The sequence below is a fragment of the Sediminibacterium goheungense genome (genome assembly GCF_004361915.1).
GTDB classification, from domain to species: Bacteria; Bacteroidota; Bacteroidia; order Chitinophagales; family Chitinophagaceae; genus Sediminibacterium; species Sediminibacterium goheungense.
Genome location: NZ_SNWP01000015.1, coordinates 57,672 through 108,686 on the forward strand (window position 1 = coordinate 57,672; position 51,015 = coordinate 108,686).

The following is a 51,015-nucleotide window of genomic DNA, read 5'->3' on the forward strand; positions in this document are numbered from 1 at the left end:
TTTCTTCCTTTTCTTCGTAGTCACAAACCAATACCATGCGCATCTGCTTATTTCCTGGCACATTCGATCCGGTTACATTAGGGCACATTGATATTATTAACAGGGCCCTGCCTTTATTCGATCAGATTTATATTGGTATCGGTATCAATGCCGCCAAATCGCCTATGTTTAGTCCGGAACAAAGGATGGAATGGTTCAAAGAAATTTATCATGATGAGCCCAAGGTAAAAAGTGTGGTATATGAGGGGCTTACCATCAATTATTGTAAGGAGATTGGGGCGAAATTCATACTTCGGGGTATCCGTTACGTGAGTGATTTCGAATATGAAAAAACCATTGCTGATGCCAATCGAACACTGGATAAAAACATTGAAACCATCTTTCTTACCGGAGAGCCAAAATATACTTCTGTAGCTTCCACGATTGTGCGTGATATTTTACGTAACGGGGGAGATGCTTCTCCTTTCTTACCCGAGGCAGTAATTCGTTCCCTTCATAAATAATGGAAATATGTCGTCGATCTGGTTTCAAAAAACGTTAAAGGTGGCCGATATTCAGCCCCTTGGTAAAAATACCATGGGTGAACATCTGGGTATGGTATTTACGGAACTGGGCGATGATTACCTGAAAGCCACCATGCCCGTTGATCATCGAACCAAACAGCCTTATGGTTTATTGCATGGCGGAGCCTCCGTGGCATTGGCCGAAACACTGGGTAGTGTGGGTGCTGCGCTCACAATTGATCCGCTGAAAGCCATTTGTGTAGGACAGGAAATTAATGCCAATCATTTACGGGGTGTGCGTGAAGGGTTGGTTACAGGTATTGCAAAACCTGTACATATAGGTGCCAGTTCCCAGGTATGGGAAATAAAAATTTATGATGGAAGAGAGAAACTGGTATGTATCAGCAGGCTAACCGTAGCCGTACTAAAAAATCGCTCATAAAAAAACAACGAACTTCCTTATTTCTCTGTTCTTCCGTTTCCTATCCTAATTCTGTCATACATTGCTTCAACTCAGCCAGATAATTACCATATAATTTCTTAAGGTACCATTTTGTGAAATAATACAGTACAACAGCCAGCACAATCATATATACACCGAGAAAAATAAGCACCTGCCATCTGGCAGAAAAATAGTGTAGCGCAAATTTGTCAACCTCAGGAATCGATATGGGCTCCATGCTGGAGAGAATGAGTGAGAATACAAAACAAACAGGCAGGATGGCCATGGTAAACTGGAAATAACGTTTTACAAATTCTTCCAGCAATGCAACTACGGCCTGCAGATTGGCTTTAACAGGTTGTTGAGAATCGGTAAGCTTTTGGGTACGTTGGTACAGATAATATAGAATGAAAGTAAAGCCAAACATCAGTACGGTGAATACACCAAAGTATAAACGGATAGACCAGTAACTCGAAATCACCACCACATACAACATGGCTGCTGAAAAAAGTATACAGAGTATCATTTCAATAATCAGGCTGCGTTTCAATTTGCTGATTACTGAATGGGTTTTCTTTTTCAATAAAGCTGCTATATCAGCATCAGTCCGGCTGGCATGGTCTGTTGCCAGCTTTTGATTGAGTTGATATTTTAATTCATCAAGTTCCATAACACTGCATTTATGCGGGGGTCATATATTTTTGTGTCGATTCCTTTAATTTAATTTTGATGCGGTTCATTTTCACCGCCACATTATTGGCGGTAATACCCATCATATCACCAATGTCATTGTAGTTATAATCTTCGAGGTACAACATAACAATGGCTTTGTCGATTTTAGATAAATCGCCGATAGCTGCATACATGGCTTTAACCTGTTCTTCAATCGGATCATGTGTATCCTGATGGCCATAATCAGGCATTTGCGCTGAAGAATAGATCTCAGGTTTTTTCTTTTCTTTTCTGAAAAAAGTAATCGCTGTATTCAGTGCTACCCGATACAGCCAGGTAGAAAATTTAGCATCGCCTCTGAAGCCAGCATAAGCTTTCCAGGCTTGCAGGGTAATTTCCTGAAACAGGTCTTCGCGATCCGCATGTGCATCCATATAAAGATTGCACACTTTGTGAATGATGCGTTGGTGTTCGTTTAATAATTGTATGAATTCCTTTTCAGAAGGCATCTGGCTAAATTAGTATAATACCGGCGTGAGTGTATATCCTTCTTTTTTCAATAAAGCAATCACGCCTTCTTTTCCGCCCAGGTGGCCGGCACCCACGGCAAAAAAGCTGGTTTTTTCAGCAATGGCTTTTTTTATAACCGGAATCCATCTTTTATTTCTGGTAACCAGTAAAGCTGTTTCAAAATCACCATCGCCTCCATTGTCTTTGATAAAACGATAGATCTTTTCTACATCATTCTGTTTGTAAACAGCAATCATTTTTGTCATCATCTGTTGAACACTATCGTATTTCAAAACCGTTTTTTTGAAAGACTGTACCTGAGAGTCGAGAGGCTGCGTATTAATGGCTGCTATCTGATCGTCCACCGTTTCCAATCCTAGTATGGGTAGTTTGTTCTTCTTTGCGATGTTTACAAATTCCGTTTCCGGCTGAATCCTGTCTGTACACTGAATAGAACTAATGGTTAACAGGCTCATCGGCATAAAGGGGCTGAACTGATTCATCATTTGCAATGACATGCCCGTAATCCGTTGAAAACTGTCGCTTACAGATTTGAAATCTGTTTCACCCAATAGCTGTGAGAGACTGGTGCCCTGTAAACGCATTTTCGACATCAGGCTTAACTGCATACCCGGATCATCCATGTCGAGCTCGCCATAAAATTGTTCGGAAGATTTTATTTTTTCTTCCAATGCAGGAGAAATGGAAAAATCTGATTTACACATAATATGGAAAGTGCCAAAAAGATAGGAGGGGTGTTTCAGACCCTTGCCGCTTATTTGCCACAAGAGTGAGCTGGTGGGCTTTTTCTGTGCTTCTGAAGTGGGTAGTATGAGGATGAAACCAACTAAACTATAGAGTATTTTTCTCAGCAACATGAATGGCTTTTCTTTATATGTCGCAAACAAGTTAAAAATATTACGAAAAAAAGAGCCCCGTGTAGAAACACGGGGCGAAACCAAAACCAACTGCATGTGTGCCTGACGGCACATATATGAAAGTCTTTTATTATAAAATACTGATCTCTTTGGGAGATACTTTAACTTCGTCTTTTTTGGGCAGGTACAGTTTCAATACGCCGTTTTCATAACGCGCCTGAATCTGATCAGCATTAATTTTTTCATCGAGTGTAAAGCTTCGTTTGAACGAACGGAAATTGAATTCCCTGCGGATGGTTTTATAATCCTTCTGCTCCGCTGTTTCTTTCTTTTCGTAACTGATGGTCAACAGGCCATTTTCAAGGTTTACCTTAAAGTCTTCCTTGTTTCTGCCCGGTGCATTCAGTTCCAGGTGATAACCTTCTGCCGTTTCGTGAATATTCACAGGAACAGTGGCATAAGCCAGGTTAGCATCTTTACCCCAGGTTGCAGGAAAGCTGTTGAAAATTTCATCAAACAAACTGTTGAAAGGAGCGGTGTTGTGTTTTACGAGTGTCATATGTATACTTTTTATTTTTTTGAATTGAATTCAGGTAGATATATTCAAATCCTATACCATGGCAAAAAAAGAGTTTTGTAAAAGTCAGTCTGACTTATAACTACTATTAAGCGGTGCCATAGTGTCAGTTTTTTTCGTATAGTGAAAGACATTATGGCTGTTATTTTAATGGTTAGTGTTACAACTTTTAATCCTAATTTTGTGTTTTATCAAATTAAAAGCGCGTTTATGTATCCAGCAGAGATTGTATTACCGATGAAAGCGGAGCTTACAGATAGTGGTTTTGAAGAGTTATTATCTGCCTCCGATGTTGACAATATGTTACAGCAAAAAGGTACCACATTGGTGGTGATAAATTCCGTATGTGGTTGTGCGGCAGGCACTTGCAGACCAGGTGTATTGATGGCGGTTCAGAATTCGACCAAGCGTCCCGATCACCTGAGCACCAGTTTTGCGGGTTTTGATATTGAAGCCGTAAACAAGGTTCGTGAACATTTATTGCCTTATCCGCCATCTTCGCCGGCGATTGCCCTGTTTAAAGACGGGCAACTGGTAAGTATGGTAGAGCGCCATCAGATCGAAGGTCGTCCGGCACAGGTAATTGCACAGCACCTGATTTCGGTTTTTGATGAGCATTGCAATTGATTTTACCTTAGTTTTGTTCAAGGATGGGTTAGTAAGTACGGCTCCACTGTGGTGGAGCCTTTTTTGTTCCATTAAGAACGCAAAACAGTTTCATAATTTCTGACTATCATTGCATCTGTCTTTTTTTATGAATGACTTTTAGAAGATCTGTTTATGTATCCTAATCTGTATTACGCTTTTAAAGACATTTTCGGGGTTGAACTGGAAGGACTAAAACTGGTGAACAGTTTTGGTTTTTTTGTGGCTCTTTCTTTTATACTTTCTGCCTGGGTTCTGACACTTGAGCTGAAAAGAAAACAAAACCTCGGCCAGTTTACCTATACAGAAGAAAAGATCATGGTGGGAGCTACCGCCTCTATCAGCGAATTGCTCATCAATTTTCTGTTGGGTTTTGTATTCGGCTTTAAGATACTGGGTGCTTTTGTAATTGATTCCGCGTTAAATGATCCGCAATCTTTTATTCTCTCAACTAATGGCAGCTGGCCCTTCGGAATACTGGTGGGTATTGTGTTTGCAGGTCTGAAGTGGTGGGAAAAGAATAAACAGAAATTGGCAAAACCAGAAGAAAGAGTGATACGGATTTGGCCGCACGATAGGGTAGGAGATATTGTTTTATATGCAGCTTTGTTTGGTTTTCTGGGCGCAAAGATTTTTCATAACCTCGAAAATTGGAATGAGTTTGCAAAAGATCCGATTGGGGCGCTTATATCTTTCAGCGGACTGACTTTTTATGGTGGATTGATTTGTGCAGGTGCGGCAATTATTTATTACGCACGGAAAAGAAAAATATCTGTCATTCATCTCGCCGATGCCATGGCGCCTACTATGATGTTTGCCTATGCTTTTGGTAGAATCGGCTGCCAGGTTAGCGGCGATGGTGACTGGGGTATTCCCAATCTGAATCCCAAACCTTTCAGTTGGATGCCTGATTGGCTATGGGCCTATAACTACCCACACAATGTGATTGGTGAAGGTAAGCTCATCACGGGATGTGAAGGCCCCTATTGTAATGAGCTGATTCCTGCAGTATATCCTACACCTTTGTATGAAATCATAGCCTGTTTCCTGCTTTTTACAGTATTATGGATCTATCGTAAAAAGCTAAAAGTAGCCGGACAACTCTCTGGACTTTACCTGATCCTGAATGGCCTGGAACGCTTTTTTATTGAAAAAATCCGCGTAAACACAAAGTATGAGGCTCTGCCATTCCAGCCCACACAGGCCGAGCTTATCTCTTTTGTAATGATTGTAACAGGTATTGTGCTGATGGTTAAAGCAAAAGACTGGTTCGGAAAATCCCAGATAAACTAAAGGTAAGCAGTAAGCTACAAGCTTCAAGCTATGCGCTGCGAGCAATATAATTCAGCCAGCTAAATATCTAATAAATTGATTAACAATTAGATATGTAGCTGGCTTCTCCTTTCTTAGCTTTCTCTTCACGCCACTTTCTCATTTCATATTCCTTATTCCTTATTTCAGATTCCCCCCTTTCCCGCTCATCCTTGTTTAGCACCGTTCATTATAAAACTATGTACTATGCAAAACATAGTACATAGTTTCGTTCTGTAATTAGCAAACACAAGAACTAAAATATTAAAGCTTTACTATGAGAAATTGGAGAAACATACTGGCGGCAATCGGATTGGTTACCGTATCGGTAGCAGCTCAGGCACAGACTGCAAAAATCAATGGTGCTGTAACGGGAACACAAAAACCGGTTGAAGCGGCTTCAGTAGGCGTTCTACGCGCCAAAGATTCAGCCATCGTTAAAATGGCTGTAACGGATAAAACCGGTCAGTTCGAAGTAGAAAAACTGGCTGCTGGCAAATACCTGGTCTTAATTCAGTCGGTTGGCTACAATAAATACTATAGTCCTGTATTTGATCTGGCCAATGGTCAGTCTTATACTATTCAACCCATCACCCTTACCAATATTTCAAAGGAACTGGAAGGGGTAGTGGTAACATCGAAAAAGCCGATGATTGAGCAGAAATTAGACAGAACCATTATCAATGTAGATGCATCACCTACCAATGCGGGTGCAACTGTACTGGAAGTGTTGGAAAAATCACCAGGGATTTCAGTAGATAAAGATGGCAATATCAGTTTAAAAGGAAAACAGGGTGTGGTTGTATTGATTGATGGTAAACCTACTTATCTGGGTGCACAGGATCTGGCCAATATGTTACGTAATATGTCGAGCTCGAATCTTGAAACCATTGAGTTGATGACCAATCCACCCGCTCGTTTTGATGCTTCAGGTAATTCAGGCGTGATCAATATCAAAACCAAGAAAACCAAAACCATGGGATATAATGCGAGCATTACCAGTGGTTATACACAGGGAGTATTACCGAAGTCGAACCATAGTTTTAACCTGAACTACAGACAAAACAAAATCAACTTTTTTGCAAACGCCAGTTATAACTATAATGAGCAATTCGGAAATATTAAAATCGACAGGAATTTCCGCAATCAGCAAAACGGTAATCTGTTAACTACATTCAATCAATTGGCGAAAAACAATAGAATTGGTAACAGCTATAATTATAAAGCGGGTTTTGATTATTTCATGAATAAGAAAACAACACTTGGATTGGTGGTTAACGGGTACAATAATGTACAGGATGAATTTACGGATAATACAACTTACATTAAAGATCCTGCAGGTAGTCTGTTAACAAGAACCCAGGCTATCAATGATGTGAACATGAAATTTAAAAATGTAGGTGTGAATGCAAACCTTCGTCATGTGTTCGATAGCACTGGTAAAGAATTAACAATCGATGCAGATTATATTAACTATACACAGAATAATAAACAGGTACTGAGTAATGAGTTCTTTGATCATATGGGTAATATCAAATCACCTGATGAGATATTAAGAGGTATACTGCCTGCATCTATCAATATTTATAGTCTTAAAGCAGATTATTCACAAACATTGAAAGGGCAGGTGAAGTTTGAAGCAGGTGCAAAAACCAGTTATGTAAATACCGATAATGATGCACAATATGCTAACTGGAACGGAGCTCAGTTTGTGAATGATATTACACGCAGTAACCATTTTCTTTACAAAGAAAATATCAATGCAGCCTACGTAAACTTCAGCAAACAATTCAGTAAAAAATGGAGCGGTCAGTTAGGTTTGCGTGCCGAGAATACCAATATTACCGGAAACCAGTTAACAACCGGGGAAGTGTTTAAGCGTAATTACACACAGGTGTTCCCTACGGCATATATTGGTTATACCGCAAACGATAAAAACCAGTTTGCCCTGAGTTATGGTCGCCGTATTGATCGCCCTAACTATCAGGATCTTAACCCTTTCTATTATTTCCTGGATAAATACACTTATCAGGTAGGTAACCCTTATCTGCGCCCACAATTCAGTCATAATATTGAACTGGTACATACTTACAGAGGTATATTAAACACATCTTTGAACTATAGCAGAACCAATGATATTATTCAGGATGTGTTAGAGCAGATTGACAGCACCAATAGCTCATTCATGAAGAAAAGTAATATCGCCCGCAGACAGAATATAGGTGCCTCTGTAAGCCTGGGTATGCCTGTTACAAAATGGTTCCGAACAAATGTGTACGTAAATGTGTTCTACAATCACTTTAAAGGAATGGTAAACAATGGAGAAATTTCGGTAGGTGCTACTTCAATGATGGCCAATATCTCCAATCAGTTTACACTTCCCAAAGGATGGGGTGCTGAACTAAGTGCATTCTATCGTACACAGGGTGTGGAAGGCGTATTGGTGGCAAAACCAATGGGTGCTATGAATATTGGTTTTACCAAACAGGTACTGAAGAATAAGGGTATGGTAAGGCTGGTTGTAAGAGATGTACTTTATACACAAATCTTTAATGGCTATAGCCGTTACCAGAATGTGGATGTAACTATCCGTCAGAATAGAGATAGTCGCGTTGTAAACCTGAGCTTTACTTATCGCTTCAGTAAAGGTAAAACTGCGGCACAGCGTAAAAGAGGTGGAGCGAATGAAGAACAGAACCGTGTGAATTTAGGTGGCGGAAACTAAATGGTCGATATGTAAGCAGAATTGGGCAGGAGAGAGGACTTTATTTTCCATTAGAACTTAAATGATTCCGTTCATCCAATTTTGACAATTTTGTGTAGCATGATAAGATCAATTTAGCAGTATCAACTTCGTTTTTTTCTCATGTGCATTATATAGAAGGCGGCCCCGATTTCTATCGGGGCCTATTTTTTGAAGTATATGTACAATTTCAGCAAAAAAATTATCGAATTAGGGTAATACTACCCGATTTTTGCTTCGGCACAGTTTCGGAAACACCTCTGACTTTTATCAGATAATAATATGTTCCGATTGGAACGGGTTTTCCTTGATAAGTGCCATTCCAAAGTTTTGTGTGACTGTTGGAAAAAAATATTACCTGCCCATTTCTATTATAGATAAATAATGAATAATAAGCAGGTTGACATTTTGTAGAAATGTTGAAAAAATCATGTATCCCATCGCCATTGGGTGAAAAAATGTTTGGAGCTTCTATTGAACATTCACAGATTTCATTTTGAATGATCAGCGTATCTTTAACTATACCACATCCATTTGTTATCGTACAATGATAAAGGCCTGCATTTTGAATTTGGTACAAAGGAGTTGTTTTTCCATCCTGCCATAAATAATTTGCATCTGGAAATGAAACATCGAGGGTTATTGTGTGTTCAATACATTTTATAGAGTCTCGCCCCAAATATAAGGAAGGGGTTAGCTGGTATCTTACGGTACCATTTTTCTTCGTACTGCACCCATTCATATTTACTGTTACATCATACGAGCCTGCTTTAGAAATGGTAAAAGATGATGTTGTTGATCCGTCCTGCCACAGATAAGTGGTTCCGGGATTCGGTTGGCCAACATTTAGTAGCAGTGTAGCATTGTCGCATAAAAGGGTATCGGCTGGAAATGAAAAATCAGGGTAGGGCTTTACTTTTATGGTAAAAGTATCTTTACCAGAACATCCCTGCTCATCAGTTACTACAACTGTATAAAAAGTATCTAGAACAGGGTTAACTGTAATTATTTGCCTACTTTGGTTGCTTGTATAGTAACCAGGGGTCCATTGATAGGTTTTAAAACCCGATTCCGCAATTAAATCTGCACTTTGGCCGAGGCAAATTTCTATTTGAGTTCTTGTTGGGAACTGATAAATTTTTCCTTCCGCAATGATAATTGTATCCGTGCTCGTAAGATTACAGGCACCATTGGTAATGGCCACCCAGTATTTTCCAGGTCGATTGGCAATAAAAAAAGAATCGCTACTACCATTTTGCCATGAATAAGTATCAAAAAAATTTCCAGCATTCAGCCTGATGGTTTGCCCCGGACAAAGAGTAGTATCGTTGCCTAGGTTTAAATTGTTAACGGAAGCATCTATATGTATAGAATCGTAAAGAATACCACAAGAAGTTACAAGTCTTGAAACAAGAAGGTATCTTCCGCTTTTAAAAAAAATGAGCGAGATCGTACTATCGGTTAATATTTTGCTAGTTACCCCATTTCCAGGTATTATTTCCCAATCTACTCTGTTAAAGCAATTTGCATTTCTTTTACCAGTATAGGTCACGGGATTACTGTTACATACTTTTGTATTGCCCACAAGATTCAATGAGTCACAGGCTCCAGGTAAAGTACATTTTCGAGCCAGGGTAGTTTGAATGTTCGGATTTACATAAGTAATGTCTATCCAAGAAACAACGCTATCACGTATATCATGATTAACAGGTAGGTTATTCTTTGTATAGGTAGTGTCAACTAAAACAGTATTCACTTTTACAGGACTAAAGCAATTAAAAGTGTACCCGCTAAAACTGACTTTAGCAAAAGAAATACCAGTCTCGGTTCTATTGAGAACAACATTGTTATATACACTGGTCGCAGCTATAATAATGCCTTCACTGGTTTGTTTAAGGTCGCCAAATCCAATTAAAGATGAGATTAGGTTGCTACTCCACTTTAACTGATCATCCGGACCAACTCGTGCTACTATGGTTGGCAGAAATGATCCGTTGGGCCTGGAATTCATGTAATAAGCACCGTCTCTATCGGCCAGTAAACGATTACTTGAGCTGTTTTCTTCATTTCTGTCAACAAAAATTGTTTTAACTCTTTTCGTAGACAAAATATTGAATGAGGAGTCGAGCCGCAGGATAAATTTAAGATCGGTTGGGTCAAAATTCTTTTGTAAGTGATAAATTTCAAGCACATAATCATTGCCTGTTTTAATAATCTGATTTATTCTTGTAGAATACCCCGGAACTCTGTCGAAGCCGCTTGAACGTATTAAACGACCATTTGAAGCATCAAATGAAGCCAGATAAGGCGCGTCTAACCCACTAAATGAGCCATCATTGTAATAACCAGTTACTAAAATTTTATCTTCATCGATCATTAATGTAAGGGCATTTGTCGATTGCATTTTTATATGCTTTGACCAATAAATTGTTTTTAAATCTGATGAGGATCTGATGAGAAAATATCCGCTACTGGTTTTCCCAACAATGATCAAATCTCCATTTTGTAACATACCTAGCTTGGTCATGTCTAATCTGTCAATAATCGAATTGCCTGTCACCAATTGTTTGATGGCTAATACATTGGCGTTGGTATCAGTGTGTATTAAACTGCCTAAGTGTATATTGAATAATGTATTATTGGGGTGGAGTTCTGATCTTGAGGAGGTGCCGGGAACAGTTGAAAAAATCGGAGAGATAAACCTAGAAAAAATCGTATCTCCATTTGTATCAATTTTGATCAGATTTAACCCAGAACTTGTACTGCCTCCTAAAATAATTCGATTTGAGGGCAAAGCAACCAATTCAGAAAAAGTGCGTCCGCCTGTTTGTGTATAACTAACATTGAATAGATCGTTTTTACACTGAGCTATTGTAGTACTGCATGTTATTGAGAAAAGATAGCATGTAAAAATCACAATACGTACCCACTTAACTTGTCTCATATCTTCAAAAATATAAAAATTTGATATCTAATTGTTCTCTGACAGTGATTGTAATAGATACTACTAATGATATTTTAATAGTGATGCTGGTATCTGTTTATCTTTGTATAAATATTTCAAATATGCCTTCCTTCGACATTGCCAGTAAAGTAGATCTCCAGACTTTGGATAATGCCATCAATACGGTGAAAAAAGAAATAGCCGGTCGTTTTGACTTTCGCGACTCACCTGTATCTGTTGAGCTGAACAAAAAGGATTTTATAGTATCCCTGGAAGTGGAAAGCGACATGAAAATGAAGCAGTTAATTGATGTTCTCATAGGGCGCGCCATTAAGCAGGGTATCGACGGTAATGCCTTCGATTTCTCCAAAGATGCCTATCCCAGTGGCAAAGTGGTAAAAAAAGAAGTGCCGGTGAGGAACGGTCTGAAGCAGGATGATGCCAAGAAAATCGTGAAAATGATCAAAGACAGCGGTTTAAAGGTACAGGCTGCCATTATGGACGATATTATCAGGGTAACAGCCAAGAAAATCGATGATTTACAGGAAGTTATAGCAAAATGTAAAAGCGGGGATTTTGGCATCCCACTGCAGTTTATTAATATGAAAAGTTAGTCGGAAAGACCGAAAGTCGGAAAGTCCGAAAGAAGTAACTGGATAAACAAACTTCTTCCGGACTTCCGGTCTTTCCGACTTTCGGACTAAGAATACTGCTTTAATTTGGCAATTCGCTGCTTCCTGCCTACCTTTGCATTCCTTTAAAAATAAGCGTACGGCCAAATCCGTACCACCTAAAAAAAATCATTATGAAACAAGGTATCCATCCGGAAAATTATCGTTTTGTTGTATTCAAGGATATGAGTAATGGACATTCATTCCTGAGCCGTTCAACTGCAGCTTCTAAAGAAACCGTTCTTTGGGAAGATGGTAAAGAATACCCAGTAATCAAACTGGAGATTTCAAATACATCACATCCCTTCTATACCGGTAAGAATATGCTGGTAGATACTGCTGGTCGTATCGATAAATTCAAAAAACGTTACGAGAAGAAGAAATAACTTCAGTTTCAACATATTTAAGTCCCGTCTATATAACAGACGGGACTTTTTTTTGCTCCTTTTTTCCGTTTATCACCAACCACATTAATATGCTATTCTGATAGCTATTTCTCAGAAATACTTTCGTGCCTTAATAAAAAAAATTATGAGGACGAATAAATGGAATATACTCGTGCTGGTACTATTCGGATTAACAGCCTGCTCTAAAAAAGTAGATAACATTCAGTTACCCCCACCCGCAGAACCGGTGAAGGGGAAATTGGCTAAGATAAGTTTCGATAGTGGCGCTTATGATTCATTATATTATTCAGTTGATGGTGCGCTTATAAAAATCAGATCAGTAGTAGACCCAACCGCCGGTAACAGCATTACCTATTCATTTGATTATAATACGCAGGGGAAATTAACACGTATATACAACGATCAGGGAGAAGAATTTCGTTATACCTACTCGGGTACAGAACTGCAAGAAGTAGGTTTATATATTAGTGGAATTAAAACCAGGCACAAAGGATTTACCTATAATAATGGGATACTCACTTCTACACATACCTATGCAGATGTGTTGAGTAACCCAAATGATCAGGATTTTCTTGACATGTTTACTTATACCTATTATCCTGATGGAAACCTGAAATCAGAAACATCCTACTCGGTTCATCCAACAACAGGATGGCCGGTGAAGGAAGTGACCATTACGTATAGCGATTATGACAATAAGTATAATCCGGACGATATCTTTAAACAGTTGCCTTATTTTTTCGGCCATACTTTTTTTAAGAATAATGCACGCACCCGCATTGTTAAAAATGAAAAAACAGGTGTAGAATCTACCTATCTATTTACTTACACATATAATCAGTCAACACTTCCTCTTACGAGAAAATTTGAATATTACGGTAGTGGCAATTGGCTGGAAGGAACCTGTATATACAGCTACTATTGACAGTTTTATACATCCTAAAAAATAGTTAAAGCAATAGATTTTGAAACGATTGTAAAACAGTATGTGTCAACAATAAAAAAGAAGAAATGAAGAAACAAAGCATAGGAATTATTTGCGTACTGGTTATGATGGCAGGTATCGTATCCTGCGGAAAAAAAGTAAATCAGCCCATACTTCAACAGCCGGTAAGTGGGAAACTTGCCAAAGTAAGTTTTGGTGGCGGTTATTCAGATTCCTTTTATTACAGACAGGATGGTAAGTTGGATAAGATTATTATCTTTTCTGATCTGGGGGGGACAACTTATAAAGAAGTATACCAGTTTGCCTACAATAGTATCGGGAAAGTGTCATCAGTTAAGATTGAAAATGGCGATGAATTCAGGTATGCCTATGTAAATGATCAGGTAACGGCGGTGAGTAGGTATGTGAATGGAGTGAAAGAGAGCTATAAGTTTATCAATTATGTTGGAGGTGGAACCAGGCTTGAATCGGTAGAAGAATATGAAAAAACATCGCCCGGTGCGATTGGTTTTGCCTATACTTTTAAACAGGAATATACTTACCATACAGATGGTAACCTGAAGGAAGAAATCAGGTACCAGATTGATCAGAATGGGCAGTCGAAAAAATACCAGACCACCCGTTATGAAAATTATGATCAACATTTGAATGTGGATAATACTTTCAGGTATTTTTTATACCTGAGTGGGGTGCCGGTTACCGTTAACAACCCTACAAAAATTACCCGCCGGGATGAAATTGCCGGTACAGAACAGGTATACAATTACCAGTTTACCTATAACGCCAAAGCAACACCTGTAAAAAGAACCATGTCAACCGGCCCAATTGGCTCGGTGGAAACAGAAGTCATTTACAGCTATTATTAAACTATCGACGTGCCCTGAACGACTCTGCGTAAACGCTATTCTCTTTTATTCTCTGCAGTGAAATTGCACAAATATTCATCGCAGAGAGCGGGAGAGGAAACAGTGTTTAGTTGGAGTCGTTTTTATGGAGGAAATCGCTGAGCAGTCAAGCTGTGTGAAGTTAAATGCAAGTATTACCTTTGCATCCATTAAAACGGATACATGAAACTGGATATACTTGCATTTGGTGTTCACCCTGATGATGTGGAACTTGGCTGTTCGGGTACGATTATGGCTGCGCTGGCAGAAGGTAAAAGTGTAGGTATTATTGATCTTACCCGCGGAGAACTGGGTACAAGAGGAACAGCTGAAACACGCAAACAGGAAGCTGCCGCTGCCGCCGCTATTATGGGGGTTACAGTGAGAGAAAACCTGGCAATGGCGGATGGTTTTTTTCAGAATGATGAACAGCATCAGCGAAAAGTGATAGAGGTGATCAGAAAATACCGCCCTGAAATCATTCTGGCCAATGCCCCGGAAGACAGACACCCCGATCACGGGCGCAGTGCCAAACTGGTATCTGATGCAGCCTTTCTGGCCGGACTCAGGAAAATTGAAACTATGGTGGATGGGCAGCCACAGGAAGCCTGGCGCCCCACATATGTATTCCATTATATACAGGATCGTTTTATTCAGCCCTCTTTTGTGGTAGACATTACCGCTTATATGGATAAGAAGATCGAATCGGTGTTGGCCTATACCACGCAATTTAACAGTACAGGTGGCGATGAGCCTCAGACTTATATATCAAGCCCGCAATTTCTGGAAACCGTTAAAGCCAGAGCTATGATGCTCGGTAAGCGTATCGGGGTAGGCTATGCAGAAGGGTATATCACAGAGAAGATTATCGGAATCAATAGTTTTGATGCGATTATAAAACACAGCACTTAGGTAGCTATGAGCTTCGAGCTGAGAGCTTTGAGCAGTTCGTAAGACTTATAGTTAGCTTATTAAATAGGTATTTAAATTTGCTCGTAGCTCATAGCTCAAAGCTCGTAGCGAAAAAAATCAGTATGTCAAAAATTCAAATAGGCCTTGTGCAAATGAGTTGCACATCATCAAGGGAAGAAAATATGGCGAAAGCCATCGCAGGTATCCGTTCTGCTGCGGCGAAAGGAGCCCAGATAGTTTGTTTACAGGAACTTTTCACCAGTCTCTATTTCTGTGATGTGGAAGATTATGAAAATTTTAAACTCGCAGAATCCATACCCGGTGAATCAACCGATACCTTATCAAAAATTGCAGCAGAACTCAATGTGGTAATCATTGCTTCTTTATTTGAAAAAAGAACAGAAGGTTTGTACCATAATACGACAGCTGTACTGGATGCCGATGGCACTTATCTTGGTAAGTACCGCAAAATGCATATACCCGATGACCCAGCCTATTATGAGAAATTTTATTTTACCCCCGGGGATCTTGGGTATAAAGTATTCAAAACCAAATATGCAACACTGGGTGTATTGATTTGCTGGGATCAGTGGTATCCTGAAGCAGCACGTATTACATCATTAATGGGAGCTGAAATATTATTCTATCCAACCGCTATCGGATGGGCCACCAGTCAGGATGAAGCCACCAATACAGAACAGTACAATGCATGGCAAACCATACAAAGAAGTCATGCTGTGGCCAATGGTGTACACGTGGTAAGTGTAAACAGGGTAGGCTTTGAGCAGAATGGTGCGATGAAATTCTGGGGAGGTTCATTTGTAAGCAATCCGTTCGGAACATTATTGTACAAAGCATCACATGAAGAAGAGGAAGTAACCGTAGTAGAAATCGACACAACGAAAACCGATCGCTACAGAACACACTGGCCCTTTCTGCGTGATCGCAGAATAGATTCCTATCAACCGATTACCAAACGTTTCATCGACGAAGACTGAATATAGTCCGAAAGTCCGGGAGACCGAGAGTCCGAAAGAGATGAGATAAAGGGTTAAGATTGCATGCCAGACGGAGCGAATGGTTCGTATGACGATGCGCTATCTTGTGCAAAAAGAGTATGCCTTTTAAATTTGAAAAATTAATTGTGTGGCAGAAATCATTGCAATTAATTGAAAAGGTGAATGTGCTTGTAAAACAATTTCCAAAAGAAGAATTATTTGTTTTAACAAACCAGATAAAAAGAGCAGCAGATTCAGTGTCGCTAAATATTGCAGAAGGTTGAACCGGGCAGTCGAATCCAGAATTTATCCGGTTTTTGAATTTTGCAATCCGATCGAATATAGAAGTGGTTGCATGTTTGCATATAGCAAGAGTAAGAAGCTTAATTGAAGAGAAAGATTTCAATGATATATATATACTTTGTGAAGAAATGCTGGCTATGTTAAATGCCCCTAAACTAAAACTCAAATAAAAACAGTTATACATGTCCTTTCTATGCAATAGACAATTATCCCCGGACTTCCGGACTTCCGGACTTTCTGACTCAGACACTCCCAAATCTCTTGGATATCGCTTCCCCGCTGAATTTGAACAGCATGAAGCTACCTGGCTTTCATGGCCACATAAAGAAGCAAGTTGGCCGGGTAAAATAGACTCTATATACCCTAATTATTCGCTTTTTGTAAAGTATCTTGCTGAAAGTGAAAAAGTACGCATAAACGTTGCCAATGACGCGATGAAACTATTCGCTGTCGGACACATGGAGAAAGCAGGTGTAGATATGTCGCAGGTTGAATTTTTTATGCATCCGACCGATGATGCCTGGTGCCGCGATCATGGCCCTGCTTTTCTCATCAACCCTGATGCTGAACAACGCAAAGTAATTGTAGACTGGAATTACAATGCATGGGGAGGCAAGTATCCACCGTATGACCTGGATGATGTAATTCCTACCCTTATCGGTAAGCATTATAACCTGCCCGTATTCAATCCGGGTATCATTATGGAAGGTGGTTCTGTGGAATTCAATGGAGCGGGCACTGTATTAACTTCAACCTGCTGCCTGTTGAACCCCAACCGTAATCCGCATTTAAACCAGTTGCAGATAGAACAATACCTGATGGATTATTACGGAATGGAACAGGTGTTATGGGTAGATGAAGGCATTGTTGGCGATGATACGGATGGACATATTGATGATACGGTTCGTTTTGTAAACGCGGATACTGTCATTACTGTAATTGAAGAAAATAAGCAGGATGAAAACTATGCTTTACTTCAGACCAACCTGCAACAGTTAAAAGCCATGCGACTCATCAATGGCAAACAGCTCAACATTATTGAATTACCCATGCCCGAGGAAGTGGTGTATGAAGATCAGCGTTTACCGGCATCCTACGCTAATTTTTACATCAGTAATAAACATGTGATCGTACCAACTTTCCGCAGCAAAAGAGATGATAAGGCACTCAGCATCATCGCAGATGCATTTAAAGACAGAGAAGTGGTAGGAATCGATTCAACCGATATCATCTGGGGACTGGGAAGTTTTCACTGTCTCAGTCAGCAGGAACCGAAATAGATCTAGGATGTCTGATCGCTGATGTAGGATATAAACAATCAGACATCAGACATTTTCTTTATCCTTTTGTAAAATGACAAACAACTCACTACCTGCACGCTGGGGAATAGAGTTGTATGATGGCTCCATGATTTGTATCTGGAAAAAGGGGGTGAACAGATTGCTGTACTCTTTTTCATCACCCCCAAAAGGTGGGTTGTTATCAAATGAGCGGTTGAACAGCAGGCCCACCAGTTTTCCGCCCGGGTTTAACAATTGCTGCATCTTCTCAGCATAAGCCTCTCGTAATGAAGGATCAATGGCGCAAAAAAAAGTCTGTTCAAGGATTAGATTATAGCTTCCCGTCAATGCAAAAAAATCTCCACAGATAACCTGAATTCGATTTCCGTAATCCCTGAATTGGGTATTTAACCTTTCTGCTACTACCGGCGCAATATCGATGACGGTAATATTACTGAATCCCTTTTCCAGTAAATAAGCGGCTTCATAGCTATTGCCGCCACCAGGTATGAGAATACGGATATCTTTTCCTGTTAACTGGTCGATATATGTTTTCAGGGGAGTAGACACATAACCAATATCCCAACCGGTTTCCTCTTTTTTATATCGCTCATTCCAATAATCTGCCGATAAGAATGTATTCATGCCTGAATGAATTATAATAGCTATAAACTCTCCTTCTTCATTTCTCCTTGCGAAAAATCCTGACTAAATCAGGCTGCGATTAATTCAACTCCTTAGCAGGAAGAAGAGGGGAAGGGAAGCCTAATTAATTATCTATATGAGGAGCATGGGACGGAATCAGTAATAGTTTTACCTGTCGGCCGCTGATATAACGGAATTGTTTCCCATCCCAGTATCCATCCTGCTCCAGCATAATACGTACCGGCTTTTTCCATTCCGGAATATCAGTAGAAGCATTCAATTCAATCGAATAAGCAGTATGAGCATTCATTTTATAGTCGCCCGTGCCAGCTACCGCCACCTGATTATCCCACATTCCGATAGTGGTTCCCGCTGCATGACCATGATAACCTATAGGATGGGTGTAGATAACTGCCTGTATATTTTCTGCCTTTGCCTGTGCCAGTGCATCTTTCAGTATCTGGTTGCCTGTTTTGCCATTTGTAAACTGCATGGTAAGGATATCCTGCAAGCGGTTGGCTCTTTCAAATGCTTTTACGAGACTGGCGGGGGCTGCTTTTTCACCAGGCTGTAACACATAAGCATGCTGTTGTATGTCGGTATTGAGTCGTAAATAGGTGATGCCAATATCTACATGTAATAAGTCACCTGTTCGTATTACTTCATCGTTGGGTCTGCTGGAGAAAGTACGCAGGTGATCGAAGTTCTCAGGATCATTTCGCTGAACCGATACCGATGGATGGAACCATGTATCCAGTCCGAGATCACGTATTTTCTGTCTGAACCACCAAACAAGATCATTGGTAGTGGTAACACCCGGCATGATTACTTTTTCGGAGAATCCTTCCTGAATAATTGTATGTGTAATCTGTATCAACTGCGGATACAATTGCATTTCTTTTTCCGTTCTTGTTTCAAGCCACCTTACGGCGAGAGGTTCAGCACTCACTACTTTTCTGGCAGTCGTTGCAGATAGTTTTGTGATCAATTCTTTTTGTTCGGTGTAAGTAAGTCCGTCTGCATGACCAAAATCCGACGAATAGTTCAACCCGATTTTTGCAGGATTTCTTTTTTCAATCAGATCCACTACGGCATCCCACTGATCGGGGAACTTTGTCATGTCCCAGGCCGCTTTTATTTCTGAACCAACATTGTACCTCGATACAGCCAGTTTTTCAAAAGCACCCGATGCATTGCGATAAAAAATCAATACTGTTCTCCTTCTGGCTGCAAACCATGTAGCAGGTAACATGGTTTTAATGACAGGATCCTCATTGTATTCTCTTGAAATCACCACCCACATATCAATGCCTGTTTCTTTCATGAGTACTGGCAAAAGATTGTTGAGTCGTTCAGCTAATATTTCATCCACCACCCTTGACTGTTCTTTCAAAGGTAAAATATACTGCCCCCGGGATTGGGATAGGCAGGATGCCAGGAGGATGACCATAATGAGCTTTTGCATATGATTTTTGATTTTTTGATTTTGAGGTCTTTGATTTCCTTATTCCATATTTCTTATTTCTCTGTTCTCTGCGCCTGTCTTGGAATAATAAAGGCAATCAGTTCATTCAGTTCAATCCCTGCTCTTTCACAGGCATCGCGTATATCTTCGCGGGACACGTTGGCAGCAAATGATTTTTCTTTGAGCCTTTTGTTTACTCCTTTCACATCCATACCTTCATAACCATCCGGACGCATAAGGGAGTAAGCATGTATTAAGCCGGAAAGTTCATCGAAGGCGTATAACATTTTATCCATCTCAGTTTCCGGGATCACACCAAAATGTACATGTCCGTGAGAGGCAATGGCACGAATGATTTCCGGGTCAATATTTCTGCGTTCCAGTTCTTCAATAATCTTTTTACAATGTTCGTCGGGCCATTGATCCCAGTCCGCATCATGTAATAAGCCAGCTATTTCCCAACGCCATTGCGTGGCTTCGTCGGCCTGTAATTTTTCAGCAGCCCAGCATTTCATAAGATGTGCTACCTGCTGCATATGCAATTTCAATTTAGGGTTCAGTACCCATTCATGAAAGAGTGTATTGGCTTCTTCGCGTGTTAATACATTTCCCTGATTGACGGGGTTGCCAAAAGTTGATCTACCGAGGTGCAGAGACATAATTGTTTTTTTAGTCCGTGAGTCCGATGTCCGAAAGACCGGAAGTCCGAATAAATTTAGGACGGATATAACTACGCCCAAAAATACATTTATCCTTCATCATCTTTCGGTCTTTCGGACATCGGACTTTCTTTGTACTTTTCCGCTTCAAGACGAAACATGAAAAATTTTATTCTCATCTGCATCGTTTTAGGAGTAATTGCCTGCTCCCGTAATCCCTATAAAGCCACCAATAAAGTATACAACCAGAAAGCCAAAGAGTATGCAAAAGCATTGAAAACAGCACCGGTTGAAACTTTTGTTTCCGATTCGATGGGTTTGCCCAATTACTGGGTGGGTACCACCAATTTCAATATGAGGAAACCCAATTTTGTCATCATTCATCATACCGCTCAGAATTCCTGTGAGCAGACCCTTAAAACATTTACATTGGCCCGTACGGCCGTAAGTGCCCATTATGTAATCTGTAAAAGCGGTGTATTGCACCATATGCTCAATGACTATCTGCGAGCCTGGCATGGGGGGATAGGTAAATGGGGTAATATGACCGATATCAATTCATCATCCATAGGTATTGAGCTGGATAATAATGGATTTGAGCCCTTTGATAGCTTACAGATCAATAGTCTGATCAGTTTATTAACAAGATTGAAAAAAGAGCATAATATTCCTGCCGCAAATTTTATTGGTCATGGCGATATCGCTCCTACCCGGAAAAATGACCCCAATTATCGCTTCCCATGGAAAAAGCTCGCAGAAAAGGGGTTTGGTCTATGGTATGATGAAGTGAGAGAAGAAGTACCCGCCAATTTCAATCATATACAGGCACTACGAATCATCGGATACGATGTAAAAGACACAACGGCCGCCATACAGGCATTCAAACGTCATTTCCTCCAGGATACCACAAAACGTATCAATGATCTTGACAAAAGCGTTTTATATAATCTGCAGAAAAAATACTATTGAATTTCTTAATGTCAGACGGCAGATATGAATTTTTCAGGGTAGAAAAACAAATAAATCTGATATCTGCCATCTGAGATCAAAAAATCTGCATTCCTAACGTTTGTTAGCTTATTTTTGCAGCGCCAAAAAGTAAAAACTATGCAATTCCAACTCAGCGAAGAACATTTGATGATCCAGAAAGCGGCCCGTGATTTTGCCCAGAATGAATGTCTGCCCGGCGTGATAGAGCGCGATGAAAAACAGCAGTTCCCAAAAGAACAGATAATGAAACTGGCTGAACTGGGTTTTATGGGAATGATGGTAGATCCTAAGTATGGTGGTGCCGGTATGGATACCATTAGTTATGTGCTGGCCATGGAAGAAATCAGTAAAGTGGATGCGAGTACCAGTGTGTGTATGAGTGTAAACAATAGCCTGGTTTGCTGGGGACTGGAAGCATTTGGTACAGAAGAACAGAAACATAAATACCTGACACCGCTCGCACAGGGTAGGAAAGATGGTGAATTATATATAGGTGCCTTTTTGCTGAGTGAACCTGAAGCAGGAAGCGATGCTACCAGTCAGCGTACCACCGCAGAAGATATGGGCGACTATTATTTACTGAATGGTACGAAAAACTGGATCACCAATGGTTCATCAGCTTCTGTGTACCTCGTAATGGCTCAAACAGATCCAGCTAAAGGCAGTAAAGGTATCAATGCTTTTATCGTTGAAAAAAACTGGCCTGGCGTAACCGTAGCCGCCAAAGAAAATAAACTGGGTATCCGCGGAAGCGATACACATACCATACTATTAACCGATGTAAAAGTACCCAAAGAAAACAGGATTGGGGAAGATGGCTTTGGTTTCAAGTTTGCCATGAAAACGTTGGCAGGCGGCAGAATCGGTATTGCTTCTCAAGCGCTCGGTATTGCCAGCGGCGCCTATGAACTGGCACTCGCCTACAGTAAGCAACGTAAAGCATTTGGTAAAGAAATCATGCACCATCAGGCCATACAATTTAAACTGGCCGATATGGCTACCAGGGTGGAAGCTGCCCGTTTACTTTGTTTGAAAGCTGCCTGGGAAAAAGACAATAATATAGACTATACCCTTAGCTCATCTATGGCAAAAGTATTCGCCAGTGAAGCCGCTATGTGGATCTCTACGGAAGCCGTACAGGTACATGGTGGCTATGGTTTTGTAAAAGAATACCATGTAGAAAGACTGATGCGCGATGCGAAGATTACCCAGATTTATGAAGGAACGAGTGAAGTACAGCGGATTGTGATCAGCAGAAGTATTTTAAATAAGTAAAAACTCAAAAGCCAAAATTCAAAAAAGCAGCATGCTTTTAAGCCCTCTTTGCCCAGCAGAGAGGGAAGGGGTGAGTTGAAAATAGACTTGCGAAACTTGAAAGAGTTTCGCAATTTTTTTACCGGTATATCATATACATATCGCTAAAGTATTATTCTTTCTGAGCAGAGTGTCCAAAAAATAAAAGCATTTTGCAGAAGAGTCTCCGAGGAGCGTATGGAGGATGGCATATACAAAGTGTATTTTATTTTATTTTCGTTTGCTACTGATCATACATTAACTATAAACGATCCACCAAACCCCGATCCCGAATAATACCAAAGAAAATACAGGCCATATTCTATCCATTCCTTTGGCCCGAAACAAATTCCAGATGGCCAAGGCTGCTAACAATACAGGTAAGGCGAGCATGGGTAAAGAGAGTAATTCAAATAAAGCACCTGTGAAAATATTACTGTAAACATTAAAGTTTTTACCTGTAAACCAGAAGAGTACAACACCAACCATCATCAGGAACAATGTACGGTTGGGTATGTTGAGGATTTTCTTCATACCATATAAATATACCTGAATTTTTCAAAGGCTGCCTTTGTTGGCCGCCTGACCAACAAAATAAAATAAAACTCTTCCGGTATTTATTTGTTATCAGTATTCATATGTAAGCCAGATCATGAAAACATATAAAGACCAGCAGGCGATTGGTCAACTCGAAAAAAGAAAAGGGGGCTATTACTATTTTATGGTAACAGCAGCTACTGCCAATGCATTGACCCATCAGCACAAAACAAGACTGATCTGTACCATTGATAAAACCCTGACTTTTCAATGCGGGCTGAATCACCTGGGCGACGGTAATTTCTTCATTATTATCAGTACAAAGAAAGTCAAGGAGTTAAAAAAGAAGATAGGCGATAAAATTGATATTACGCTTCAGGAGGATCCCAATCCGCTGGGTGTAGAAATACCCGAAGTATTAACGGCTTTGCTCGATCAGGATGAAGATCTGAAGAAAAAATACGATCAATTTACCATGGGAAAAAAAAGGTCTGTAATTCATGCTATAACACGTTTAAAAGATATGGATAAACAAATCAGTATGGCACTGAAAATTATCAATGGGCAGCTCATACCCGGAAGAAAGAAAACATCCTGACTTCTCGTACAGAAGTGCTGGCTCCATTTCATTAACAAAATCAACACTGTTAAATCTTTCTGTTTTATATTTTCCTTTTTGCAAAACAAGAATGCTTATAACATTTTTTTTACAAGTTTGTAAAACAAAAATAAATTTTCCTTTGTTTTAATATATCCCTGCGCTTGAATCCCTGATACAGTGTATGTTTTTAAAATATACGCTGTGCTCATAACCCTTACGCAACTGGCATGTGATTTGTTTATCTGAGTGATGTGTATTGCATACTGCAGGTGCGATAACACATTTCTTTTGTCAGTTTTATTATCACTATCATAATCAATCAGTAATGGAAACATATATGTATCCAAGTACTAATTTATTGCCTGAAACAATCATGGAATAAATTCTGATACAACCTGTATGCAGCATTTCTATGAATATGAATAGTGAAATGATTTTTTGTTTCTACTTATCCAATTATTAAAAACTAAAAACCAAATTATGATCAAGCACACCAAAGTTTTCATGTTGGCAAGTATGTTGTTTCTGATGCTGTCATCCTGCAAAAAAGATGAAGCAGTACCAGCCAAAACTATAGCCGCACTGGTTACTGAGAATGCCAATTTATCATTACTGAGAACAGCAGTTGTGAGGGCAGGATTGGTGGAAACACTGTCAGGTCAGGGAACCTTCACTGTTTTTGCGCCGGACAATAATGCATTTGCAGCGGCTGGTCTGGGTACAGAAGCTGCTATCAATGCCGTACCGGAAGCTACACTTCGCCAGATTTTGCTCTATCACGTTCTGGGTCAGGAATATATATCAGGTAATATTCCTTCTGCTACCACAGAACTCACCACAGCGGGTGATGCGCGTGTATATGTAACTAAAAACAGTAATGGTGTATTTGTAAATGGGTCTGCGGTTATTACGGCAGATGTTGACGCACAGAATGGAGTGGTACACGTAATTAATAAAGTATTAATGCCACCTCCAGGTAATCTGGTACAACTGGCTCAGTCTAATCCCAATCTCTCCTTTTTGGTTGCTGCAGTTGTAAGAGCCAGTCAGGGTACAACCAATGTAGCGGGTGTTTTATCAGGTACGGGACCATTTACCGTATTTGCCCCCACCAATACTGCTTTTCAGAATGCAGGTTTTGCTACCGTGGAAGCCATTCAGCAAGCTAATCCCAATACACTCGCTTCTATTCTTACTTATCATGTGATAGGAGCAAGGGTATTTTCGTCTGATCTTACGGAAGGCGCAAGACCTGCTACCGTAAATGGAGCCAATGTTACCATTACGTTAGCTGGTGGAGCAAAAGTGAAAGGTAATACCAATACTACCGCTTCAAACATCACTGCTACGGATATTGTAGCAAGTAATGGTGTAGTGCATGTAATTGATGCGGTATTGTTGCCATAAGATAAGTTTGCTAAAAATAGTTGAGCAATAAAAAACTCCGCAGATATTCGGGTACATTTTACCCGAATATTGTGCGGAGTTTTTTACAAACAATTCATTTTGATTTTTATCCTTCCATTTCCATCACTTTCTCAAACACTTCTTCATACTCCTTATTTAACTCATCCCATTTTGCCCTTGTCTGTTTATACGAGGCTTCCAATGAAGAAAATTTATTTGGGTCTGAATAATTGGAAGGATTACCAAGATCGGTTTCAAGTTTGGCTTTTTCTTCCTTGCATTTATTCAGTTCTGTTTCCAACTGCGTAAGCCTTCGTTTCTGCTTTTGTAATTCCTTCTGTTTCTCCTTATCAATTGCCTGATTGGCAGGTAAGCTTTTTTCTTCTTTAATAACCACTGTTTCTTTCTTAGGCTCCTGTGTAACGGCTTTTTCTTTCGGACTTTCGGACTTGCTGTCTCCCTGACTCGCCTTTATCTTCTCCATCCGCTCATTCCATTCCACCCATTCCTGATAAGTGCCTTTAAATTCTTTGATCTGATGGTCTACAATCTCCCAGATTTTATTGGCTGTTTTGGAAATAAAATATCGGTCGTGACTCACCAGAATAATACTGCCCTCATATTTATTCAAAGCTTCTGCCAGCAGTTCCACTGAATGCATATCCAGGTGGTTCGTAGGTTCATCAAGAATCAGGAAGTTGGCCTTGCTTACAATGGTTTTGGCCAGTGCCACCCTTGCTTTTTCACCACCACTTAATACACGGATGCGTTTGTCAACATCATCACCACTGAATAAGAATGCACCTAATAGGGCCCTTAATTCTACATCAGTTTTCTTACTGCCGCATTGCTGAAGTTCTTCCAATATGGTATTGGTAAGTGTGAGTGCCTCTAACTGGTGCTGTGCATAGAAACTCTCTTCCACATTATGTCCCCATATACGTTGCCCCTCGAAAGGTTCTGTACCACCTACCATACGCAGTACGGTAGATTTACCTTTACCATTGGCGCCGATGAGGGCAATTTTGTCACCACGTTCAATTTCTGCATTGGCAGCTTCCAGGATCCTGATTTTTCCGAAATGTTTGGTAGCATTTTTCAGTTCCGCTAAAACCTTACCCGGAACTTTATCTAACTGGAAGTTGATACGCAGATCGGGGCGTTCCAGTTTAACATCCTCAATCTTTTCAATTTTATCCAGTCGCTTTTGTATACTCTGCGCCTGTGCAGCTTTACTGGCTTTGGCTTTAAAGCGTTCGATAAAACGTTCCTGCTGACGGATATAATCCTGCTGGTTCTCAAAAGCTTTCTGCTGCATTTCAATACGCAATGCTTTCTCAGTTTCATAATATGTATAGTCGCCGGAATAAATGTGTAGTTGCTGTTGGTATACTTCCACAATCTTATTCACCATTCTGTTCAGGAAAAACTTATCGTGGCTCACAATCACCACGCTACCCTGGTAATGAATCAGGTATTTCTCCAGCCATTCAATAGAAGGAAGATCAAGGTGGTTCGTAGGTTCATCCAGTAAGAGTACATCCGGCTTCTGTAAAATCATTTTACAAAGCAATACGCGCATCCTCCATCCACCACTAAACTCTTTATAGGGGCGGGAGAGGTCTTCATTGCTGAAACCAAGGCCATGTAGCACTTCCTCAGCTTTGTGGTGAATATTATAACCATCAAGCACATCCAGTTCATGGAGGGCATCTGTGTATTGAATGAGCAGGTCATTGTTTTCAGGATCCTTTTCCAGCTCTTGACCCAACCGTTCAATATCTTTTTCTAACTGGCGCACCCTTTCAAAAGCACCCAGTGCCACTTCTGTAATAGTATCATTGGTATCGAAACTCAGCAAATCCTGGTGCAGGTATCCGATCGTGGTTTCCCTTCCTTTTTCAACAGAACCCTTCGATGGGGTATATTCACCAACCAGTACCTTGAGCAAGGTAGATTTACCGGTACCATTGTATCCGATTAAACCAACACGGTCGCCGGGTTGTATATGCCAGGTGGCATCTTCCACAATTACACGGGCACCAAATTCAAAAGTTACATTCTGTAGGCCGATCAACATTTCTTAACAACGATTTAGGAGCGCAAAGGTAATTGCAAACGGCTGCCAATTCAATTTGCTTTAGTTTTGTGCAAAATTTTATTATATGAATAAGATACTGGTACTGACAGGGTTCCTTTTTCTGGTAGCCTGTGGTGGTAAGGATGAAAAAGCGGCAGTAGCCGATACAACCCCCAAAACACTGGCAGCAAGTGCTCATTCTGATAGCTTTAACCTGGCTTTTGGCAAGTTGCTGGATCATTATTTTGAACTGAAAGACCAGTTCATTGCTGAAAATGATACCCTGATTGCCCAAAAATCAGTGGCCCTCATTAGTGATGTGGCAGAAGCAGCGGTTGAATTTAAGGATCTGAAGAATGATTCAACAGTGGCATCCACTGCCCGCAGTTACGCAGTTAGCATCAGTTCAGAACTGAAATCCATTGTATCTGAGACTGATAGAGAAGAAAGAAGAAAATCGTTTCAAACAGTGAGCGAACAGATGTATGACCTGATCCGTACGGTTAAATATGATCGCACTATTGTATATCATCAGTATTGTCCAATGGCATTTAACGATGCAGGTGCGTTTTGGCTGAGTAATTCATCTGATATCCGCAACCCCTATCTCCCCAAAAAAATGCTGACATGCGGTGAGGTAAAAGATTCTCTTGATTTCAGGAAATTCTAATCTAACAATCATCTATCCATTTCCTTGCACCGGACTTAAGTCTGGTACAAGGAAAAACAAACAGGGATTTTATTTTATGCGTATATGTCTTTTAGTGTTATCAGTTTTCTTTACCTCACTGCTCTCAGCGCAGGAAAAAGTAACACTAAATGGCTACCTCAAAGATTCTCTCACGGGCGAAACGCTTATTGGTGCCAATATACTGGTTACAGGAGAGGGAAGAGGTGTTCAGAGTAACCAGTATGGCTTCTTTTCCATTACACTGAATAAAGGCCATTATAAACTACTGATTTCATTTATCGGATACCAGTCGAAAGAAGTTGCAGTAGACCTTCAGCAGGATACACAACAGAATATTCTTTTGCTACCCAATGCTGCTGTTATTAATAATGTAACTGTATTGGGTAGAAGAAGAGATAACAATGTGAAAACTGCTCAGATGGGTAAGATTGAACTGAGCGTAAACACTGCCAAGGCTTTGCCTGCTTTACTGGGAGAAGTGGATGTATTGAAAACCCTTCAATTATTACCGGGTGTTCGAAATGCCGGAGAAGGTAATGCGGGTTTTTATGTGCGTGGTGGCGGACCAGATCAGAATCTCATTTTACTGGATGATGCAGTGGTATACAATACAGGACACCTTTTTGGTTTCTTTTCGATCTTTAATGCCGATGCTATTAAAAATGTAACACTGATTAAGGGAGGTATGCCAGCTCAGTATGGTGGACGACTATCTTCTGTAGTGGATGTTGCTATGAAAGAGGGTAACAATAATAAAACACAAATAGATGCCGGTATCGGCTTGATTGCATCCCGTTTCTCTATACAGGGGCCACTTAAAAAGAACAAGGCTTCTTATATGTTGTCGGCCAGAAGAACTTACGTGGATATGCTTACAAAACCTTTTATAAAAAAAGACAATGAATTTTATGGTTCAGGTTATTATTTCTATGACCTGAATGCTAAAATGAATTACCGTTTTTCAGAAAAAGACATTTTATACCTGAGTGGTTATTTTGGACGTGACCAGTTTAATTTTAATAACAGTAAAAGGTCTTTTGCCATTGATATTCCCTGGGGTAACAGTACTGCAACGCTGCGATGGAACCATATTTTCAGTAAAAAACTGTTTGCCAATACAACTGCTGTTTATAATGATTATAAATTCCAGTTATCAGGGCGCCAGAATGATTTTAACATCAACCTTTCATCGGGTATACGTGACCTGAACCTGAAAACAGATTTTGATTATTACCCAAGTCCTGAACACAAACTCAAATTCGGTGCACAATATACATTTCATACTTTCCTGCCCAATGTCCTGAGCGGGAACCAGGATACGGTCGTTTTTCAACCTAATAACGCAACGAAAAAATTTGCCAATGAATATGCCGTTTATCTGCAGGATGACTGGGAACTGAACAATAAGCTAAAGCTGAATATGGGTCTGAGATACAGCGTATTTCAGCAGGTGGGTCGTTATACTTTTTATCAGCGGGATGCCAATGGAAATAAATTAGACAGTACTGTTTACCGAAGCGGACAAACCGTGAAAGCATACGGTGGTCTCGAGCCTAGGGCCACGCTGCGTTATGCATTTAATGAATTGTCGTCTTTAAAAGCCGCTGTTACGCGTAACATTCAATACATACACCTTGTAACCAATGCTGGCACTACACTTCCCACCGATTTATGGGTACCCAGTACCATACGCGTACAACCGCAAACCAGCTGGCAATATGCGCTGGGTTATTTCAGAAATTTCAACAATGGTATGTTTGAAACTTCCCTGGAGTTGTATTACAAAACCATGAATAACCAGATCGAATACAGAGAAGGTTACACGCCTTCTTTAAAAGATCCGGAGGAAGAATTTGTTTTCGGAAAGGGATGGAGTTATGGTGCTGAAATCTTCATCAACAAAATAAAAGGAAGATTTACAGGATGGGTTGGTTATACCCTCAGCTGGACATGGCGTAGGTTTCCTGATCTGAATGATGGCTTGAAATATCCCAGTCGTTACGATCGCCGTCATGATATGTCTGTAGTGGGTACCTATGAATTATCTAAAAAATGGAAAGCATCTGCTGTATTCGTATATGGAACAGGTAATGCAACATCTCTGCCAGAACGTTTTTATTTTACAGGAGGAGTACTTACCCAGGAGTACAGCCGCATTAACGCCTACCGGATGAAGCCCTATCACCGGATGGATATTTCATTTACCTATACCCCTACGCCAAAAAAAATCAGGAAATATACCAGCAACTGGGTATTCAGTTTATACAATGCCTACAGCAGGTTAAACCCTTATTTCATCTATTTCGATCAGCAGGGCGATGCCAGTAATGGAACTTTAGAAGTTAAGGCAAAACAGGTTTCCTTATTCCCGGTTATTCCGGCGGTGACCTGGAACATTAAAATTTGATCCGCCTAAGGCGGATTGAAAATTTGGAAATAAAATATTGGCTTATGTATCGAGTTAAGATATGTGATAACTATAAATAGGCTGAGATTTTTTTCTCATTTCCAAATTTCCAAATTTCCTCATTTTCAAATTACTGCTTGTATTCTACCACCACTTTGGCATTGCGCTGTTCATTGGATACAAGGAAGATTTCATATCTTTTTTTACCGGCGGTGATCACCATTAAGGCACTGTTGGGAGGTATTTCGCCGAGATTTTCAGCAACCATGATTAGCTCATGACGTTGTTTTTCATCTGAACAATCGATGGTAAGCTTGAGTGGGGTATAGGTTAACTTACCATGACTGATCATCAGTTTATTATTATGATAGAGTGAGATGGTATCGTTGTCGATGGTGCCATTATCGAAAATCTCAACGGTAAATGATTTCTCATTGGTATAGATGGTCTTAATGAGTTTATTCTCACGTTCCAGTAATACTTTGGGGATGGGGCCCTGCGAAACAGGTGGTCTTTCCCATTTGACGATCTGGGTATCTTTTTTTCTATCTGATACCGTTGCGTCCGGTTTCCAGGTGGAAGCAGTGGGTGGAGTTACGGTAACAGGCGTGGATTTTATTTCCGGCTTAGTGGTGGTTGTTTTTGGTTTCGCATTATTCTTATTCTGTGCTGTTGTTGTATTCTGTTTTACCGATGCTTTACTGGTATTGCTGATTGCCGGCGGAACTACTTTGGTAACATTGGTTGTTTTAGGCGGTACAGTAGCAGCTTTGGTGGTATTGGTTTTTACCGGCGCTTTAACTGTATTGTCTTTTCTCGGATTGGTATTCTTGGGAGCTGATATCTTTGTGGATGCCTGATTTTTGAGGGGCCCAATGATCGGTGTTTTTCTGGCAGTAGACTCGGGTTTCTTTTTAATCAGAAAAGGTTCCAGTTCAAAATCAGATTCTTTTACTCTTTCCAGGTAAACTTTACCACTGCCGCAATCAACTTTTGTTTTATCATTTACAGAACTGAAAGTTCCCTGCAACACTTCCAGTTTACCAATTTTGGAGTATTCCAGGTAGCAGGTCATTAAACAGGGTTCACTTTTATCACCAATTTTTACTTCTTGAAGATTGGTTTCTTTCAGTATCAGGTTTTTTGTCTGAACGGTATAAATACCTCTGAAAGCAGCTTTTCCATAAAAAACAGTGCTTTTGTAAGAATAGGTAACGCCATTCAGGGCATTATTGGCCTGTTGGTCTATCTGAACCTCATATTTGTACAGTTCATGTCTTACATCTTCTCTGTACAATCCGTTCGAGGAACTAAAATACCCACGCCAGATACCGGTCAGGTCTTGTGCACCTGCGGCAATTAAAAACACCAGTAAACAAGAGGTTAGGGTAAACTTCAGTTTCATTCGGGCAAAACTACAACTGCAATATAGTGTATGCTGATAAAGAAGCGTTAAATAAGAGATAGGCTACAAGCCCCAAGCTGCAAGCTGCAAGGAATATTTCTTTTGGCTTGTAGCTTGCAGCCTGAACCTTATAGCTTAAAAGCCGTGGCTTTTTCTTACTTTTGCCTCCCTTAGAATTAATGAAACAAATGATCAACATCAGTTTTCCCGATGGGGCAGTAAGGCAGTATGAAGCGGGGGTGACTGCCCTCGATATTGCGAAGTCAATCAGTGAAGGACTGGCCAGAAAAGTGCTGGCCGCCAGTGTGAACGGACAAGTGTGGGATGCCACGCGCCCTATTACGACTGACAGTGCACTGAAATTACATACATGGGATGATGCCGAAGGTAAAAACACTTTCTGGCACTCTTCGGCTCACCTGATGGCCGAGGCAGTGGAAGCGATGTATCCGGGTGTGAAATTCTGGGTTGGACCGGCTTTGGACAAAGGATTTTATTATGATATAGATCTGGGCGGCAACCATATTTCTGAAGAGGATCTGGCAGCCATCGAAAAAAAGATGAATGAACTGGCTAAACAGAACAATCCTTATCAGCGAAAAGAAATATCTAAATCAGAAGCTGTTAGCTACTTTACCGATAAGTCGGATCAGTATAAACTTGATCTGCTGCAGGGACTGGAAGATGGTTCGATTACTTTTTATAGCCAGGGACAGTTTACGGATTTATGTCGTGGCCCGCATATTCCACATACCGGTTTTATTAAGGCCATTAAACTTACCAGTATAGCAGGTGCATATTGGAAAGGAGATGAAAAAAATAAAATGCTTACCCGTTTATATGGCGTAACCTTCCCTAACCAGAAAGAACTGGATGAGTATATCCAGATGCTGGAAGAAGCGAAGAAAAGAGATCACCGTAAGCTGGGTAAGGAACTGGGCATCTTTACCATGGATGATGATGTGGGAGCCGGTTTGCCTTTATGGTTACCCAACGGAACCGTTATTATTGAAGAACTGGAGAAGCTTGCCAAACAAACAGAAGAAGCTGCGGGATATAAGCGTGTGGTAACACCGCATATCGCTAAAGAAAGCATGTACCTTACCAGCGGTCACCTGCCATATTATGCCGATAGCATGTTTCCGCCTATGGAACTGGACGGTACCAAATATTACCTGAAAGCCATGAACTGTCCGCATCACCATAAAATATTTGATGCGGAACCCAAAAGCTATAAGGATTTACCATTCCGAATCGCGGAGTACGGTACCTGTTACCGTTATGAACAGAGTGGTGAATTATTTGGGCTCATGCGGGTACGTTGCCTGCATATGAACGATGCGCATATTTATTGCAGCAAAGAACAGTTTGCGGCTGAGTTCCGTGCAGTGAATGAAATGTATATCAAATACTTTAAAATATTTGGTATCGATAAATATGTAATGCGTTTAAGCTTACATGAACCCACTAAACTGGGGGCTAAATATGTAAATGAGCCAGAGCTCTGGAAAGAAACCGAGACCATGGTTCGTAATGTATTAATCGAATCGGATATTCCATTTGTAGAAGTACCCGATGAAGCTGCTTTTTACGGACCTAAAATTGATGTACAGATATGGAGTGCAATAGGTCGTGAGTTTACATTGGCTACCAATCAGGTTGACTTTAATTCAGGCAACAAATTCAAACTGAATTATGTGAACCAGAACAATCAGCCGGAAGTTCCTTTAATTATTCACCGTGCGCCATTGGGAACACATGAACGCTTTATCGGATTCCTGCTTGAGCATTATGCGGGTAAGTTCCCGGTATGGCTGGCTCCATTGCAGGTAAAGATTCTGCCGATCAGTGATAAGTTTATGGATTATGCCAATCAGGTGAAAGATACCCTGAAATCTGTGGGTGTTCGTGTAGAAATTGATGACAGAAGTGAGAAGATCGGAAAGAAAATACGCGATACAGAACTGAGCAGGGTTCCTTATATGCTGGTAGTGGGAGAGAAAGAAGCGGCAGAAAAACAGTTATCTGTTCGCAGGCAGGGTAAAGGTGACCTGGGAACACAGTCACTGGATACTTTTGTAACCATGATTCAGGATGAAATTCTGCACAGAAAAGCGGCAGAATAAACTGAATGCAGAAATAGCTATATCTTTAACAACAAAACAATTATTCACTAAACAAGTTTTAATGGCATTACCACCAAGAGGGGGCGGCAGATTCAATCCCAGGTTTAACAGGCAACCGGAGCCTGAACATCGTATCAACGAAAGAATCCGGGTACCACAAGTGCGTTTGGTAGGCGACAATGTTACCGTAGGTGTTTATCCTACTCAGGAAGCATTAAAGATTGCCCAGGAGCAGGAACTGGATCTCGTGGAAATTTCTCCAACGGCTGACCCTCCGGTTTGTAAAGTGATCGATTATAAAAAGTTCCTTTACGAAAAGAAGAAGAAGGAAAAAGAAATGAAGGCCAATTCCAAGCAGAGTGAGATCAAAGAGATCCGCTTTACGCCTGGAACCGATGACCATGATTTCGATTTCAAAGCCAAACACGCTGAAAAATTCCTGAAAGATGGAAATAAAGTAAAAGCCTATGTACAGTTCAAGGGACGTGCCATCATGTTCCAGGATCGTGGTCAGCTTTTACTCCTCAAATTTGCTGAAAGACTCGCAGAAGCCGGTTCTCTGGAAAGCATGCCCAAATTAGAAGGCAAGCGTATGTTCGCCATTTTTACCCCTAAAACAGGGAAGAAGAAAGCAGCACAGAAAACGGAGGAATAATTTGAAAATTCGGGAATTTGAAAATGTTGAATGGTCGTTGCAAAGCAACGACCATTTTTTTGCCATACAAAAGCTAAGTGCCTGATAACAAGCGTCTTAGATATTTAGCTGCCGAAGGCAGGCTTTTCATTTTCAAATTTTCAAATTGCCTGGTTTTCAAATTTTTTCCCTACTTTTGCACTCCAAATTTTTCCCGTAAGGCTCAACAAGTGTCCCGTCTGTTCGGGGCCGCCAGCAGGGTGTAATCTTTAAGCAGATTATTTATATGCCAAAGGTAAAAACAAACTCCAGCGCTAAGAAGCGTTTTAAGGTGACCGGCAGTGGAGAGATCACCTTCCAGAAAGCTTTTAAAAGGCACATCTTAACCAAGAAATCAAAAAAACGTAAAAGAGCCCTCAACAAGAAAGGTCTTGTAGGTGCCCCTAACAAGGATTTCGTTCTGCGCTTATTGCGTCTGAAAGGTTAATAACCGCCCATTTTTCCCCGGAAGGGAGTTCAAACCATTTAAAAACACACTCTCGCCTTAGGCGAGACAAAAAAAAGATACTATGCCACGTTCAGTAAATGCAGTAGCATCAAGAGCCCGCAGGAAACGTATCCTGAAGCAGGCAAAAGGATTCTACGGTAAACGTAAAAATGTATATACCGTAGCCAAAAATATTGTTGAAAAAGGTATGACTTACAGCTATGTTGGCCGTAAGTTGAAAAAGCGTGAATACCGTCAGCTTTGGATCGCCCGTATCAACGCAGCAGTAAGAGAAGAAGGATTAACCTACAGTCAGTTTATCAATAAGCTTGCTGTAAAAGGTATTGATCTGAACCGCAAAGTGCTGGCAGATCTGGCCATGAATGAGCCTGCAAGCTTCAAAGCACTTGTAAATTCAGTTAAATAATCAGTACAATAGATCCCTGATCGAAAAATATAACCGGGAAGTAACCTTACTTCCCGGTTTTTTTATTTGCAATACTGTACAAAGAGTTATTTTTGCAGCTTAACTAAGGTAATTTTCTGTTCACAATAAACAACCACTAACCCGGCTAATGAACAATACCTACACCTCACTGGTGAACCAGACCTTCCACTTTCCACAGGAAGGATTTGATGTAAATGATGACGGCTACCTTCAGTTCAATGAACTGGACCTGAAAAAAATCATCGAAAAGTATGGCACTCCATTGAAGCTCACCTATCTACCTAAGATTGGTATGCAGATCAATAAAGCCAAAAAGATGTTTGCCGATGCTTTCAAAAAGCATAAGTATGAAGGTGAATATTTCTATTGCTATTGTACAAAGAGTTCCCATTTCTCTTTTGTGGTAGAAGAAGCACTAAAGCATAATATCCATCTGGAGACTTCTTATGCTTATGATATTGAAATTATCAACAGGCTGCACCAGCGTAGAAAAATTAATAAAGAAACTTATATCATCTGTAACGGATATAAACAGAAATCATATACTTCCAGAATTGCCAAGCTTATCAATTCAGGGTTTAAAAATGTGATTCCTATTCTGGATAACAAAGAAGAATTGCAGGCGTATAAGAGAAGTGTGAAGCAACCCTTCCGTTTGGGTATCCGTGTAGCAGCAGAAGAAGAGCCCAATTTTCCTTTTTATACATCACGTCTGGGTATCCGTGCAAAAGATATCCTTGAATTTTATGTAGATGAGATAGAAGGTTATGAAGACAAATTTCAACTCAAAATGCTTCATATCTTTCTGAATAAAGGTATTAAGGATGATATCTATTACTGGTCTGAGTTGAACAAAATTATTAACCTCTATTGCCAGTTAAAGAAAATTTGTCCGGAACTGGATTCTATTAATATCGGTGGTGGCTTTCCCATTAAACACTCACTGGGTTTTGAATATGATTACCAGTTCATGATCAATGAAATTGTAAGCAATATCAAAAAAGCCTGTAAGAAAGCGAAAGTGCCGATGCCGAATATTTACACCGAATTCGGCAGTTATACAGTGGGAGAGAGCATGGCACATATTTACAGTGTACTCGGACAAAAAATCCAGAACGATCGTGAGTGCTGGTACATGATCGATTCTTCTTTCATCACTACATTACCTGATACCTGGGGTATTGGAGAGAAGTTTCTGATGCTGCCGGTGAATAAGTGGGACAATGAATACCATCGGGTGGTATTGGGTGGTATTACCTGCGACAGTCATGATTATTATGATTCGGAAGAACATATCAATGAAGTGTTCCTGCCCAAATTGCAGAACACAGATCCCAAAGATGTGGAAGGTAATAAAGAGCCGCTCTATGTAGGCTTTTTCCATACCGGCGCCTATCAGGATCAGATCAGTGGATATGGAGGTATCAAACACTGTCTCATACCTTCTCCTAAACACATAATTGTGGAATATGATAAGAATGGGAAGCTAGAAGATTGGGTATACGCCAAAGAACAAACGGCACAAAGCATGTTGAAAATACTCGGTTATCTCCGATAATAACAATCCCGCTCCGGCGGGATTTTTTTATAAGTGGCTTTTTATAGCCCTGATTTCATGCTATTTTTAAATTAAATTCATTTATATGAAAAAAGCTTTCCTGTTTATTTGTTTACTTACTGCAGGTTATATGACCCATGCCCAAACAGCTACCGACTCTGTTAAAGCGGCCATCAACCAGTTATTTACTGCTATGCGCAACGCCGACTCGGCGACCATTGTAAATTGTTTTGCTGAAAAACATACTTTACAAACATTGGTAAGAGACAAGGATGGCAATATGCAGGCAAAGACAGACCTCGCTACCGATTTTGGTAAAAGCATTGGTCGCCTACCCAAAAATGCAGCAGATGAAAGAATAGAATTTACCTCTGTACAGATCGATGGCCCGCTGGCTTCTGTATGGACACCCTATAAATTTTATTTCAACGGAAATTTCAGCCACTGCGGCGTCAACTCATTCCAATTACTGAGAACAAAAGACGGTTGGAAAATACTCTACCTCGTAGATACACGCAGGAAAGAGCCTTGCGAGAAATAGAGGAATGGTGAATGGTGAATGGTCAATGGTGAATGAAAAAAAATATTGTGTTTACACAATATTGATCGTCAGGTTCGAGTTTCGTTTATTGACCATTGACCATTGACCATTGACCATTGACCATTGACCATTGACCATTGACCATTGACCATTGACCATTGACCATTGACCATTGACCATTATGCTTTCTTCACTATCTCAACAATCGTATCATAACTATTCTTCAGGCATTCTTCAAGTTCCTGCCTGTTAACCCAACGGATGATTTCGATATCTTCTTCGGTTTGTGGTACTAAGGATTGTATGCCGGGAGCCTGCATACGGTACCAGTAGGTTTCTTTGATCACTTCTTCTTTTAACCATTGATCAAAATACTGGTGATGGGTAATACCAATCAGTTCTTCCCTTACAACGGTTGTTAAACCGGTTTCTTCCATCACTTCCCTTACAGCACAATCTTCAATATGCTCTCCCTCGTCAAGTTTGCCCTTTGGCAAATCCCATTTTCCCCGGCGGAATATCATCAAGAGTTCACCTGATTCATTATACACCAAACCACCAGCAGCCAGTATTTTTTTCATTTCCATACCCAAATCTGACCCTAATTTCCAAATTTCCAAATTTTCATTCCGCCTAAGGCGGGACAAATTAACGAATTGGCTTTCTTTGCAGCATGACCAACGAAAAAGCTGTTGCAGAAAAGCTACTTCAGGTAGCTGCCGTAAAGTTAAGTCCCGAACAACCCTTTACCTGGGCCAGTGGATGGAAGAGTCCGATCTATTGTGATAACCGTAAGGTATTATCCTTCCCTTATGTTCGCGATTTTATTAAAAGTGAATTGTGCAATGTGATATTTGAAAGTTTTCCGGAAGCTGAAATGCTGGCCGGTGTAGCTACTGCGGGTATAGCCTGGGGTGCCATGGCCGCTGATCAGCTGAAACTCCCTTATGTGTATGTTCGCCCCAAACCCAAGGAACATGGTATGGGCAATCAGATTGAAGGTTTTTATGAGGCCGGACAGAAAGTACTGGTGATTGAGGACCTGATTTCTACTGGCAAAAGCAGTCTACAGGTAGTAGAGGTGCTAAAAGCTGCGGGTGTGGAAGTGGTAGGCATGGTATCTATTTTTACTTATGGTTTCCCGCATGCCGATGAAGCTTTTGCCAAAGCCGGTGTTACTTATAAATCACTCACCAATTACAGCAGCCTGATCAGTATGGCCGTTGAAAAAGGACAGATTTCTGCAGAAACGGAACAGTTATTGCTGCAATGGAGACAGGATCCGGCGGGATGGGGGAAATAGTGAATGGTCAATGGTGAATAGGGAGGGTGAGTGAGGAAATTTTCTTTATGTTAACGCATTAGTGAGCAGCAAATGGGAACTGTTTTATCTCTTTCATACAAGGGATCGATCTCACTTTTGGACTTTCCGACTCCCGGTCTTTCGGACTGTAAAAATTGTAACTATGAAAAAACAGGTTTTATTTAGTGTTTTACTGATTGCAATTACCTCAATTGCTTATGCACAGCAGCCTAAGGCAGAATGGGTAACCATTAAATCTGCTAACCTGAAATGTTGGGAGTGTAAGGAAGTAGTAGATAAATACCTTTTACTCGAGAAGGGGGCCACCGATGGGGGTGTAATGCAATGGAAAATCAACCTCCTTCAGGGTGAAATTAAAGTGCAGTTCCTGCCCGACCGTGCCAGTGCCGATGGTATCCGTACCGCATTAAACAATGCAGGTTTTGATGCAGACAATAGTAAAGCCACGGAAGATGCCTATAAAAAATTACCTCCCTCCTGTAAACGCTCAGAAGACGGCGGCGGCCCACAACCCAGAAAGCCCTGTCATGTAAAGCCGTTTTATTGAGATAGTCCGTGAGTCCGGAAGTCGGAAAGTTCGAAAGCTGAATATATCGTTATACCCCCCGTACAACTCCCTGTTCCCCTCCTTTAAACGCTGTGATAGTAATATTTTAACCTCAGCGTTCAATGGAGTAATGCACTGATTTTCACGGAGGTTTTAAGAAAATCTGCTTCCGGACTTCTGATTTCGTCATCCCGACGAAGGAGGGGCGGACTCAAAGCCCCATATCAATCTTATGTCTTGCTTCGTAATTAAAGGATATGGTTTTAAAGAAACCGGCCTTACCCACCCGGGTGGTTCCTTTAACATTCACGAGTACTTCCTTATTAAAGAGTACTGTTAATACATTTTTGAAGATGCTTTGCATATCTACCTGGATACGTGAGGGGAGTACAAACTCGGCCTTTCGGTTAATGTGCATAAGGGTATCGAGTTTGTATTTACCCAGATAATGGTTATCAATATAGATATCACAATCTACTTTCCGCAAATCGACCCCGAAATTATTCGGATTATAATAGACCAGATCCATACAAAGGGTTGATTTTTCAAAACCCAGTTTTTCAAGCTTTACATTTTTTACAGAACGATAGTCAAAAGCCTGGGGTTTCTGACAGGCTGTAAATATCAGTATAAGGGCAAGGATTAAGAGGCTGAAAGTTCTCACGGATTCAATTTGCTGCAATATAAGGGATATGCGAACGAGGGCGAATCCGTTCAACCAGAATTCAGATCATCTTTGTATTTGTGGGGAGAATGTGAAAATGGGAGCGGGAAGCGGGTTTTATCTTTAGACTCAGAAAGGGGCGGGGAGTGGATTAAGAACTAACTATTTAATGAAGGTGTATAATATAAAGATACAACTAATTTAGTTAGTATTTTAGCCAATAAAAGCTAATTCAATAAAAACTAATAAATTTAGTTTGATAAAAATTATGTAAATAAATATTAATCAATTATTTATATTGATTATATACTATAAAATATATGATAAAAACATGCTAAAAAACAATGATTCATTCTTTCTTTCGACATTCTATATTTTAATAATAAATGAACAAATTAATAATTGAATATCAATATTTTGGAAGCATTGACTACATAAATACTTTGTTTAAATTTTCGAATATAGAATTTGAAGTATGTGAAACCTTCCAAAAGATGAGTTTTCGGAACAGAATGGTACTGGCGGGTAGCAATGGATTGGTGAATTTGTCGGTTCCGTTGGAAAAAGGAAGGGACCAGAAACAGCTACTCAAAGATGTCAGAATCAGTTATTCCCTGCCCTGGCAGCAGCAGCATTGGCGCACTATTGAATCCTGTTATAACCGTTCCCCTTTTTATGAATATTACCGTGATTGGCTGGAGGGCTTTTATCAGCGTCGACACGTTTTCCTGCTCGACCTGAACAGGGAGATCATGGAATGGTTACAGAAATTATTAAAACCCGTGACTCATTTTAGTGAAACAAGCGGATTCATACAAAATTATCCTAGTGGAACAACAGATTACAGAAATCGATGGCTACCCCGCAATTTTCAGGAAGAGCCTATTAGATTCAGATACCAGCAAGTTTTTGAAGATAGAATCGGATTTCAGCCGAATTTATCAATCCTAGATATTCTTTTTTGTAATGGGAGACTCTTTATATCGGAATTTTAACTAAAATTCTTAATTTAAAAGAAAAATAGTTATGAAAAACATAAAGTTGATTTTTGTAATTAGCCTCATTTCTTTTTTTTCTTTCCAAACATTGGAAACTGTTGCTCAGGATTTTTATAAAGTTCGGATAGGTTGGTCAAACTATAAACATGTCAAACCAGTTAATATAATAAATGATAATAGCAATTATTATGGTGATATGAATTCTGATACGCGATTTGTCGCATATCAAACAGAAACACCTACAGAGTATAGCCCAGAGGTTGAGATAGGCGTTCTAAAAATTGATGTTAGCACCAACACAACTTTGTATAATGTGCTGTTTTCATTCGATCAAAATCAAGTTTATTATAGTAGTGTAGTTGATATGGAGGTGTTTTTTGATAAGCTTTATGTTTTAATTTCTATAAATTTTTCCGATGTACTTCTGGTTACTTTAAATAAAGTAAACGGTTCAATACTAAAAAAAGAGTATGTAAAAATAAACAATCAACAGTTGTATTCTTATTTTGTCCCCACAGATTTACAGATTAGTATATTTTCACAATCCTCAAGCACGCCTTTAATTGGCATTCTTGGAGAATATAAATACCCAAACTCTCCAAATGGATCTAGTGGTTTTTCCAATTTATGTTTACTTTATAAATATGGTGCGGATAATACATTTACCGAGGTGAAATTTTACAACCCCAATCGATGGGGATATTACCATAAAGGGGGCAAAATTATACACTTAGATGCGAATGGAGCATCTATTATATCGAATGACGTATGGGGTGGAGTAGGGCTAACTTTTGATTATAATTTTAATACGCAAGTCGTGTCATCTGCAAAAAATTATTCGATTAATAATATACCTTTTTTGTTTTTTTCTCAAGCAACCATTGATGGGATTATACAATTTTATGGTCAATTATCATATTCGTCAACAGGGACTGATTATTTACCAGGACAGAGTAATGATGTTTTTGTAATTACTCCTGCTACTGGCGTTAACCCTACAACACTTGTTACATATAACAACCCTAATTTTCTTGCTTTTAAAGGCGACGATCATGCTAATGGTAGAGATGCTTTGTATGTAAATTCATCTGTTCTTTTCGGCGGCTACTTGATAAAAAGTGATCAAAATATTAGCCCGTATTATGGAGTTGTAAAAATAGATTATAGCACATCAGATCCTAATAATTATATAACTGGGAAAGCGTATCAATTATCAACAAAAGTAAGGGACTTTTATTATGATCCTAATACAGGAGTTTATCATGGGTTTGAAGATTTATATCATTCTTTAACTCATAATAATGGCTATTATAACTCGACTATTAATCCTGGTGCTGTATTTGAAAGAAGGTATATGTACTATCCGTGGACTGGACTTAATTACTTTTATTATGCGAATTCTCTCAATAGTCATAGTTGTAATGAAAGTTTTTCTTTTAATAGAACATTTGATAAAAGTTTAATTATTTCTGATGACCAGATTCTTGTTGAACATGTGCAAACAAAAATACTTGATGAAATCAATTTGTCAGACCAACTTATATCATCTTTCCCTCACACTTTAGTTTGTGAAGAAATACCTACAAACATCGACGGACGAGTAAATAATGTTTTTAACAAGAAATTTCCAGCTACTTTGAGTAAAACTAAACTAGTCGATGATACTCAACTCTCGGAAAAAGAAGATATTAAAATTTTTCCAAATCCTATAAATGCGAATAATGAAATAACATTCTTGAGTCCTACTTTAATGAAACATATTGAGATATATGATATGTTTAAAAGAAAGATATATGAAAAGAGAAATGTTAATAGTAAACAAGTAAGAATTCAAATTGGAGTAGTAATGTCTTCAGGAACTTATTTTGCTCTTGTGCATGATCAAAGTGGAAGAATTTCTGTAAGAAAAATTTTAAAACGATAATGCTAAATACTTATTGGTTGTTCAGCTTGAGATAAAATAATAATTTATATACTATTAAATTCCTTTGAAAAATGTTATTCCACTATTATTTCAATATTTTTCATTACTAAAATGATATTTCTCATTTTATTTAAAAGATAGTTTATTATTTATAAATTATCTTTCTTTAACAAATTGAAAATGTAATGTCAGTCAGGTTCTTTTTTTTTGTAGCCTTTTTTTTTATTCGAATGGCCTGTTTTGCACAAGATTTCTCTAATAAGGGGAAAGACTTCTGGTTGGGATATGGTTACCATGTTAGTATGGCATCAAATAACGGATCGCCTTTGGCGGCGGGTGGTAGTCAGGAAATGATCCTTTATTTCACTTCCGACAAAGACGCCTCAGTAACGGTAGAAATACCAGCACTTAACTATACACAGCAGTATACTGTAACTAAAGGTCAGGTTACTGTTTCCAATCCGATTCCGAAAACGGGTGCTCAGGATGCCAGAATTGCCGATACGGGATATTTCAACAGGGGTATACATATCACCAGTACACAGGATATAGTAGCCTATGCTCATATTTATAATGCAAGTATATCGGGGGCTTCCTTATTGTTTCCCACAAATACATTAGGCAAAGAATACTATGCGATTAGTTATAACCAATTTTCTAATCAGGCCTTTTCTAATTCATTCTTTTTTGTGGTAGCAACAGAAGATAATACCGTTGTCGAGATCACCCCAAGTGCCCAAAATCGGAATAACAAACCAGTGAACACACCTTTTACTGTGACACTTAATAAAGGACAGATTTATAGCGTAATGGGTACAACTTCAGGTAATACAGGCACTGATTTAACCGGATCAAAAATAAGATCGGTGAGTGTGAATGCAGCGGGTGGATGTAAAAAAATAGCTGTTTTTTCCGGTACTGGAAAAATCAGTATTGGTGGTGGTAACTCCGGAAGTGCAGATAATCTTTTTGCACAGGCTTTTCCATTTGTGGCATGGGGGAAAAAATATTTGACTGTACCTACCGGGTCACAACCCAATAACTTTTATCGTATTTGTGTGGCTGATCCAAATACCGTTGTAAAGCTAAATGGAACCGTTATCCCTAAAACCCAATTAATCAACAACTTTTATTATCAGTTTAAAAACAGTAGTACGACCGGAACAAGCGCGGCAGCACCAAACCTGATTGAATCAGACCTGCCTATACTGGTATCGCAATACTGTACAACCCAGGGAGTAGAAGGTAATTCAGGTGCAATGCCTGGTGGTGATCCTGAGATGATTTATCTGAGTCCGGTTGAGCAAACCATTAATGATATTACCCTTTATTCTGCTGACCGGAATGCAATTCTGCAGAGTTTCATCAACATCGTTGTAAAAAAGGGGGGTGTTAGTAGTTTTAAATTGGATGGAAATTCTATTTCATCTAATTTTTTACCACACCCCGCAGATACATCTTATTATTATGCAACACTCAGTGTAAGCAGGGGGGCTCATAATCTTTACTCTGATACAGGCTTTAATGCCATTGCCTATGGTTTCGGATCGGCAGAAAGTTACGGTTACAATGCTGGCACTAACGTCAAAGACTTCAGCAGGCAGGCTACGTTTGCCAATCCATACGGAAGAATTGATTCAGCGGTTACCTGTGTAAATACACCAGTTAAATTTTCTGTGCCACTTTCATTTCAGCCTACCACTGTTCGTTGGGATTTTTCTGCAGCTCCGAATATCAGTCCCAATACAACAATTAACTTTAATACCAGCCCAACTGCCGATAGTACACCCGTAGTAAGCGGACAAACACTTTATTATTTCAGTCCGGGAACCAGTTTTTTATTTAGCGCTTCAAATACTACTGTATTACGTGATACTGTAAAACTTTATACCACTTCTTCAACACCCGATGGTTGCGGTAGTACCGATCAGGTATATTCTATTCCGATTAAGGTAGTTGCCAAACCTACCACAGATTTTAGTGTTGCAACGACCGGATGCGTGGGTGAAAATGTTGTTTTGTCACCCAGTACAGGCTCTGGAGTTCAGTATTTTTGGGATACAGGTGATGGAAAAACTTTCAACTTTAATCAGCCTAATGAAACCTTCACCTACAATTATTCTCAGTCGGGCAGCTATACGGTTAAGTTAAAGGCGGTATCCGACATTGGTTGTATTACAGAAGAAGTAATTAAGACGGTTGCTATTACCACCAAACCCATCGCTTCATTTACCTACTCAGCCATAAGATGCCTTAATAGTGATATTACCTTCACAGATGCATCCACCACACAATCTGGCACCCTTGCCAAATGGACATGGAACCTGGATGACGGAACAGGTGAAACAATTGCCACTTCCAATGCAGCAAGGATAACGAAATATGCCAGTACAGGTACCAAAAATGTATCCCTTCAGGTAGAAACCAGCACCGGTTGTAAGAGTGAAATTTTTACGCCGGCCACGGCGCTTGTCGTAAATCCATTGCCACAACCCGGTTTTATATTACCGGAAGTTTGTTTGAATGATGCGTCTGCCCAATTTACCGATACCAGTAAAATTGCAGATGGCTCAGAAGCACAATTCAGTTATCTCTGGAACTTTAACGCAGGTACTCCAGCTATTACACCGGGCCCCAATATCAGTAGCAGTACTTTGAAGAATCCACAGGTAAAATATAATAAGTCTGATAATTATACGGTGTCATTACGGGTTACATCCAAGGACGGTTGTATCAATACAACTTCGCAAAGCTTTACCGTAAACGGCTCCATACCGAAAGCCGACTTTGAAGTACAGATGAACAATGTACTCTGTGATAAAGTACCCATCGTTATATTGAATAAGTCAACAGTAGACTTTGGCTCGGTCACCAAATCAGAAATCTATTGGGATCGGGTGAATGCGCCTGCGCAGGTACAAACAGATGAATTTCCGGCAAACGATAAAGCTTATCCGCATAAATACACAGTCAACAATGCTGCCGGACAAAACTTTACCATTCGTATGGTTTCTTACTCAGGAGGCAATACCTGTGTAAGTGAAGTAAGTAAAACCATCACCGTTCACCCAAATCCGAAAGCCGCTTACAGCATTTCAAGTGCAACGGTTTGTTATGATGAGCCGGTTTCTTTTACGGATCAGTCTGCCTTGGCATCCATAGCAGTGCCCACCCGCTGGGTATGGGATCTGGGCAAGGGCAATAGCTCCACTATACAAAACCCGGTAAGGGCCTATCGTGATTCGGGGATATTCAATACCAGCCTGCATGTATTTAGTGCAGCGGGCTGTGGTAGTGATACCGCCGCCATTAGTTTTACCGTATATCCTCTACCCGTATTGGTAATGGGTACCAAGAGCACTGCTGTTCTGGAAGGTGGAGAAATCAAACTGAAGCCCTCTTTCGTATATGGTAATCAGTTGAGCTATCTGTGGTCGCCTTCCAGTTACCTGAGTAGTGATACAGCTTATTCGCCGATATCGAAACCCTTAAATGATATCCGTTATACATTCAATGTAATTGCAGAAGGAGGTTGTACGGTAAGTGATACCATTTTTGTGAAAGTGCTGAAATCGCCGGAAATACCCAATGCCTTTTCACCCAATGGAGATGGCATTAATGATACCTGGAACATTAAATACCTGGAAAGCTATCCGGGTGCAACAGTGGAAGTATACAACCGTTACGGACAAATTGTATACAGGTCGTTGGGGTATAGTAAACCATGGGATGGAAGAGTATCAGGCGGCAACCTTTTACCGATCGGCACTTACTACTATATCATTAACCCTAAAAACAATAAACCACAGATGACTGGATCAATTACCATCATCAGGTGATGGCAGATCGCAGATGTCAGATGTCAGATTTGATTTTTGAATTTTGATTTTTGAATTTTGGCTTTTAATAGGGTTCGACCGATTTTGACGCCTGTTGCACCGTTTATCGGGTTGAAGATGTTAAACCGTGGTGAGATTTGCGTTGGGAATGTGACTAATTATTATATTGTAATTTCAAATAATGGCTTAGGCATGGTACGAGCCACATGTATGATGAAAGCATATGAATTGTAAAGTGAGATATTGGCTGGGTTTTGTTTTTGTACTGATGGTTTTACCCGTACTGGTAAAGTCGCAGCAGCGTCCTTATTATACGCAGTACATCATGAATAACTATATCATCAATCCAGCTGTGGCAGGTATTGAGAATTACTGGGATGTGAAAGCCTCTCATCGTATGCAATGGGTAGGTATTCAGGATGCGCCTGTTACCACTTACATAACCATACATGGGCCTTTAAAGAAAGATGATTTTGGTTGGGAAACCGCCACCAGTATGCGTGCAAGAGGAGAGAACCCAAGAGGTGATGCTTACTGGCGTAGTTATCAGTCGGCTGCACCACACCATGGTGTAGGGTTTACCATGCTGAACGATAAAACAGGTCCACTCAATCGTTTTGCCGCTTTCGGCACCTATTCCTATCACCTGGGCATATCCAGTAACACCAGTCTGGCAGCAGGTATTTCTGCAGGCTTTTCTAATATGAGCCTCGATGCATCCAAACTGAATTTTGGTACTACTACGGTTGATCCAGCCGTGGCAAGCAGTGGAATGATCAATCAGATCCGCCCCGATATCAGCGCAGGGTTATGGTTGTATTCGAAAGATTATTTTGTAGGGTTGGCTGCTCAACAGATCGTTCCACAGAATGTAGCTTTCTCGAATAATACAGTCTATGTAGAAAAAGGAAAACTGGTACCCCATTTATTTCTCAGTGCCGGCTATCGTCTTCAATTATCGAGAGATGTAAGTTTATTACCTTCTACACTTGTTCGCTATGTGTCGCCCTTGCCGTTAGGATTTGATATCAATGCCAAATTCATGTACCAGGATCTATTATGGCTGGGTGGGTCCTATCGATACCAGGATGGTTTCGCAGGAATGGTAGGGCTGAATGTGAGCCACAATATCAATATCGGGTATTCCTATGATCTGCAAACCTCAAGAATCAACACCGTAAGTAAAGGAACACATGAAATATTAATTGGCTTCCAGCTCGGAAATAAATACGGAGACTGGTGCCCGAGGAATCTCTGGTAGGTTAGTGCGTGAATGGTCAATAGTGAATGGTGAATGAAAAAATTATTGTGCCTGCACAATAATGATCGTCAGGGCAAAGTTTTCCTTTACTCACTACTCACTACTCACTACTCACTACTCACTACTCACTACTCACTACTCACTACCCATAAATAACCAAGCGCCGGACTTAAACCTGGCGCTTGGTTATTTATGGGAGAAAAACCTAAATGCGAATCTTCCTCTTTTCCTGATAAAGTTTCTGCTTCAGTTTATCCCATCTTCCGCGGAAACTACTGTCTGCATTCATCAGCAGATCTTGCTCAAGCAGGGTGCTGTCTTTTGTTTCCAATAACTGACTCAACAGCCATTTATTGAATAGTTTTTCAACATCATTCGTTTCCTGAAAATTAATAGGTATTAAGGGAAGGTAAGTTTCTTCCTCTTCAATGGTAGTTTCTTCCGCTTTTTGTTTTTTAAGTTTTTCCAGTGCCAGTTTTTCTGTCTTTTTCTGTTTTACTTTATCTGCTTTCTCATCTTTACTGATTTTTATATCCAGTTTCTCAATTGCCTTGAGTATATCGACTAGAGGCACCACCTGGCTGATATTTTTATCCAATTGTAATTTCTGCACTTCCTGAATGGCCCTTTCAATTTCTTTACTCACCATTTCCTGTTCTTTTTTGAAAGGGATGGTTGTTTTTGACAGTTTGCTGAGTGCTTCCTGTGCTTCTGAAAAATCAAGTTCCATCTTTTTTAAGGATAGTTCCATATCATCCTTAATCTTCAAGCGCTCAGCTGACGGAATTGAAAGGGTATCAAGTGAACGCATAGCCGATTTCATTTCCACCTTAGCTTTTTCCAGTCCGGCCAGTTCTTCTTTCCAATCTGCTGTATTCCTGAAAAGATCAGCACGCAAGGTCTTATAGGCATCATTCAACACTACCGGTATCGAACGCATGGCTTCCTGTACTTCTTTACTTTGCAGGGAAGCATTCATTTCATCAGTTGCTTTTTTCAGGTTTTCCTGCATTTCTTCTTTGAGGGTGCCTGATAGAAAAAAAGCCGGGTTGAACAGCGGGTTGGTTACTTTGACTGCCATGGGTTCAACAGTAACCGGCTGAATATCTACCAGGCTATCTTTTTGTTGATCATTCGTAACAGTACCAGGAGTATTTTCTTTTTGTTTCGACTGGTGGTCAGGATTGAGCCAGGCAATCGAACTTAAAATACCGGTAACCAATAAAAAAGCCAGTAACTGTTTGCGGTAATGAAAACCCTGTTCTTTGGCTCCAATCATTCGTTTTACCCGGTTGAGTAATTCATTCTCATTGGATCCCTGAGCAGCCAGCGCCAATGTTGGAGTGGTCTGTAATTGTGCTATGCGTAATAAAGCTTCAGCATAAATGGTAGCACTGTATTGAAACTGTAATACCCAATCATCACAACTATTCTCTCTTTCTTTTTTAATCTGCCGGGACAGTAGCTGTGTGAAGGGATTAAAAAACAAAGCTATTTCAGTAACAGAGAGTAGTATGTTTACGAGGTAGTCGTAGCGTTTGATATGCGCTATTTCATGCAGTAATACAGCTTCCAACTGCGATACGGTAAGGTGATTAATACTGGCAACAGGTATCAGAACCAGTGGCTTCAGGAAACCAATGGTTAGTGGTGACCTTACTTTTTCAGAAAGAAAAATGCCCACTTCCCGCTGAATACCTAACTGCTGGGCAGTTGTTTTTACAAAGATTCGCCACTCGGCCGGAATTTTCAACAATCCTTCCTTACGTATCAGTTGTGTGTAGCGATAACCCATTATCCAGCGTACACATAATATCAGCATAAGCAGGAGGTAAGCCACTGATAAATAAGGGAGTAATTGTTCGATACGAATCATCCATTCAATGATCAGGGAACGAAAACCTTGTCCTTGTGGCACCAGTGTGGCAATGGCTTCGCTATCCAAACCGGTTGATTCTATGTAGAGTAAACGACTGTACTGACTGTAATAAAACTGCAGGGTAACAATAAACCAGATAAAACCAATCGTTTCGAGGCTTACTGCCAGGATATATTTATGCGAAGCAGCAGGCTTCAATACTGCCGAAATAACTACATAGAGCAGCCACAAAAAAGCCATCTGCCATAAGCTATTGGCGATCGAGTAACCAAGGGCCTGTAGAAAAGCAGACTGAAACAAAGCTTGCATCAGGATTGTTTTTTCAGGTTGTCTAACATCTTTTGAATTTCATCCAGTTCCTCTTTATTGGGAGTCTGGTTACCCAGTGCCTGCATGACCAGCTGACTGGAAGAACCTCCAAATAAAGAATGGATCATTTTACCTACCATTTGCTGTTGGGTACTTTCCTTGCTCACATTGGCGCGGTAGATATGTGTTTTACTACTATCGTCACGTTTCACGATCCCTTTTTCAAACATAATCTGCATCAGTTTCAGGGTAGTGGTATATCCTGCATCTTTATGCTCGCTCAATACTTCATGTACTTCCCGAACGGTAGCAGTGCCTTTATCCCATAAAACCCTGAGTATTTCCAATTCACTTTCTGTTGGTTTGATATGCTTCGCCATGCTTTACGATTTTATTCGTAAGCAATTTACGAGAGAAATCGTAAAGCATAGTGAAAAATTTGTTAAACGGCGGGGTGAGTGAGTAGTGAGTAGTCAGTAGTGAGTGGGAGGGGTTGTGAATGGTCAATGGTGAATGGTGAATGAAAAAAAATATTGTGTTTGCACAATATTGATCGTCAGGGTCGAGTTTCGTTTATTGACCATTGACCATTGACCATTGACCATTGACCATTGACCATTGACCATTGACCATTGACCATTGACCATTGACCATTGACCATTGACCATTG

46 protein-coding genes and 1 pseudogene are annotated in these 51,015 nt (G+C 40.1%); 31 read left to right on the forward strand and 16 right to left on the reverse strand.

Going from position 1 to position 51,015, the window contains the following annotated elements; genetic code table 11:
- Nucleotides 1-35: 35 nt before the first annotated feature.
- Together coaD and BC659_RS15830 are read left to right on the forward strand one after the other, a co-directional pair.
- Nucleotides 36-503 carry a pantetheine-phosphate adenylyltransferase gene (gene coaD, locus BC659_RS15825; RefSeq protein WP_133475794.1) on the forward strand — a complete coding sequence of 156 codons (468 nt, stop codon included), beginning with the start codon at nt 36-38 and terminating at the stop codon, nt 501-503.
- 7 nt (nt 504-510) lie between these two features.
- The gene (locus BC659_RS15830; RefSeq protein ID WP_133475795.1) at nt 511-945 is read left to right on the forward strand and encodes a hotdog fold thioesterase; all 435 of its coding nucleotides are present in this window, start codon (nt 511-513) and stop codon (nt 943-945) included.
- Nucleotides 946-985: 40 nt separating this feature from the next.
- Here the strand turns inward: BC659_RS15830 and BC659_RS15835 are convergent, their stop codons facing one another.
- From BC659_RS15835 to BC659_RS15850, 4 genes are all read right to left on the reverse strand, one after another.
- A complete protein-coding gene (locus BC659_RS15835) occupies nt 986-1,615 on the reverse strand; it encodes a hypothetical protein (protein ID WP_133475796.1) in 630 nt (209 codons plus the stop codon).
- Between the two features lie 10 nt (nt 1,616-1,625).
- Nucleotides 1,626-2,126 (reverse strand): RNA polymerase sigma factor, encoded by a 501-nt coding sequence (locus BC659_RS15840; RefSeq protein WP_133475797.1) that lies wholly within the window; start codon nt 2,124-2,126, stop codon nt 1,626-1,628.
- A 9-nt stretch (nt 2,127-2,135) separates the two neighbouring features.
- The gene (locus tag BC659_RS15845) at nt 2,136-3,005 is read right to left on the reverse strand and encodes a TraB/GumN family protein (RefSeq protein ID WP_162847456.1); all 870 of its coding nucleotides are present in this window, start codon (nt 3,003-3,005) and stop codon (nt 2,136-2,138) included.
- 130 nt (nt 3,006-3,135) lie between these two features.
- Complete coding sequence (locus BC659_RS15850; protein WP_133475799.1) at nt 3,136-3,564, reverse strand: Hsp20/alpha crystallin family protein; 429 nt, start codon at nt 3,562-3,564, stop codon at nt 3,136-3,138.
- Between the two features lie 228 nt (nt 3,565-3,792).
- Between BC659_RS15850 and BC659_RS15855 the strand changes: the two genes are divergently transcribed.
- The 3 genes from BC659_RS15855 (at nt 3,793) to BC659_RS15865 (ending at nt 8,263) form a co-directional block, all read left to right on the forward strand.
- The gene (locus BC659_RS15855; protein WP_133475800.1) at nt 3,793-4,209 is read left to right on the forward strand and encodes a BrxA/BrxB family bacilliredoxin; all 417 of its coding nucleotides are present in this window, start codon (nt 3,793-3,795) and stop codon (nt 4,207-4,209) included.
- A gap of 153 nt (nt 4,210-4,362) precedes the next feature.
- Nucleotides 4,363-5,520 (forward strand): prolipoprotein diacylglyceryl transferase, encoded by a 1,158-nt coding sequence (locus tag BC659_RS15860; protein WP_133475801.1) that lies wholly within the window; start codon nt 4,363-4,365, stop codon nt 5,518-5,520.
- 295 nt (nt 5,521-5,815) lie between these two features.
- On the forward strand, nt 5,816-8,263 hold the full coding sequence (locus BC659_RS15865; protein WP_133475802.1) for an outer membrane beta-barrel family protein: 2,448 nt from the start codon (nt 5,816-5,818) through the stop codon (nt 8,261-8,263).
- A 220-nt stretch (nt 8,264-8,483) separates the two neighbouring features.
- On the opposite strand, the gene BC659_RS15870 is transcribed toward BC659_RS15865, so the two are convergent.
- Complete coding sequence (locus BC659_RS15870) at nt 8,484-11,225, reverse strand: T9SS type B sorting domain-containing protein (RefSeq protein ID WP_133475803.1); 2,742 nt, start codon at nt 11,223-11,225, stop codon at nt 8,484-8,486.
- 122 nt (nt 11,226-11,347) lie between these two features.
- Between BC659_RS15870 and BC659_RS15875 the strand changes: the two genes are divergently transcribed.
- The 8 genes and pseudogenes from BC659_RS15875 (at nt 11,348) to BC659_RS15910 (ending at nt 17,626) form a co-directional block, all read left to right on the forward strand.
- Entirely contained in the window at nt 11,348-11,839 is a 492-nt protein-coding gene (locus BC659_RS15875; RefSeq protein WP_133475804.1) for a YajQ family cyclic di-GMP-binding protein, read from the forward strand.
- A 191-nt stretch (nt 11,840-12,030) separates the two neighbouring features.
- The gene (locus BC659_RS15880) at nt 12,031-12,282 is read left to right on the forward strand and encodes a type B 50S ribosomal protein L31 (protein ID WP_133475805.1); all 252 of its coding nucleotides are present in this window, start codon (nt 12,031-12,033) and stop codon (nt 12,280-12,282) included.
- A gap of 145 nt (nt 12,283-12,427) precedes the next feature.
- On the forward strand, nt 12,428-13,228 hold the full coding sequence (locus BC659_RS15885; RefSeq protein ID WP_133475806.1) for a hypothetical protein: 801 nt from the start codon (nt 12,428-12,430) through the stop codon (nt 13,226-13,228).
- Nucleotides 13,229-13,314: 86 nt separating this feature from the next.
- Nucleotides 13,315-14,115: a hypothetical protein gene (locus BC659_RS15890; protein WP_133475807.1), complete on the forward strand. Its 801-nt coding sequence runs from the start codon at nt 13,315-13,317 to the stop codon at nt 14,113-14,115.
- Nucleotides 14,116-14,316: 201 nt separating this feature from the next.
- Complete coding sequence (bshB1, locus tag BC659_RS15895) at nt 14,317-15,045, forward strand: bacillithiol biosynthesis deacetylase BshB1 (RefSeq protein ID WP_133475808.1); 729 nt, start codon at nt 14,317-14,319, stop codon at nt 15,043-15,045.
- Between the two features lie 122 nt (nt 15,046-15,167).
- On the forward strand, nt 15,168-16,043 hold the full coding sequence (locus BC659_RS15900; RefSeq protein ID WP_133475809.1) for a carbon-nitrogen hydrolase: 876 nt from the start codon (nt 15,168-15,170) through the stop codon (nt 16,041-16,043).
- Between the two features lie 119 nt (nt 16,044-16,162).
- Nucleotides 16,163-16,516: pseudogene (locus BC659_RS17065) on the forward strand (four helix bundle protein).
- Between the two features lie 12 nt (nt 16,517-16,528).
- Entirely contained in the window at nt 16,529-17,626 is a 1,098-nt protein-coding gene (locus BC659_RS15910) for an agmatine deiminase family protein (protein ID WP_133475810.1), read from the forward strand.
- 45 nt (nt 17,627-17,671) lie between these two features.
- On the opposite strand, the gene BC659_RS15915 is transcribed toward BC659_RS15910, so the two are convergent.
- The 3 genes from BC659_RS15915 to BC659_RS15925 all read right to left on the reverse strand — a co-directional run bounded on the left by BC659_RS15915 (nt 17,672) and on the right by BC659_RS15925 (nt 20,395).
- Entirely contained in the window at nt 17,672-18,271 is a 600-nt protein-coding gene (locus BC659_RS15915) for a methyltransferase domain-containing protein (RefSeq protein ID WP_133475811.1), read from the reverse strand.
- A gap of 124 nt (nt 18,272-18,395) precedes the next feature.
- The gene (locus BC659_RS15920; RefSeq protein ID WP_211340806.1) at nt 18,396-19,736 is read right to left on the reverse strand and encodes a M24 family metallopeptidase; all 1,341 of its coding nucleotides are present in this window, start codon (nt 19,734-19,736) and stop codon (nt 18,396-18,398) included.
- Between the two features lie 53 nt (nt 19,737-19,789).
- Nucleotides 19,790-20,395 carry a hydrolase gene (locus tag BC659_RS15925; RefSeq protein ID WP_133475812.1) on the reverse strand — a complete coding sequence of 202 codons (606 nt, stop codon included), beginning with the start codon at nt 20,393-20,395 and terminating at the stop codon, nt 19,790-19,792.
- Nucleotides 20,396-20,554: 159 nt separating this feature from the next.
- On the opposite strand from BC659_RS15925, the gene BC659_RS15930 reads away from it, so the two are divergent.
- Nucleotides 20,555-21,364: an N-acetylmuramoyl-L-alanine amidase gene (locus BC659_RS15930; RefSeq protein WP_133475813.1), complete on the forward strand. Its 810-nt coding sequence runs from the start codon at nt 20,555-20,557 to the stop codon at nt 21,362-21,364.
- A 138-nt stretch (nt 21,365-21,502) separates the two neighbouring features.
- Complete coding sequence (locus tag BC659_RS15935; protein ID WP_133475814.1) at nt 21,503-22,660, forward strand: acyl-CoA dehydrogenase; 1,158 nt, start codon at nt 21,503-21,505, stop codon at nt 22,658-22,660.
- 276 nt (nt 22,661-22,936) lie between these two features.
- On the opposite strand, the gene BC659_RS15940 is transcribed toward BC659_RS15935, so the two are convergent.
- Nucleotides 22,937-23,212, reverse strand: coding sequence for a hypothetical protein (locus BC659_RS15940; RefSeq protein ID WP_133475815.1), 276 nt, complete (start codon nt 23,210-23,212; stop codon nt 22,937-22,939).
- Between the two features lie 118 nt (nt 23,213-23,330).
- On the opposite strand from BC659_RS15940, the gene BC659_RS15945 reads away from it, so the two are divergent.
- Together BC659_RS15945 and BC659_RS15950 are read left to right on the forward strand one after the other, a co-directional pair.
- Nucleotides 23,331-23,813, forward strand: coding sequence for a YdeI/OmpD-associated family protein (locus BC659_RS15945; protein ID WP_133475816.1), 483 nt, complete (start codon nt 23,331-23,333; stop codon nt 23,811-23,813).
- A gap of 483 nt (nt 23,814-24,296) precedes the next feature.
- Nucleotides 24,297-25,223: a fasciclin domain-containing protein gene (locus BC659_RS15950; protein ID WP_133475817.1), complete on the forward strand. Its 927-nt coding sequence runs from the start codon at nt 24,297-24,299 to the stop codon at nt 25,221-25,223.
- Between the two features lie 106 nt (nt 25,224-25,329).
- Here BC659_RS15950 and BC659_RS15955 read toward each other — a convergent pair whose 3' ends face one another.
- The gene (locus tag BC659_RS15955; RefSeq protein ID WP_133475818.1) at nt 25,330-27,303 is read right to left on the reverse strand and encodes an ABC-F family ATP-binding cassette domain-containing protein; all 1,974 of its coding nucleotides are present in this window, start codon (nt 27,301-27,303) and stop codon (nt 25,330-25,332) included.
- An 85-nt stretch (nt 27,304-27,388) separates the two neighbouring features.
- Between BC659_RS15955 and BC659_RS15960 the strand changes: the two genes are divergently transcribed.
- Together BC659_RS15960 and BC659_RS15965 are read left to right on the forward strand one after the other, a co-directional pair.
- The gene (locus BC659_RS15960) at nt 27,389-27,973 is read left to right on the forward strand and encodes a DUF3347 domain-containing protein (RefSeq protein ID WP_133475819.1); all 585 of its coding nucleotides are present in this window, start codon (nt 27,389-27,391) and stop codon (nt 27,971-27,973) included.
- A gap of 76 nt (nt 27,974-28,049) precedes the next feature.
- Nucleotides 28,050-30,401, forward strand: coding sequence for a TonB-dependent receptor (locus tag BC659_RS15965; RefSeq protein ID WP_133475820.1), 2,352 nt, complete (start codon nt 28,050-28,052; stop codon nt 30,399-30,401).
- A gap of 130 nt (nt 30,402-30,531) precedes the next feature.
- On the opposite strand, the gene BC659_RS15970 is transcribed toward BC659_RS15965, so the two are convergent.
- Nucleotides 30,532-31,806, reverse strand: coding sequence for a hypothetical protein (locus BC659_RS15970; RefSeq protein ID WP_133475821.1), 1,275 nt, complete (start codon nt 31,804-31,806; stop codon nt 30,532-30,534).
- 188 nt (nt 31,807-31,994) lie between these two features.
- Here BC659_RS15970 and thrS point away from each other — a divergent pair, with 188 nt between their 5' ends.
- The 6 genes from thrS to BC659_RS16000 all read left to right on the forward strand — a co-directional run bounded on the left by thrS (nt 31,995) and on the right by BC659_RS16000 (nt 37,600).
- Complete coding sequence (thrS, locus tag BC659_RS15975; protein ID WP_133475822.1) at nt 31,995-33,932, forward strand: threonine--tRNA ligase; 1,938 nt, start codon at nt 31,995-31,997, stop codon at nt 33,930-33,932.
- A gap of 61 nt (nt 33,933-33,993) precedes the next feature.
- Nucleotides 33,994-34,587: a translation initiation factor IF-3 gene (gene infC, locus BC659_RS15980; RefSeq protein ID WP_133475823.1), complete on the forward strand. Its 594-nt coding sequence runs from the start codon at nt 33,994-33,996 to the stop codon at nt 34,585-34,587.
- 265 nt (nt 34,588-34,852) lie between these two features.
- On the forward strand, nt 34,853-35,053 hold the full coding sequence (rpmI, locus tag BC659_RS15985) for a 50S ribosomal protein L35 (protein ID WP_133475824.1): 201 nt from the start codon (nt 34,853-34,855) through the stop codon (nt 35,051-35,053).
- A gap of 82 nt (nt 35,054-35,135) precedes the next feature.
- Nucleotides 35,136-35,480 (forward strand): 50S ribosomal protein L20, encoded by a 345-nt coding sequence (rplT, locus tag BC659_RS15990; RefSeq protein ID WP_133475825.1) that lies wholly within the window; start codon nt 35,136-35,138, stop codon nt 35,478-35,480.
- Nucleotides 35,481-35,628: 148 nt separating this feature from the next.
- Nucleotides 35,629-37,059, forward strand: a complete 1,431-nt coding sequence (locus BC659_RS15995; RefSeq protein ID WP_133475826.1) for a type III PLP-dependent enzyme domain-containing protein — start codon at nt 35,629-35,631, stop codon at nt 37,057-37,059.
- Between the two features lie 85 nt (nt 37,060-37,144).
- On the forward strand, nt 37,145-37,600 hold the full coding sequence (locus BC659_RS16000; RefSeq protein ID WP_133475827.1) for a hypothetical protein: 456 nt from the start codon (nt 37,145-37,147) through the stop codon (nt 37,598-37,600).
- Between the two features lie 51 nt (nt 37,601-37,651).
- On the opposite strand, the gene BC659_RS17100 is transcribed toward BC659_RS16000, so the two are convergent.
- Both BC659_RS17100 and BC659_RS16005 read right to left on the reverse strand, forming a co-directional pair.
- Nucleotides 37,652-37,780, reverse strand: coding sequence for a hypothetical protein (locus BC659_RS17100; protein ID WP_281277274.1), 129 nt, complete (start codon nt 37,778-37,780; stop codon nt 37,652-37,654).
- Nucleotides 37,780-38,187: an NUDIX hydrolase gene (locus BC659_RS16005; RefSeq protein WP_133475828.1), complete on the reverse strand. Its 408-nt coding sequence runs from the start codon at nt 38,185-38,187 to the stop codon at nt 37,780-37,782. The genes BC659_RS17100 and BC659_RS16005 overlap by 1 nt, the downstream gene beginning before the upstream one ends.
- Before the next feature lie 86 nt (nt 38,188-38,273).
- Between BC659_RS16005 and pyrE the strand changes: the two genes are divergently transcribed.
- Complete coding sequence (gene pyrE / locus BC659_RS16010; RefSeq protein ID WP_133475829.1) at nt 38,274-38,903, forward strand: orotate phosphoribosyltransferase; 630 nt, start codon at nt 38,274-38,276, stop codon at nt 38,901-38,903.
- 163 nt (nt 38,904-39,066) lie between these two features.
- Nucleotides 39,067-39,471 carry a hypothetical protein gene (locus tag BC659_RS16015; RefSeq protein WP_133475830.1) on the forward strand — a complete coding sequence of 135 codons (405 nt, stop codon included), beginning with the start codon at nt 39,067-39,069 and terminating at the stop codon, nt 39,469-39,471.
- 211 nt (nt 39,472-39,682) lie between these two features.
- Here BC659_RS16015 and BC659_RS16020 read toward each other — a convergent pair whose 3' ends face one another.
- Nucleotides 39,683-40,135: an LEA/WHy family protein gene (locus tag BC659_RS16020; protein WP_133475831.1), complete on the reverse strand. Its 453-nt coding sequence runs from the start codon at nt 40,133-40,135 to the stop codon at nt 39,683-39,685.
- 386 nt (nt 40,136-40,521) lie between these two features.
- Here BC659_RS16020 and BC659_RS16025 point away from each other — a divergent pair, with 386 nt between their 5' ends.
- From BC659_RS16025 to BC659_RS16040, 4 genes are all read left to right on the forward strand, one after another.
- The gene (locus BC659_RS16025; RefSeq protein WP_133475832.1) at nt 40,522-41,130 is read left to right on the forward strand and encodes a WbqC family protein; all 609 of its coding nucleotides are present in this window, start codon (nt 40,522-40,524) and stop codon (nt 41,128-41,130) included.
- Nucleotides 41,131-41,161: 31 nt separating this feature from the next.
- Nucleotides 41,162-43,057, forward strand: coding sequence for a T9SS type A sorting domain-containing protein (locus tag BC659_RS16030; protein ID WP_133475833.1), 1,896 nt, complete (start codon nt 41,162-41,164; stop codon nt 43,055-43,057).
- Between the two features lie 302 nt (nt 43,058-43,359).
- Complete coding sequence (locus BC659_RS16035; RefSeq protein ID WP_162847458.1) at nt 43,360-46,896, forward strand: gliding motility-associated C-terminal domain-containing protein; 3,537 nt, start codon at nt 43,360-43,362, stop codon at nt 46,894-46,896.
- 235 nt (nt 46,897-47,131) lie between these two features.
- On the forward strand, nt 47,132-48,157 hold the full coding sequence (locus tag BC659_RS16040; RefSeq protein ID WP_246027167.1) for a PorP/SprF family type IX secretion system membrane protein: 1,026 nt from the start codon (nt 47,132-47,134) through the stop codon (nt 48,155-48,157).
- Nucleotides 48,158-48,362: 205 nt separating this feature from the next.
- Here the strand turns inward: BC659_RS16040 and BC659_RS16045 are convergent, their stop codons facing one another.
- Both BC659_RS16045 and BC659_RS16050 read right to left on the reverse strand, forming a co-directional pair.
- A complete protein-coding gene (locus tag BC659_RS16045; RefSeq protein WP_133475836.1) occupies nt 48,363-50,345 on the reverse strand; it encodes a M56 family metallopeptidase in 1,983 nt (660 codons plus the stop codon).
- The gene (locus tag BC659_RS16050) at nt 50,345-50,725 is read right to left on the reverse strand and encodes a BlaI/MecI/CopY family transcriptional regulator (RefSeq protein WP_133475837.1); all 381 of its coding nucleotides are present in this window, start codon (nt 50,723-50,725) and stop codon (nt 50,345-50,347) included. The genes BC659_RS16045 and BC659_RS16050 overlap by 1 nt, the downstream gene beginning before the upstream one ends.
- Between the last annotated feature and the right edge of the window lie 290 nt (nt 50,726-51,015).

Coding starts and splice junctions, on each gene's coding strand:
- rpmI (WP_133475824.1), top strand. CDS start 34,853: ATGCCAAAGGTAAAAACAAACTCCAGCGCTAAGAAGCGTTTTAAGGTG.
- infC (WP_133475823.1), top strand. CDS start 33,994: ATGGCATTACCACCAAGAGGGGGCGGCAGATTCAATCCCAGGTTTAAC.
- BC659_RS17100 (WP_281277274.1), bottom strand. CDS start 37,780: ATGGTCAATGGTCAATGGTCAATGGTCAATGGTCAATGGTCAATGGTC.
- BC659_RS15855 (WP_133475800.1), top strand. CDS start 3,793: ATGTATCCAGCAGAGATTGTATTACCGATGAAAGCGGAGCTTACAGAT.
- BC659_RS15830 (WP_133475795.1), top strand. CDS start 511: ATGTCGTCGATCTGGTTTCAAAAAACGTTAAAGGTGGCCGATATTCAG.
- BC659_RS16030 (WP_133475833.1), top strand. CDS start 41,162: ATGAAAAACATAAAGTTGATTTTTGTAATTAGCCTCATTTCTTTTTTT.
- BC659_RS15900 (WP_133475809.1), top strand. CDS start 15,168: ATGTCAAAAATTCAAATAGGCCTTGTGCAAATGAGTTGCACATCATCA.
- BC659_RS16005 (WP_133475828.1), bottom strand. CDS start 38,187: ATGGAAATGAAAAAAATACTGGCTGCTGGTGGTTTGGTGTATAATGAA.
- bshB1 (WP_133475808.1), top strand. CDS start 14,317: ATGAAACTGGATATACTTGCATTTGGTGTTCACCCTGATGATGTGGAA.
- BC659_RS15910 (WP_133475810.1), top strand. CDS start 16,529: ATGTCCTTTCTATGCAATAGACAATTATCCCCGGACTTCCGGACTTCC.
- BC659_RS15950 (WP_133475817.1), top strand. CDS start 24,297: ATGATCAAGCACACCAAAGTTTTCATGTTGGCAAGTATGTTGTTTCTG.
- BC659_RS15865 (WP_133475802.1), top strand. CDS start 5,816: ATGAGAAATTGGAGAAACATACTGGCGGCAATCGGATTGGTTACCGTA.
- BC659_RS15845 (WP_162847456.1), bottom strand. CDS start 3,005: ATGTTGCTGAGAAAAATACTCTATAGTTTAGTTGGTTTCATCCTCATA.
- BC659_RS15860 (WP_133475801.1), top strand. CDS start 4,363: ATGTATCCTAATCTGTATTACGCTTTTAAAGACATTTTCGGGGTTGAA.
- BC659_RS16025 (WP_133475832.1), top strand. CDS start 40,522: ATGAACAAATTAATAATTGAATATCAATATTTTGGAAGCATTGACTAC.
- BC659_RS15890 (WP_133475807.1), top strand. CDS start 13,315: ATGAAGAAACAAAGCATAGGAATTATTTGCGTACTGGTTATGATGGCA.
- BC659_RS16015 (WP_133475830.1), top strand. CDS start 39,067: ATGAAAAAACAGGTTTTATTTAGTGTTTTACTGATTGCAATTACCTCA.
- BC659_RS15930 (WP_133475813.1), top strand. CDS start 20,555: ATGAAAAATTTTATTCTCATCTGCATCGTTTTAGGAGTAATTGCCTGC.
- BC659_RS15965 (WP_133475820.1), top strand. CDS start 28,050: ATGCGTATATGTCTTTTAGTGTTATCAGTTTTCTTTACCTCACTGCTC.
- BC659_RS15940 (WP_133475815.1), bottom strand. CDS start 23,212: ATGAAGAAAATCCTCAACATACCCAACCGTACATTGTTCCTGATGATG.
- BC659_RS15970 (WP_133475821.1), bottom strand. CDS start 31,806: ATGAAACTGAAGTTTACCCTAACCTCTTGTTTACTGGTGTTTTTAATT.
- BC659_RS16050 (WP_133475837.1), bottom strand. CDS start 50,725: ATGGCGAAGCATATCAAACCAACAGAAAGTGAATTGGAAATACTCAGG.
- BC659_RS16000 (WP_133475827.1), top strand. CDS start 37,145: ATGAAAAAAGCTTTCCTGTTTATTTGTTTACTTACTGCAGGTTATATG.
- BC659_RS16035 (WP_162847458.1), top strand. CDS start 43,360: ATGGCATCAAATAACGGATCGCCTTTGGCGGCGGGTGGTAGTCAGGAA.
- BC659_RS15955 (WP_133475818.1), bottom strand. CDS start 27,303: ATGTTGATCGGCCTACAGAATGTAACTTTTGAATTTGGTGCCCGTGTA.
- BC659_RS15995 (WP_133475826.1), top strand. CDS start 35,629: ATGAACAATACCTACACCTCACTGGTGAACCAGACCTTCCACTTTCCA.
- BC659_RS15875 (WP_133475804.1), top strand. CDS start 11,348: ATGCCTTCCTTCGACATTGCCAGTAAAGTAGATCTCCAGACTTTGGAT.
- BC659_RS15850 (WP_133475799.1), bottom strand. CDS start 3,564: ATGACACTCGTAAAACACAACACCGCTCCTTTCAACAGTTTGTTTGAT.
- BC659_RS16045 (WP_133475836.1), bottom strand. CDS start 50,345: ATGCAAGCTTTGTTTCAGTCTGCTTTTCTACAGGCCCTTGGTTACTCG.
- BC659_RS15920 (WP_211340806.1), bottom strand. CDS start 19,736: ATGCAAAAGCTCATTATGGTCATCCTCCTGGCATCCTGCCTATCCCAA.
- BC659_RS15960 (WP_133475819.1), top strand. CDS start 27,389: ATGAATAAGATACTGGTACTGACAGGGTTCCTTTTTCTGGTAGCCTGT.
- BC659_RS15835 (WP_133475796.1), bottom strand. CDS start 1,615: ATGGAACTTGATGAATTAAAATATCAACTCAATCAAAAGCTGGCAACA.
- BC659_RS15915 (WP_133475811.1), bottom strand. CDS start 18,271: ATGAATACATTCTTATCGGCAGATTATTGGAATGAGCGATATAAAAAA.
- coaD (WP_133475794.1), top strand. CDS start 36: ATGCGCATCTGCTTATTTCCTGGCACATTCGATCCGGTTACATTAGGG.
- thrS (WP_133475822.1), top strand. CDS start 31,995: ATGATCAACATCAGTTTTCCCGATGGGGCAGTAAGGCAGTATGAAGCG.
- BC659_RS15840 (WP_133475797.1), bottom strand. CDS start 2,126: ATGCCTTCTGAAAAGGAATTCATACAATTATTAAACGAACACCAACGC.
- BC659_RS15880 (WP_133475805.1), top strand. CDS start 12,031: ATGAAACAAGGTATCCATCCGGAAAATTATCGTTTTGTTGTATTCAAG.
- BC659_RS15935 (WP_133475814.1), top strand. CDS start 21,503: ATGCAATTCCAACTCAGCGAAGAACATTTGATGATCCAGAAAGCGGCC.
- BC659_RS15870 (WP_133475803.1), bottom strand. CDS start 11,225: ATGAGACAAGTTAAGTGGGTACGTATTGTGATTTTTACATGCTATCTT.
- BC659_RS15945 (WP_133475816.1), top strand. CDS start 23,331: ATGAAAACATATAAAGACCAGCAGGCGATTGGTCAACTCGAAAAAAGA.
- pyrE (WP_133475829.1), top strand. CDS start 38,274: ATGACCAACGAAAAAGCTGTTGCAGAAAAGCTACTTCAGGTAGCTGCC.
- rplT (WP_133475825.1), top strand. CDS start 35,136: ATGCCACGTTCAGTAAATGCAGTAGCATCAAGAGCCCGCAGGAAACGT.
- BC659_RS15885 (WP_133475806.1), top strand. CDS start 12,428: ATGAGGACGAATAAATGGAATATACTCGTGCTGGTACTATTCGGATTA.
- BC659_RS15925 (WP_133475812.1), bottom strand. CDS start 20,395: ATGTCTCTGCACCTCGGTAGATCAACTTTTGGCAACCCCGTCAATCAG.